Source organism: Ruegeria atlantica (genome assembly GCF_947495585.1).
Lineage (GTDB): Bacteria > Pseudomonadota > Alphaproteobacteria > Rhodobacterales > Rhodobacteraceae > Ruegeria > Ruegeria atlantica_G.
Map to the genome: position 1 here is coordinate 166,773 of NZ_CANLZK010000005.1, position 56,363 is coordinate 223,135.

The window sequence follows — 56,363 nt, forward strand, 5'->3', positions numbered from 1 at the left end:
GCCGCCAGACGGAACCCGATCCGGTTGGCGGGTTTGTCCTCAACCGATTTGGGCAGGGCCCGCAGCATCACGTTCAACTGGCTGACATGTTGTACAAGCTGAGTGCGCGCGCCGGTCGCATCGGACCCATAAAAGGTGATGATATCGGGATCAAAATACCCCATCCCCTCGATCCGCATGACGCCTGCGTCGCCGCCGGTGAATCCCATCGCAACCTCTTGGTCGCCAGTCAGGGTCTTTTCGAAATTCTGGATATAGAGGATCAGCCGCTCATAAGCCCATTGCGCGGGGCTTTTCGTCTCGACCGGTTTTTGCAACGGACCGGGCAGGTCTTTTGCGCCTGACTTTGCTTCGGGGTCGGAATGCACTTCGTAGCAGCGCGGCAAAGCTGCGGCTTCGGCGGCCTCGGCCGATGTTTCGATCTGATCCTGCATGGCTTTACCCTTTGCGCTGAAACTCCCACGCCCCGTCCGCGCGGCGCGTTCGGGTGACAGCTCCAATGTGGTAAAGATGATTCAGATGTGCAACCGCTTCGACCAGCGCAAGCCCATACTCGCCACCGCTGATCTGCCGTTTGAACAAGGGCATGAAACATTCGGCAGCGGTCTTGGGCTGGTCCAAATACTTTTCCAAACGATCCAATGCACTGTGATGATTGTCGATCAGTTGCCTCATCCGGATGGGCAACCCGGTGAATGGCAACTTATGCCCGCCCAGCGCCAGATGATCGGGTCGCGCCAGCCCCTGAAGCCGTTCGCAGGCCTCAAGCCATTCAGCAACCGGATCCGCCAAAGGTTCGGTGACATAGACACCCAGGTTGGGACTGATCGAACTGAGGATCTGATCGCCGGTGATCACCAGATTGTCGTTTCGGCTCCAGAACGTGGCGTGTTCTGGTGCATGACCATTGCCCATATGAACATCCCAGTCGCGCCCACCCATGCGGATCACACTGCCTTGCTTGATCCGGGTGAAACCCAGCGGCATCGGATAAACAGTGTCGCAATAATTGAACGGGCGCTCGGCCATCCGCTTGGCCAGAACGTCGGGCGCCATTCCTGCACTGCGGTAATAGTCCAGCGTCTCCTGGGGCCAGCTTTCCTGAACATCCAGCTGTAGCATCCGCGAAAACAGCCAGGCCGTTCGCGACGCCACCAGTTCCACGCCATGTTCGGATTGGAACCAACCCGCATTGCCCACGTGATCGGGGTGATGATGAGTCACAACCACCCGCGTGATCGGCTTGCCCGCCAACGGGCCCGCCATCAGCTTTTCCCAGATGCGCCGTGTTTTGTTCGACGACATTCCTGTGTCGATCACGGTCCAGCCGTCGCCATCGTCCAGCGCGTAAATGTTAACGTGATCCAGCGCCATGGGCAGCGGCAAACGCATCCACAGAACACCTTCGGCAATCTCGGTCGCCTCGCCCTCGGCCGGAGGCTCTGACCAAGGATATCTGATCGCCAAAGGGGTTTCTCCGTCCATCAGGATACAAACTCCTCGGCGCTGAGCCCGAATACATCATCTGCCCCGTTCTGTGCTTGAACAAGCAGCCCAGCATATTCAGGCAACAGCGCGTTAATGTAATACCGGGCCAGCTTAAAGCGCGGGCCACCCGGTTCAGCCAAAGCCGACTTCAGGTGGTAATGTGCACCCAATACGCGGGCAAAGGCATGCAGATAGGGCAATGCCCCGGCAAACCGGTTGTTCATATCAGACTGCGCCACCATCCACTCGGTCGTCTCGCGCAAGCTTTCGGTCGCTTCCCAAACCGGGCCAGCCAGTTCGGGCATGGTCGCCCGCGCCTGTTCAGCATGATCTTCAATCTCGTCCAGTAGGCGCGAGGCTGCTTCGCCGCCATCCATCATCTTGCGCGCCACCAAATCCATCGCCTGAATACCGTTGGTGCCTTCGTAGATCGCGGTCACGCGGACGTCGCGATAATACTGAGCAGCACCGGATTCCTCGATGAAGCCCATACCGCCGTGGACCTGAACACCGGTCTCAGATACGCGCATTCCGGTCTCGGTGCCAAAAACCTTGCCAATCGGCGTCAAAAGAGCGGCACGAGACATCCAATCAACGTCGCCCGTTGCGTTGGCCATATCGATGGCCGCGGCGTTGGCCAGCATAATCGCACGCGCAGCGAAAGTGTCAGCACGCATGCTCATTAACATCCGACGCACATCCGCGTGGTCGATAATGGTGCCCGAGGGGGTTTTGCCCTGTTTCCGCTCCAACGCATAGGTCAGCGCGTGCTGATAGGCACCTTCGGCTGCACCCACGCCCTGACCGCCAACACCCAAACGCGCGTTGTTCATCATGGTAAACATCGCGGCCATGCCGCCATGTTCCTTACCTACAAGCCAGCCTTTGGCACCGTCAAACTGCATCACGCAGGTCGGAGAACCGTGCAGGCCCATCTTGTGCTCGACCGATACGACCTTCAGATCATTGGCCACACCGGGATTGCCGTTCTCATCCGGCAGCAGCTTGGGCACCAGGAACAGCGAAATGCCCTTGGTTCCGGGAACGCCATCGGGCAGGCGCGCCAGTACCAAATGGCAGACATTCTCAGCAAAATCGTTGTCACCCCATGAGATAAAGATTTTCTGCCCTGTCACAGAAAAGGTGCCATCCCCATTGGCTTCGGCTTTCGAAGTCAACGCACCCACATCCGACCCGGCCTGTGGTTCGGTCAGGTTCATGGTACCAGACCATTCACCTGCCATCATCTTAGGCAGATACAGCGCCTTGAGCTCATCGCTGGCGTGATGTTCCAGCGCTTCGATCTGGCCCTGTGTCATCAGCGGCGCAAGTTGCAGCGACAGGCAGGCGGCAGACATCATTTCATTCACGGCGGTGGTCAACGTCATCGGCAGACCCATGCCGCCATATTCCGGATCACCGCTCATCCCGACCCAGCCGCCTTCGGCTATGGCTTTCCAGCCATCAGCATACCCGGTCGAGGTACGCAGCACGCCGTTTTCCAAGCGCGCGGGCTCAAGATCACCGGGGCGTTGCAGAGGGGCCATCACCTCTTCGCACAGTTTTCCGGCTTCGGTCAGAATAGCACTGACCACATCGTCGCTGGCTTCCGAGAACTTCTCGGTGGCAGCGATCTTGTCAAAATTGACCGCGTGGCGGAACAAGAATTCATAATCAGAGATTGGGGCGCGATATGGCATGTCTTCCCTCTAGGCTGTCTGATTGCGTTTACGCCGACGGGCTTGGAATTTCCACCGCCCACCTTTATGCATCTGGGTTCCACCGATTAGGTATCGGTCCAAATGCTATACGCAATCAAAACGCGGCGTCACCACCAATGATCCCCAACGGCACTCTGACATTAAACGCCGATCCAGCCGGAATCACGCAGGCGGCAGACCTGCTGCGGCAAGGCCTTCTGGTGGCTTTCCCGACCGAGACGGTCTACGGCCTGGGCGGGGATGCCCGTAGCGGCGAAGCGGTGGCAAGCATCTATGCCGCCAAGGGACGACCCAGCTTCAACCCGTTGATTGCGCATGTGGCCTCGATCGAAGCCGCCCAGCGGTTCGTGACATGGTCCGATCAGGCCGAGGCCTTAGCGGCCGCGTTCTGGCCCGGACCGCTGACTCTGGTTCTGCCACTGCGACCGGATCACGGGATTTCATCGCTGGTGACAGCCGGGCTGGACACGCTCGCCGTGCGAGTGCCAGCCCACCCTGCGGCCCGTACTCTGCTGTCCGCCTTCGACGGTCCGGTCGCCGCGCCATCCGCCAATCCGTCCGGGCAAATCAGCCCGACCACAGCCGCGCACGTCATATCCGGCCTGAATGGGCGCATCGCCGCGGTGCTGGATGATGGGCCTTGCGGGGTCGGGTTGGAAAGCACCATCGTGGGCGTTGCGGGCGAGCCTGCCCTTTTGCGCCCCGGCGGCGTTTCGCTGGAACAGATCGAGGCGGTTCTGGATACTCAGCTGCACCACCACCAGCTGGGTGATGCGCTGATCGCGCCCGGCCAGCTGCAATCGCATTATGCTCCGGACGCGCCCGTTCGTCTGAACGCCGGCACCGCCCAAGGCGATGAAGTTCTGCTGGGGTTTGGCCCAGTGGACTGCGATCTGAACTTGTCAGCGAAAGGTGATCTTGCCGAGGCCGCTGCCAACCTGTTCGCCGCACTGCACAGCCTGAATGACACCGGCAGACCAATTGCGGTGACCCAAATTCCCGAACATGGTTTGGGTGCGGCCATTAACGACCGCCTGCGCCGCGCTGCGGCCCCGCGTAACGGTTGATCAGGCGCGCCCGGACTCGGCAGACAGGATCAAGGGGTCAACGCCTAAAGTCGCAAGCGCACCACCCCATTTCTCATCATCGGCTACATCGAAGACCAGCTTGGACGACGCCTCGGTCGTGAGCCAGCCGTTCATCGCGATCTCATCCTCAAGCTGACCAGGTCCCCAGCCCGAATAGCCCAGCACCAAAGTGGAGTTCAAAGGCCCGCGCCCCGAGGCAAGATCCTCTAGGATATCCAGCGTTGCCGTCATGCTGAAGTCATCCGTGATGTGCATGGAATGCAGGTTCGCCTCGTAATCCGAGCTGTGCAGGACAAAACCACGCGACATCTCGACCGGGCCGCCGAAATGGACCAAACGTTCACCCACAACCGGAATCCGGCAGGGGATGTTGAGCTGACTCAACAGAGTTTTCAGCCGCAGATCCGAAGGTTTGTTGATAATCAACCCCATAGCACCATCTTCGCCATGGCTGCACAGGTACACCACCGAATGATCAAAACGCGGATCGCCCATGCCAGGCATCGCAATCAACAGTTTTCCGGTAAGATCCATGGGCCGACATCTCTTATCAGGTATGCTTCAACAATGACCCTTGGTCACCCGGAATGGCAAGGGATCAGCGCACATTTCCGCAGATTTCATCCCGGTTACCGGAACGTGACTTGGATTCTGTGCCGCAACCGCGCATTTATGAACCATGAGCGTAAAAAATGTATTACCAGCAATCGCCATAACCTTTGGTCTGGCCTTACCTGCAACAGCGCAGGTCAACGGCCCCGTTGCCGAGTTGGATATTCTGGATGGCGGACGCACCGCTAAAGGAACGTACCTCAGCGCCGTGCGTGTAACGCTGCAGGACGGATGGAAAACCTATTGGCGTGCGCCGGGGGATGCTGGCATTCCGCCGCAATTCGACTGGAACCGCTCGGACAATGTTGGGGATGTGTCGATTACATGGCCCGCGCCGGATGTGTTTGACCAGAACGGATTGCAATCGATCGGTTACGAAAACCAACTGGTTTTGCCAGTCGAGATCACGCCGAAAAACCCGGCCAAGCCCGTACGCCTGCAGGGAACGATGGATCTGGGCGTCTGCAAGGATGTCTGCATCCCGGAACAGTTGGATTTCGACCACACGCTGAACGCAGAGGCCGGGCGCAACCCGACCATCGCCGCTGCACTGGCCCAACGGCCCTTTTCCGAACACGAGGCCAGAGTGGCCCATACCACCTGTCACCTCTCACCCACATCAGACGGAATGAAGATCGAGGCACGGGTGACCATGCCTTCGGCCGGAGGGCGCGAGGTCGCCGTGATCGAGCCGGGGAACCCCGCGCTATGGGCATCGCAGACCGAGACGACGCGGACCGGGAATACTCTGATTGCAACCTCTGAGGTGATCAACGCAACAGGCGGACCGTTTGCGCTGGACCGCTCGGAAATTCGGATCACTGTTCTGGGTGCAAACCATGCGGTGGACATTCGGGGATGCAGCGCAGGCTGAGCCCGGTGATTTCATGACACAAACTCCAAAAATCGGCGCTTTGGCAGTAGTCCTGCATCAGGACCAAGTGCTGCTGGTTCAACGCAGCAAGCAACCTGATGCTGGGCTATGGGGGTTTCCTGGGGGTCACGTGGAATGGGGCGAGACTGTTTTGCAAGCCGCGCAAAGAGAGCTGCGCGAAGAAACCTCGGTCATTGCAGACCCACAGCACTACTTAGACAATCTTGATTTGCTGCGCTGGAACGAAAACGGCGACGTCCAGACACACTACCTGCTGGTAGGCGTGGCCTGTCAGTATCAAACCGGCGACCCCAATGCAGGTGACGACGCGCTCGATGCGCGTTGGTTCCCTGTGGATCAGATCCGCCGCGGCGAACTAGAGATGAGCAACCGCGTCATCGATCTGCTGGAAACCGCCCTGCGCCGGACTTAGGTCGCGGGCCTTTTGAGCCGGGTATAAAGCAAGCCTGAGACTGCCACGCTGAGGAACAGTATCAGCGCAGCACCTGTAACGAATGCGCCCAAGCCCATCCGAAGAATAGCCATGCCATCCTCGCCCGCATAAAGCCCGGACAAGAACCCGATGGGCGCGCCGTAAATTGCGGGCCACACCATCGTGACCGTAAACCATGAAAGCAGGGCGAGGCCCGAACACGCCAACGTCCCCTGCACCACACGGTCCGGGGCACGTGCCGCCCGACGCATCGCGGTCATTGGGCGAGACAGATCGTTCAGAATGGCAAGCAACGCCGGGACTAGCAGCAGGACCAGCAACATTCCAAAGCCCAGCCCATAGACCAAAGTAATGACTGTGGGTTTAAGAAACTGCGCCTGCTGCGACCCTTCATACAGTAACGGGGTCAGCCCCAGAACCGTGGTCAGCGTCGTCAGCATCACAGGCCGCAACCGGTCTGCGGTGCCTTCAACTATCGAAGGCACAAGCCCGCGCTCTTTCTGGTAATCGTCGATGGTCGTCACCAAAACAATCGAATCATTGATGATGATCCCCGTCATCCCCAGCAGACCGACGACCGTGAACATGCTTAGCGGAACTTCCCACAGGTAGTGCCCCCAGATCGCGCCGACCAACCCAAATGGGATAATCGCCATCACCACCAGTGGCCGCGTCCAGCTGGCAAACACCCAGGCCAGTACAAGATAGATACCCGTCAGGCACAGAATCAAGCCGGTGCGCGCCTCGGACAGGAACTCGTCTTCCTGTTCGCTCAGACCGGCCATCCGCCATTCGACCTGTCGTTCCGAGGCGATTTTCGGCAGGATTTCCTCGCCCATGGCACGTGCAATCTCAGCCGCGCGCGTCGGGTCATCTTCCGAGATGTCGCCATTCACCGATATCACCCGCAGGCCATTTTCGCGCCGGACGGTCGAGAAGCCGGACTTTCGCTCGACCGACACGATATCGGCCAACGGCACATACACTCCATCGGGTGTACGCATCAGAGTGCGCTCCAGGAAATCGGCGGTCAGCTCTCCTTCGGGCAGTTCAACCCTGATCTCGGCACTGCGCGGGCCATCCGGGAAGGTCGCCGCCTCGATCCCGTTCAACCGGTCGCGCAACACGCGTCCCAGCGTTTCGATCCTGAACCCCAGCGACTGACCCTGCGCTGTCAGGTCCAGAATGTACTCTTCCTTGTCATAGGCAAGGTTGTCTTCCAGCGCCGAAACTTCAGGGTATTTTGACAGCTCGGTCTGCAAGTCCTCTGAGGCGGATTTGAGCGTGTTCACATCCGCGCCATAGAACTGAACGTCAATGGCATCGCCACCGGGCCCAGATCGCCATCCCCGGAAGCTGAGCAGTTCGACCTTCGGGTGGCGCGGAACAAAATCCTGCAACTCACCCACAAACTCAAAGCTGGAATAGGGGCGCAGATCCGCGTCGATCAGCTCGATAGAAATACCACCCAGCAAGTCAGCGTCTTTACCATCGGCGGCGGCCAATCCCCATCCTGCGGACCCGCCCACCTCGGCCAGCACATAGTCGATCGGGTTATGACCGTGGCGGTCTTCATAAATTTGGCCCAGCTCTTCGGTCGCGCGCTGCAGCTCATGCATCATGGCCACAGTCTCGGCGCGGGTGGCACCTTCGACCATTATGAAGTTGCCCGTGACCGAGCCGCGCTCGGGCGCGTTAAAGAACCGCCAGTTCACATCACCTCGAATGAACAGGGCAAACTGGCTGGCCAGGATCACCACCATCATGGCAACCACCACATAGCGTGCCCAGACAACCCAGGCGATCAGCGGTCGGAACAGATGATCCCGTACCCAGCGGAACCCGCGATTGACCACGCGGTTGGGCAGATCATACCAGTGCTCTTTGGTGGAATGCGCGATGGCATGCGCCATGTGGTTCGGCAGGATCAGGAAGCATTCGATCAGCGAGGCAATCAGCACCGCAATCACGGTAAAGGGGATGTCGCGGATCAACTCGCCAAACCGGCCGCCAACCAGGGTCAGACCAAAAAAGGCAATCACCGTCGTCAGGGTCGCCGCAAAGACCGGCATCGCCATGCGTCGCGCCGCTCGTTCAGCGGCCACCATTGGGGCCTCACCTAATCGGCGCGCGCGGAAATCGGCATGCTCACCCACGACGATGGCGTCATCCACAACAATGCCCAGCGTGATGATCAAGCCGAACAGGGACACCATGTTGATCGACAGCCCGCCGACATACATAAAGGCAATCGCGGCAGACATGGCAACCGGAATGCCGGCAGCGACCCAAAAGGCGATCCGCGCATTCAGAAACAGAAAAAGCAGACAGACCACCAGGCCCAAGCCAACAAGGCCGTTGTCGACCAGAATATCCAGACGGTCGGTGATCGCCTGAGCGCGGGTTCTGATCAGCTCGATCGTCACACCTTCGGGAACGCTGGCCTGCATTTCCGTCACAACGTCTTCGACCGCGTGCTGGATTTCGATCGCGTCACCCAGGTTTGAGCGATCTACCCGCACCGACATTGCCGGATTTTCGCCCACAAAGTAGCTGCGATTGCGGTTGACCCCTTCGACCCGGATCTGCGCCACATCGCCCACCAGCAACTTAGATCCGTCCGCAAAATTGCGCAGGGCGATACCTTCGATTTCTTCGGGTGTGCGCTTTTCCGTACCCGTGCGAATACGGGCATTCGCGCCGGTCACATCACCTGCTGGGTTTGCGTTGACCTCGGCCGCGACAGCTGATGCGACCTCGGACAGGGTGATGTCGTTGGCAATCAGTTGGGCGGTCGGTATCTCGACCACGATGCGCGGCGCAGCAAGCCCCCGAATCGTGGTACGGGTAACCCCAACCGCGAAAAGACGGTTGATTAATTCGTCCGTGAATTTGGCCAATTGATCAGGATCGACAGGCCCTGTCACAACCACATCGGTAACCCGGTCCCGCCAGGCACCCCGCCGGATCGTTGGTTCTTCGGCATCGTCGGGCAGACTGGTGACACTGTCGACGGCAGTCCGGACCTCCTCAACTGCGCGGGACATGTCCCAATTCGGCTCGAACTCCAGCCGAATGCTGGCGCGCCCCTCGCGCGAGGTCGCTTCGGTGCTGGCGACACCCTCGACCGCCAGCAAGGCGGGCTCAAGCACCTGAATGATCCCGTTGTCCACATCTTCGGGACCGGCCCCATCCCAGTCCACACTCACGTCGACACGTTCCAGAACCACATCGGGAAAGAACTGCGCCCGCATATTCGGGATTGCCGCCGCGCCCAGAACCAGCATGACCAGCAGCAGCAAGTTTGCCACCGTTTTGTGACGCGTGAAGTAACTGAGGATGCCGCCTGCCGCGCCGGGGATCTCGCGCATCATGGCGCTTAGCCCCCCGCCCGGTTTTCAAGCCGCTGGACCAGCGACGCAGGCACCTTGGCCTCGCTCAACTGACCCAGAACCCGTTCTTTGACGTCCTTTGGCATGCGCGTGCTGGCCTCGACCTGAGCGACCAGCCGGGCGCGTTGCTCCACAGTCAGCTCAACCATATCCGGCACAACCTCGGCACTGTCATCTATCCGCAATGGCCGGACGCGAACGCCCGATCCCAGCAGAGGCGTGCGGCCGATCACGACCTCACGCCCAACCAAACCTTCGCCGCGCAACAAGACCTCGTCGCCCTGACGACGGATCAGCTGTACTGGCAGCGCTTCGAGCCTGTCATTCTCATCCAGCACCAACACTGTTCCGACAGCATCAAGAACCGAAGACGGCAGCAGTACTACGTTGTCCAGCGGTTGTTCCTGCACTGTGACGGTAACAAAATCGCCCGGCTTGAACCCCGACGCCTCGTCCAGTCGGGCATAGATCAATCGCCCGGTCTGCCCTTCGCCCGCCGATCCGCTGTCGCGGCTAATGCGGCCTTGCGCGGTCAGGTCGGTGCCTGTGACCTCAAGCGAGATAGTCACCGGTGCGTCGATCAGATCACCGGCTGCATCCAGCAATCGGACGTATTGCGCGGTTGAGACCCGGAATGCCACCTCCAACGCATTGGGGTCGACAAGTTCCGCCAGCTTTTCGTTCGCGGACACCAGCCGTCCTTCGACCAGTGTTACATCCGTCAATGTGCCCCCGAACCGGGCGCGGATTGTCATATCATCCAGATCGCGTTCAGCGGCCTCAAGCGCAATGCGGGCTCGTGACAACAGGGTGGTCGCCTGATCGACTCGGGATTCTGCTTGGGCCAGCGCAATCCGCCGCGCCAGCACCGCCTGCTGCGCGGCAGCCTTGGCCAGCTCGGCTTCTTCTACAGATGCTGCGGCCCCAACTCCGCGGGTCTGTAAATCCTGTTGGCGCTGCAAGGCGCGCCCGCGCAGTTCTGCCTGCGCCTCGGCTGAATTCAATTCATCCTGCGCCAGCAGTAGCGACCGCTCCGCGTCACGCTCTTCAAACTGCGCGTCCAGCAAATCGGATTTTGCGCGGTCCAGCGCGGACTGGACGTCTGCGGGATCAAGTTCGACCAGAACTTCGCCTGTTGTTACCACACCGCCGTCTTCAAAATCCTCGGCCAGCCCGACAACGCGCCCGCCCAGCGCGGCGCGCAACTCCAACCTGCGACGGCTTTGAACTTCGCCAAAGGCTTCGAGATACGGTGTCACGGTCTCCAATTCCGCAGACCGAACAGAAACGGCAAAGACACGCTCGCGCGCCTGCGGAGCCGCCTCCTCCCGCGTCAGAACGTCTTGCACGGCGCCCGAAATCATCTGCGCCGCCACAAACAACAGGGCCACTGTCAACGACGTCAAAAAGACTCCAACAAGGCTTTGCCTCAGAAATCGCATATAAAATTCACCCCGGTTGCATCAGGCTGCCATTAGCAAAAGGTAGCTGGGCAGCAAAAAATGCCAAGCCACAAAGCGGTTATGAACGGTTTAACGTGCGACCAGTCTACTTCCGTCGCAAATGTTCGTCCAATCTGGGCATTATTTCGACGAAATTGCAGGGACGGTGGCGATAATCGAACTGTTTCTCCAATATCCCGTCCCAGGCGTCCTTGCAGGCTCCGGGACTGCCGGGCAATGCAAACAGGTAGGTACCACCCGCCACGCCACCGGTCGCACGTGATTGCACGGCCGACGTACCAATCTTCTCCATTGAAACGATTGTGAACACCGTGCCGAAAGCCTCGACTTCCTTCTCATAGACATCGCGATGCGCCTCGACCGTTACGTCGCGGCCCGTCAGGCCCGTACCACCGGTCGAAATCACCACGTCTATCTCAGGATCCGCAATCCAGACGCGCAACTGATCGGCGATCTCGCTGCGCTCATCGCGGATGATGCTGCGATCGGCAACCCTGTGCCCCGCCCTTTCGATGCGGTCCGCAAGTGTCTGGCCGGATTTATCTTCTTCCAGCGACCGCGTGTCCGAGACGGTCAGCACGGCGATACGGACCGGAATGAAGTCTTTGGTCTCATCAATGCGCGACATGTTTCCTCAGGCCCTTTCCAAGATGGCAAGCCGGATCGCGAGGACTGTGAAAATCCCTCCGGTCACCCAGCCCATGATGCGTGAGGCGCGCGGGTTCGCGATCAGCACCCGCCCCGCACCACCGGCAAAAATTCCCACTAGCCCATTCACCACAAATCCGCCCAGCGCAATGATGGATCCGAGAATCAGGAACTGCAGCAGGATCGAACCGGCCGCCGGGTTCACGAACTGCGGGATAAAAGCCAGTACGAACAGAATTACCTTGGGGTTGGTCAGGTTCACCACCAGCCCGTCCCGGAATGCCAATTGGGTGGGACCGGAGGGAGCATCCGCAGAGACCGCCCCGTTCCGAAACGCCCCCCAGGCGAAACACAGCAGATAAGCAACGCCCATCCAGCGGATCACATCGAACAGCCAGGGCATCGTGGCCACAGCCGCTCCTAGACCGAGACCCGCTACCAGAACGTGAACCATCGATCCGACGGAAATACCTGCGCTGGCGGCGATTGCAGGCCGCGCCCCGCACCTCAGACCCTGCCCAAAGCAGAACATCATGTCCGCCCCGGGGGTCAGATTCAGGGCGATTGCGGCCGGGATAAACGCCAGCAGCGTAACTGTTTCAATCACGTGGTGACCTCGAACCAATTTACCGTGGGGCCAAGATTGGCGATCTGCGTCACGCCGATTGCGCCTCGGTAACCCCAGCTGTCATGGATATGGCCACAAAGGGCAAATTGCGGCTGCAACCGCTCGATTGCGTCACGGACCGCCACCGATCCTACCGCATCACCCGTCGATGTAAGATCGCCGTGACCCTTGGGCGGAGAATGCGCGATCAGGATGTCAGCTCCTTCGCAACGATCCAGCAACTCAGCCGCTTCAGGGTCCGACAGATCGCAGGACCACTCACCGAATGGCGTCACCGGCACTCCGTAACCAAGGCCAAACAGACGCAGCCCATCCACAGTCATGCCTGTCCCGTGTAGAACGTGCACACCTTCGGGCGCAGCGTCAGCTAGTTCACCTGCACTTTCAGCATTGCCGGGAACCAGAACCAACGGCGCATTGATACCAGAGAGCATCGCCATCGCGTCATCCAGACCTTGCCGCATGTTGCAATAATCTCCGGCTCCGATCACCAGATCGGCCTCATCGCTGGCTGCAACAACGTCTGCGGCACGGTTTCGCGCCATATGCAGGTCCGAGAATGCGAGGATTTTCATGCCTTGCCCTCCAGCCTTGCTTTGAGCTCCAGCAAATCAGCCCATGCCTGCCGCTTCATCTGCGGTTGACGTAGCAAATAAGCCGGGTGGAACATCGGGATAACCGGCATGTCCATCGCCTGATCCCACTGACCCCGAAGCCGTGTGATCCCCCGTTTACCCAGAACAGCCTGACAGCTGATATTGCCCATCACCACCAGAACCTCGGGTTTAGCCAAGGCCACGTGCCGTTCCAGAAACGGCTTCAACATGCCAATCTCTTCGGGCTTGGGATCCCGGTTCTGCGGTGGGCGCCACGGCAGGACGTTGGTGATATAGACGTTTTCGGTCCGATTGAGATTAATCGCCGCCAGCATCCGGTCCAACAACTGCCCGGCGCGTCCGACAAAGGGCTTGCCCTCGCGGTCCTCATCCCGGCCCGGAGCCTCTCCGATAATCATCACCCGCGAACCCGGGGTGCCGTCGGCAAAGACCAACTGCCGCGCACCGCGCTTCAACTCGCAATGGTCAAACGCGTCCATGGCCGCCCGTAGCTGATCCAGCGACCCGGCAGACTGTGCCGCAGATTTCGCAACCGCCACCGGATCAACCTGCTTTGGTTTTTCTGGTGCGGTTTGGGCCTTTGCGGGTTTCTTGGCTTTTGGCGCCGTATCTGGCAGCGCATAGCGATCCACCGGTGCATCACCGATCGCATCCGTCGCACCCAGCTCGATCTGCCATTCCAGCAGAGCACGGGCAGTATGATAGTCCAAAGCCGATTCCATACCCCTCAATCTAACCACCTTTTGAACGAGGGAAAGCGAATAGGCCTTGATTGGTCGGTCCGTCGCACCGACCATTGGCGTATTCATGTTGTGTGTATTGCGATTCTTTCTCATCAGTTTGCTGCTGACCATGCTCAGCGGCCCGGCCTCTGCGCAGTTTCAAGACCGGTACGGGCAGTGCCGTGCCGGTCAGTTCAAATGCGGCAGTACCTGCTGTTCGGGTGGCCAAAGATGCAGCTTTGACGGGAACTGCATTCCGCTGGGCGGCACCTATTGCGGTGGCGGCAGAACCTGCGGCCCATTCGAGCGCTGCGTGGCAGGCGGCACCCGATGCGCACCAGCGGGGCAAAATAAGTGCAGGTCGCGTCTAGACTGCCCCGGCGGCAGCATCTGCAATGCCCGTGGCGAATGCGAGCGTAACACGCCTGACATTCTGGAACTGCCTTCACTGACATGCGACGACGGTCGCATTTGCGGATCCGGATCGTCTTGCCTGCCGGGTGGCGGATGTTCACGCCCCGGCTGGTATCTTTGCGAAAAAACCGGATCACAGTGCCGTCAGGGGTTCAAGTGTTCCAAAAACCAGGGCTGTGTTCCCGTCAAGGCCGTCGACTGCGGATATGGTAAGTGGTGCAAGCCCGGCGAACAGTGCCTGCCCGAAGGCGGATGCGAGAAACTGCCCGAGTGAACCGAACCTTAGGTTGCCTTGCGCAGCGCGGCTTCTTATAAGCGGCGCGATTGTCAGACAGGAGCCCGCCAATGCGTTTCGCCCATCGTCACCTTCTTGGCATCGAGCACCTGTCGCAATCCGATATTACTGCCATTCTCGACCTGGCCGAGAAATACGTCGACATGAACCGCCAGTCGACCAAGCATTCCGACGTTCTGTCTGGGCTGACGCAAATCAACATGTTCTTCGAGAACTCAACCCGCACGCAGGCCAGTTTCGAAATCGCAGGCAAGCGGCTGGGTGCGGACGTGATGAATATGGCGATGCAGGCCAGCTCGATCAAAAAGGGCGAGACGCTGATCGACACAGCGATGACGCTGAATGCGATGCACCCCGATTTGTTGGTGGTGCGCCATCCGCATTCCGGCGCGGTTGACCTGCTGGCGCAGAAGGTGAATTGCGCGGTGCTGAATGCCGGCGATGGCAAGCACGAACACCCGACGCAAGCTCTGCTGGACGCGCTGACCATTCGCCGCGCCAAGGGTCGCCTGCACCGGCTGAACATTGCGATCTGCGGCGATGTCGCTCATTCCCGCGTTGCCCGGTCAAACCTGATCCTGCTGGGCAAAATGGAAAACCGCATTCGCCTGATCGGGCCGCCGACATTGGTTCCGTCGCAATTCGCAGATTTTGGGGCCGAAATTTACGACGACATGAATGAAGGTCTAAAGGACGTCGACGTCGTCATGATGCTGCGCCTCCAGAAAGAGCGGATGGACGGCGGCTTTATCCCGTCGGAGCGGGAATACTACCACCGCTATGGCCTCGACGCTGCGAAACTGGCACAGGCCAAACCCGACGCCATCGTCATGCACCCCGGTCCGATGAATCGCGGGGTCGAGATTGACGGAACACTGGCAGACGACATCAACCGGTCCGTTATTCAGGAACAGGTCGAAATGGGCGTCGCCGTTCGTATGGCCGCAATGGAACTGCTGGCCCGCAACCTTGGTGAGGCCGCATGAGTGATCTGAACGTCGCCCCACATGAACACGGCGTCCTGCGCTTATTTCAACTCGGCATGCGCCCGGAAGAGGCAAAGTTCCTGCACGAACCCGGGGCGGCAGACCAGATTCTGGGTGTCGAGGGTCTGGATCTGACCCAGATCGACGTATTTCCTGTCTCGGACCTCGAGGAACTGGGTCTTTTTGGCTTTCTCAACGAAGGGTGCGGCGTCCCTAAAGATCAGCTGGACCGGGCAGCGTTGGAAAGCACTGAAGGCTGGGTCATGGTCGTGCGCAGTGCTGCGTTTCAGGGACGTGCCGCCACTTTGCGACCGGACCCCAAAGTGCACCTGATTGGCCTTTACACTGAAGAGGCGACAAACTGGACCGGTGGAGCAATTAAAGCAGAAAGCGCGAAACCGTTCTCGGCCCCGCAAACCCCGCCAAAGGACGACAAACCCGGCCGTATTGGGTCGGCCATGCTGGCAGTGGTGGCGCTGGTGGTCATCGGAGGCATCCTGTGGCTGATCCTGTGACCTTCACCCCCGACAAAGGCGCTTATATCCGCACGAATACATGGCTGGCCGCCGGGGCCATGGCTGTCGCGATGATCGTGCTGTGGCTGGTCGGTAACCCCTATGTCTGGACCGGGGCACCCGCGGGTCTTGCCGCGGTTGCCTTTCGCGCATGGTACCTGGCCTCAGAAGAACTGACCACCACATGGCAGATGACGGAAACCTCCCTAACCGGCCCCGGCCCGCGCAATGTGGCGCTGAACCAGATAGAGGCGGTCAACCTCATGGGCAGTTTTGTCCAGATCGTCACCAAGGGTGGCGACAAGCATCTGATCAAGTATCAGGCTGACCCCGCAGCCACCAAAGCCGCCATCGAAAGGGCAATGGGATGAACAACACTATTTTCACCAACGCCCGCCTGATCGACCCGGAAACCGGCACCGACAGCCCTGGCTGGCTACATGTAACCGATGGTAGGATTACTGCGCGCGGCGAAGGGGTTGCTCCGGCGTCTGCGGCGCAGGTCGTCGATTGTGGTGGGCAATGCCTTGCCCCCGGTATCGTCGATATCGGCGTCAAGGTCTGTGAACCGGGTGAGCGGCACAAGGAAAGCTATAAATCCGCCGGTCTGGCCGCCGCCGCCGGTGGCGTGACCACGATCGTGACGCGCCCCGATACCAGCCCTGCCATCGACACGCCGGAAAGTCTGGAGTTCGTCACACGCCGGGCTCAGGCCGACACGCCGGTCAACGTCCTTCCAATGGCCGCGTTGACCAAAAGTCGCGAAGGCCGCGAGATGACTGAGATCGGGTTCCTGCAGGATGCGGGTGCCGTGGCCTTCACCGATTGTGATCACGTGATCGCCAACACCAAGGTGTTTTCCCGCGCCCTGACCTATGCCAGAGCCTGCGGCGCGCTGGTCATTGCTCACCCGCAAGAATCCATCCTCAGCAATGGTGCCGCAGCCACCAGTGGTAAGTTCGCCGTGCTGCGCGGCCTGCCCGCTGTTTCGCCAATGGCCGAGCGGATGGGGCTGGATCGCGACATCGCCTTGCTTGAGATGACCGGGGCCACCTATCACGCTGACCAAATCACCACTGCCCGCGCCCTGCCCGCGCTTGAGCGCGCAAAACGCAACGGTCTGGACATCACCGCAGGTACGTCAATCCACCACCTGACCCTGAATGAGCTGGACGTGGCCGACTATCGCACCTTCTTCAAAGTCAAACCGCCGCTGCGCTCCGAGGATGACCGGCAAGCGGTGATCGAAGCGGTGCGGACCGGCCTGATTGATACGATCAGCTCCATGCACACGCCTCAAGATGAGGAAAGCAAACGCCTGCCGTTTGAAGAGGCGGCCTCCGGCGCGGTGGCGCTGGAAACACTGCTGCCCGCCGCCTTGCGTCTGTATCATGCCGGGCAGTTGGACCTGCCGACACTGTTCCGCGCAATGGCCCTGAACCCGGCAAAACGACTAGGGCTGAACAGTGGTCGTCTGTCCGAAGGCGCGCCTGCGGATCTGGTGCTGTTTGACCCGGATGTGCCCTTTGTGCTGGACCGGTTCTCGCTGAAATCGAAATCGCAGAACACACCGTTTGACGGCCAGCGGATGCAGGGTAAGGTCACCGCAACTTTCGTTGCAGGCCAAGAAGTTTACCGGAGACCCTGATGCCCGTCATTGACAGTACAACGACCCAGCTGATCCTCTGGGCAACCTTTGGGTATCTGATGGGGTCGATCCCGTTTGGCATGGTCCTGGCCAAGGTGATGGGCTTGGGCAATCTGCGCAACATCGGTTCGGGCAATATCGGCGCAACCAATGTTCTGCGGACGGGCAACAAGACCGCCGCGGCCCTGACCCTGATTTTCGACGCCGCAAAAGGCGGGGTTGCCGTTCTGGTGGCGCGTGCCCTAGCGGGCGAGGATGCCGCGCAGATTGCGGCGCTGGCCGCACTTTTGGGCCATTGCTTTCCGGTTTGGCTGGGATTTAAGGGCGGCAAAGGGGTCGCCACGTTCCTGGGTATCTGGCTGGCGTTGGACTGGCGCGTCGGTGTGGCCTGTTGCCTGACCTGGCTGGTTGCAGCCGCAATCTGGCGCATCTCATCCCTTGCGGCGCTTGCGGCGGCGGCAACGTCCACCATTTGGGCTCTTCTGCTGACAGGTTCGCAAACGCTGCTACTGGCTGGCGTCCTGACCTTGTTGGTCTATTGGCGCCACGGCGCGAATATTGCCCGCATCAAATCCGGAACTGAACCAAAAATCGGACAGTCTTGAGCGCCTCGGACGCCTTCCTGACCGCCTTTTTTGCTATCCCCAAGGGGTCATCGACCGGGCATGCCCACGGCAGGCGGTATATCGTCAGTCGAACGGAATTTTCCGGCGGCAAGTCCCAGAAACTTGCCGCACGCGCACTGGACGGCAGCGACTACATCAGCCTGAACCTTTATTTGACCAAACGTGGATCTCTTCTTCGCCCCTGCGAAATGCCCGCGGAAAAAGTCACCGAATTCGTTTTGGATTTCGCGCCCGATACCTAAGGCCTACCCTGCATTTGTGAACAGTGCCTCTTCGCCCCTGCACATTCACAATTGATTGCTTTGAACGTGATGGGCCGCCTGCCCACTTGGGTTCCGTGACGACCAATTGCGGGTCTCACGGACAAAAAAACTCTTGGGTTGTCTGGGCGCAATTTTCTGCGCCACGTGGCGGCCCCTTCACGAAAGGTGAAAACAATGAACAAGTTCAAATCTCTTATCGGCGGCGTCGCTCTGTCTGTTGCCATTGCAAGCTCGGCTCTGGCCGCTGGTGTTGAACTGAACGCAAGCTCGACCGGTCTGGCCATGCAGGGCTATGATCCCGTTGCCTACTTCACCGCTGGCGAGCCGACCAAAGGTGACTACCGCATCACCACACTGCACAACGACGCAATGTATCGCTTTGCCAATGAAGAAAACAAAGCCGCGTTCGAAGAAAACCCCGAGGCCTACCTGCCTGCATATGGCGGCTACTGCGCATTCGGCGCTGCGATGGGCTTCAAGTTTGACGGTGACCCGACCTATTGGAAGATCGTTGACAACAAGCTGTACCTGAACCTGTCGCAAGACATCCAGCAGCGCTGGGAAGGTGACATCCCTGGTTTTGTCGAACAAGCCAGCGCCAATTGGGAAACCATCGCGGATAAAACACCGGCGGAACTGCAGCAATAATTTCTGACATTCCCCAAATAGGCGGCGGCAGAGTATTCTGCCGCCGCTTTTCGATTCAAGATCAAACACCAACGAGTCGGTCTTACGGTTCAAGAACCGTGCTGCCTGTGGTCTGACGCGCTTCAAGAACTCGATGCGCCTCGGCCACCTGATCCAACGGGAACCGCTGATCGATGTGGATTTTGACCTCGCCGCCCTCAACCTTGCCGAACAGCCGCCGTGCCATTGCCTGACAGACGGAAGGGTCGGCGATATGAGTAAACAGGGTGGGTCGGGTGATTTTCAAGGAACCTTTCTTACCCAAAATACCGATATCCATCAACGGGACCGGACCTGAGGCATTGCCGAATGAGATCATCATTCCCAAGGGTTTCAGGCAGTCCAGCGAGCCATTGAACGTGTCCGCGCCGATGGAATCCATGACCACATCCACACCTTTGCCGCCGGTGATTTCGGCCACACGCTCGGCAAAGTTCTCGGTACGGTAATTGATGCAATGCGCAGCCCCATTGAACTGCGCGAGGCTGCATTTTTCGTCTGTCCCGGCTGTTCCGATCAGGGTGATGCCCTCGGACTTGGCCCATTGGCAGGCAATCAAACCAACGCCACCGGCAGCCGCGTGAAACAGAACCGTGTCACCCCGTTTCAATGGCGTTGTCCGGTGAAACAGATACTCGACCGTCATCCCCTTGAGCATCATCGCCGCAGCCGCGTCAAAAGAAATCCCTTCGGACAACGGACATACCTGCGCCGCTGGCATTACGCGCGCCTCGCAATAGGCCCCGGCGGGAGCTGCGGCATAGGCCGCGCGCTGGCCCGGTTTCAGATGGGTAACACCTTCGCCAACAGCTTCAATCACACCTGCCGCTTCCATGCCCAGCGCGTGCGGTAAATCCATCGGGTACAACCCGGTGCGCTGATAGACATCAATGAAGTTCAACCCACAGGCCCGGTGGCGGATGCGAACCTCGCCGGGTCCGGGATCGCCCAAGGGCCGATCTTCGATCTTTAGAACTTCGGGGCCGCCGTGTTCGTGAATGACGACGGTTCTTGCCGTTTGCTGCATGCTGACCTCCTGTTGCCTGACGCCAAGCTAACACGCCTGCGAAACAGGGCAATTGGAAGGTTTTTGCCGCCACGCAACCACAGCGCGAAAAACTGTGCTATACTGGGGTCTGAGCGTTGCCGGCTGGTCCGGCCAAAGGCAACCAACGCCGGATTCAACCCGTTGCGCACTGGCAAAGGGAGGGGATCAAGATGGCCAAAACAATAGGAAATCCGATCAGTTGGGCCGCCCGAAACATCGGCGCGACCGGCGATCATATTACCGAAAGCGTGCACCACATCGGCAGCGCGGACACCCGGCATCTGCCGCAGGTGCAAACACTGACGATGCAGGACCTGAAGGCCTGTTTGCAGGCCGGGTACAATGATTTTCTGGAAACACGGGCGGATGCGATTTTCATCATACTGGTTTACCCGATCGCAGGTCTGCTGATGTTCGGGTTCGGCCTTAATCGCAACATGGTTCCCCTTCTGGCACCGCTGATCATGGGTTTCGCACTAGTCGGTCCGATAGCAGCCGTGGGCCTTTACGAAATCAGCCGCAAACGCGAGCAAGGCGGCGAGGTCCATTGGCTGGACGCCTTGGGCGTCTTCCGGTCCCCGTCCTTCGGTGCAATTCTGGCCTTGGGGTTCTATCTGGTCATGCTGCTGCTGATTTGGCTGATGGTCGCGCAGAGCATCTATGTACATACGCTTGGGCCTGATCTGCCCACCTCACTCGGGGCTTTCGTGACTCAGGTATTCACAACGGGCGCAGGCTGGTCCATGATCATTTTCGGCAATGCGATCGGGTTTCTATTTGCGCTGGTCGCATTGGCCATGAGCGTCGTCAGCTTTCCATTGCTGTTGGACCGTCCGGTCGGTCTGCCTGTGGCGGTCGTGACGTCGGTCCGGGTGTTGCGGCATAACCCCGGTGTGATTTTGGCATGGGGGTTCATCGTAGCGGCCCTGTTGATCATCGGAGCCATCCCGATGCTACTGGGGCTGATCGTTGTCATGCCAGTCCTGGGCCATGCAACCTGGCATCTTTACCGCCGTGCAGTGGTCTGATCGAAAAAAGCGCGGGATATACCCGCGCCAGAGTTTTAACCAGCGACCTTGAGAACAATCTTGCCGATATGGCCCGAGCTTTCCATCCGCGCATGGGCAGCTGCCGCCTCGGCCAGATCAAACTCACTGTCCATGACGGGGGCCACCTTCCCAGCCTCCAGCAACGGCCAAACAGCCTCGCGCAGATCCTGCGCTATCTTTGCTTTTGCCAGATCGCTTTGCGGACGCAAGGTGCTGCCAGTCAGGGTCAGGCGTTTGACCATCATCATCGCAAAGTTCAACTCGACCTTCGGACCTTGCAGGAAGGCGATCTGAACCAGACGCCCATCTTCGGCCAGGGCTTTGACGTTGCGGGGGATGTAATCGCCGCCGACCATGTCGAGGATCAGGTTCGCCCCACCTTCGGCGCGCATGACGCCTACGAAGTCCTCGTCCCGGTAATTGATCGCCTTCTCTGCTCCAAGCTTCACACAAGCCTCGCATTTTTCAGCCGACCCCGCAGTTGCAAACACCCGAGCGCCGAACGCATTCGCCAGCTGGATCGCTGTCGTGCCAATTCCGCTGGACCCGCCATGCACCAGAAAACGCTCACCTGCCTTCAGACCGCCGCGCGTGAAAACGTTGGACCACACAGTAAAGAAGGTTTCGGGCAGGCACGCGGCCTCTTTCATCCCCATTCCCGAAGGAACTGGCAGACAATGCGCAGCGGGTGTGGCCACATATTCCGCATATCCGCCACCGGGCAGCAAGGCACAGACCTGATCGCCAATGGCCAGACCTTCGACCCCGGCACCAACGGCAACAACCTCACCCGATGCTTCAAGCCCCGGCAAATCGCTGGCACCTTGCGGCGGATCATAGGCCCCGGCACGCTGCAGCGCGTCCGGGCGGTTCACACCAGCATAGGCCACTTTCAGGATCACCTGCCCGGCTTGTGGTTCCGGCACCGGGCGTTCCGTCAGTTGCAGAACATCCGGACCACCGGGTTTGGTGATTTCGACAGCGCGCATCATCTGGGTCATGGGCAAATCTCCTTTGCCCAATGCCTAGCAGGCAATTTCTGGAAGGCCCAGACGCTTACTTGCGCGGGTTCAACATACCCGGCAAATCAGCCCGTATCTTTGTCGGCGCTTTTACCTGACCAGCCAACCAGTTCGGCACCGCCAAAAACGGTTTGAACAACGGGTTGTCATTCACCTGCGCCTTGATCTTTTCGAACTGCATGACGTTGTCTATCCGCCGATCCAGAAACTCCCAGGTTTTCTGGTGATCGGGGGAATCGTCGCCCAGCCAGAACAGCAGAGTCGAGGAATAGACGCCCGACAACGTCGCCCGTTTCGTGTACCAGTTCACGTCTTCCGAGGAATCGCCCAGCGTGTCCCAGATCAGATCGCAGGTCTGCCACAAGGCGCTTGCCCCATCGGCTGCGTGGGTGGGCAGCGAGAACAACGTCATACCCCGGCGAACAAGCTCTTTGTCCGGAACCGCCTCAAGCCGGAACCGAACTGCAGCGGCGATTCGCTCGCGGAACTTCAACTCGCTCAGGTCCGACGACTTCAGCCGATCCTCCATCGCCGCGTCGCCGCGCGCGTGAAAGGCCAGTGCCAGATCAACCGCGCCACGGGGGCAAATCGCGCGCGCCAGCGTGTCATCCATATTGCAATCTAAGATAGCTGCACGAAAGCTGGCTTCGGACCAGCCGTCAAACGGCACATGGATCAAAATCGCGTCCAACAACTGCTGCTTGGTGTCTTCATATGTGGTGGTCATGGCGGTTCTCCGGTTCTGGGGACCAGTACTAGACAAGATAGAACGGCTTTGCTATACGGCCAATTCCTGCAATTTCCTTGCAACTCTATCTAGAAAGGTGGTGACAACCACATGCAGGTTAGTGTTCGCGACAATAACGTCGATCAGGCGCTTCGTGCCCTGAAGAAAAAGCTGCAGCGCGAAGGCGTGTTCCGCGAAATGAAGCTCAAGCAACATTTCGAGAAACCGTCCGAGAAAAAAGCGCGCGAGAAAGCTGAAGCGATCCGCCGTGCCCGTAAACTGGCACGTAAGAAAGCACAGCGCGAAGGTTTGCTCTAAAACCTCGCTCGTCCAGCTTTGGATGACACTATTTGACGACCCCCGAGGCATCGCCCGGGGGTTTGTCGTTTTTAGGGTCGGATGATTTATGCCGACTCGGGCCGCCCACGCGCGACAAGCTGCCATTTCCCCCTCAGCAACATTTTGCCCGGCATTTTGCAGCGCAGCGAATCCCGTGGCGGTAGCACTGACCCGCCAAAACTCGCCTCTGAACACGCCATCCCTATGAAGGCCGTATCGAGCCTTTGTAACTGGCGCCGTCTACCACGACAAAAAACCAATCGGAGGCAAAAATGTCGACTGCAAGTAGTATCGAACAAGAAATGCTGGCGCTGATTAACCAAGAGCGCACATCCCGCGGGCTGGACCCCCTACAGCTTGAAACGCGGCTGAACGACTCGTCCGAGGATCACAGTGAATGGATGCTGGAAACTGACAGGTTCAGCCACACCGGCTCGGGTGGTTCCAGCGCCACGCAGCGGATGGAAATGGCCGGGTTCGACTTCTCGGGCAACTGGCGGTCAGGTGAAAACATCGCCTGGCAATCCGAGCGCGGCGCGCCAGGCATCAGCGATGACGTCGCCCAACTTCATCAGAACCTGATGAACAGCCCCGGTCACCGCGCCAATATTCTGAACCCGGATTTCAAATATATCGGAATCGGCATTGAAACCGGCGACATGCAAGGTTTTGACGCTGTGATGGTGACGCAGAACTTTGCTGCCACCCAGGGTGAAGTCATGCTGGACAACGGCTCTGCCACTCCGCCGACGCCACCGGTTGAAGAAACCCCGCAGCCCGAAGAGCCGGTTGCCGAAGTGCCAGAACCCGAGGTTACCGAGCCTGAGGAACCGGTGGCCGAAGTACCTGACCCCGAAGTTACCGAGCCCGAGGAACCGGTGGCCGAAGTGCCTGACCCTGAAGTTACCGAACCCGAGGAACCGGTGGCCGAAGTGCCTGACCCTGAAGTTACCGAACCCGAGGAACCGGTGGCCGAAGTACCTGACCCTGAAGTTACCGAACCCGAGGAACCGGTGGCCGAAGTACCTGACCCCGAAGTTACCGAGCCCGAGGAGCCTGTGGCCGAAGTACCTGACCCCGAAGTTACCGAGCCCGAGGAGCCTGTGGCCGAAGTACCTGACCCAGAAGTTACCGAGCCCGAGGAACCGGTGGCCGAAACGCCCGGAACGGAAGAACCCGAAGAGTTTGCCTGTTTTGACGTTCAGGAGTTTCTTGCCGAGATCCGGACATTCGTCCAATCGATTCAGGCGCAGTTCGACCAGTTTGATTGGAACGACACGGACTATGCCGATGCGGAACCCGAAACCGACGATTTCGATATGGTGATGACCGGCGATGACAATCCTGTGGACGATGTTGAGACTTGCTCTGACATGACCGGGGACAATTCAGGTGATGTCTTTGTGTTCAACTATTATGATTTCGACTGCATGATGGACGCCGCTTAACGGATACTACGGTGCGGGGCGGGGGCGACCCTGCCTCGCACCAAATTCCACTTCAACAGTTCAATAGACTTTTGGAACATACAGATCGTCCGGCAGAATCCGGCGTTCATATTCCGGGTTGTACTTTCGATCCGGCAGATCGACCTTTTCCTGCGGCACATCCGAATACGGGATCTTGGTCAGCAGGTGTTCAATACAATTCAGGCGCTCGCGCTTTTTGTCATTGCCTTCGACGATGTACCAGGGCGCTTCGGGAATGTTCGTGCGGAACAACATATCCTCTTTGGCCTTGGTATAGGATTCCCACCGAATGCGCGATTCCAGATCCATCGGGGACAGCTTCCACTGTTTCATCGGATCGTGAATGCGCATCAGGAATCTCAACTGCTGTTCTTCGTCGGTGATCGAGAACCAATATTTCAGCAGGATGATCCCCGACCGCACCAGCATCCGTTCGAATTCGGGAACGTCCTGAAAGAACTGTTCGACCTGATCTTCACTGGCAAAACCCATGACCCGTTCGACGCCCGCACGGTTGTACCAGGACCGGTCGAACAGAACGATTTCGCCAGCTGCTGGCAGATGCGGCACGTAGCGTTGGAAATACCACTGGCTTTGTTCCCTGCGACTGGGTGCGGGCAACGCAACCACACGTGCAACACGCGGGTTCAGGCGCTGGGTAATCCGCTTGATTACCCCCCCTTTACCGGCACTGTCGCGACCTTCGAACAGGATGCACACTTTGGCACCGGTGTGTTGAACCCAATCCTGAACCCTGATCAGTTCGGCCTGCAATCGCAGCAAGTTCTGGAAATAGACCTTGCGGTCCAGCATGTCCGGATGCTGTTCCTTATAGATCTTGCGAACTTCCATCGACAGCATCGGCTCGCTGAATTCGATTTCGAAATCTTCGTCCAGCGTGTCTTCGAGCTCGGCTTCCAGCCAGTCTTTTGGGGCATCATTGTTTTGGTAAGCCAAGATCTGCTCCTTATCAGTCAACGGGTTCCGACCATACCCAGAGAGTGTGACCGCCTGATGTCATCAGATATAATTGATGAACGCTCCGCGCCGGTTCAATTTCAAGTTGGTGCGGGGCCGTAAAACAGGCAGACGTTCGGTCATTCCTATAATTGAACCGACCTGCGCCTGGATACAAGCGTCCGATTTGACGCAACGCCAGCAGTTAGGCAAAGACTGATCCTTGCACGGCCTTGCCATTTGGGGTTGTCCGACGGCATCAATACGCACCTGAATACATGAGAGAGCCGTGGCGCATTTTGTATCACTTTTGCCATTGATATGGCCCTGGTCCATACTGGTCGCCGGCATGATCAGTGCGGCCTCGGGCCGACGGCAACTTGGCCTGACGCTGCTGTTGGTGTTTGGTCTTGCCGCCCTCGCCCTGGGGCTGGTCACGCCTTTGGCTGTTGGAATTGTTGCTGCCGGATTGCTGGGGGCTGCGGCCCTGAACCATCTTACAGGCACCGGCGCGGCGGTTGGCCACGTCATGTTGATCGGCTGGTGTCTTGCATTGGGCGCGCATCTCGTGCCCGGATTTCAAAACCTGCTGGTGCTGGACCGGGTCTACGCCGGGCCGGGCAGTTCGGCGTTTTCAATGTACTTGAATCTGGACAAGCCAATGGTGCTGTTCGCGGTCTTGCTGGCCTGGCCGGGAATGACCGATTCAGCGAGACCTGTCCGGAGAACACCGTTGCTGGTGGGCCTTGCGACCTTGCCCGCCCTCTTCGCCGTTGGGCTGGCCGCGCAGGCCATCCGGCCAGAGCTCAGCCTGCCGCCTTGGTGGCTGATTTTTGCATTGTCGAACCTGTTTCTGACCTGCTTGACGGAAGAGGCTTTTTTCCGCGGGTACTTGCAGTCGCTTATTGCGTCCAAACTTGGTGCAGCACTTGGCGTATCTCTGGCCGGCCTGCTGTTTGGTCTCGCTCATTTTCCGGGCGGTCCGGCCCTGGTCGCTTATGCCGCGATTCTTGGTGCGGCCTGTGGCTTGGGGTTTTATACGACCGGTCGGTTGTGGGTGCCCGTTCTGATGCATTTCGGCTTCAATGCCGTGCATCTGATCCTGTTCACCTACCCGACACCGGCCTGACGGTCACACCGGCAAGGCCGTCGTCTTGAACACGGTGCGCAAAGCAAATGAGCTTTGCATTTGCGCTACGCCGGGCAAACGCGACAGGTACTGACGGTGAATTCGGGCGAAATCCTCGGTGTTCTCGGCGACAACCTTCAGAATATAGTCCGCCGTCCCCGCCATAAGATGACACTCCAGAACGTCGGGAATACGCGCCACCGCTTTTTCGAACGCATCCAAAAGCTCTTCGGCTTGCCCCTGCAAGGTGATCTCAACAAACACGGTGGTCGGGACGTTCATCTTGCGTGCGTCCAGCAACGCCACATAGTTTCGAATGTACCCTTCGGCCTCAAGCCGTTGGACCCGCCGGTGACATGCCGACGGCGACAGATTCACCTGATCTGACAGCTCGGCATTCGACATCCTGCCGTTTCTCTGCAGGGCGGCCAGAATCTTTCTATCGGTCGTATCAAGGCTCATTGGCGCAAGTCCTTTGCAAGAAATTCTAATAATACCGAAGATTCTCGCAAAGAAAACCCAAATGACGGGCAGAGTTTCACAGAAATTGCATCCCGAATTGCACATAATTTGGGCAGTTTATGAATGGAGGAGCGAGAAATGAAAATCGGTTGCCCCAAGGAAATCAAACCCCAGGAATTCCGTGTTGGCATGACCCCCAACGCTGCGCAAGAAGCTGTTGCGCGCGGCCACGAGGTCATCATTGAAACCAATGCCGGCATGGGTTCCGGCTTTGACAACGACTCGTATGTTGCCGCAGGTGCGCGCATCGTCGACACCGCAGAAGAAGTTTTTGCGACCGCGGACATGATCGTAAAGGTCAAAGAACCTCAGGCGGTCGAGCGCAAGATGCTGCGTGAAGGCCAGCTGCTGTTCACCTACCTGCACCTGGCACCCGATCCAGACCAGACCCACGACCTGCTGGCGTCGGGCTGCACCGCGATTGCCTATGAGACCGTAACCGACCGCAACGGCGGCCTGCCGCTGTTGGCGCCGATGTCCGAAGTCGCCGGTCGTCTGGCACCTCAGGTCGGTTCGTGGACCTTGCAGAAGGCCAATGGCGGCCGCGGTGTTCTGATGGGTGGCGTTCCCGGTGTTGGCCCGGCCAAAGTCATCGTGATCGGCGGCGGCGTTGTTGGCACGCACGCAGCCAAGATCGCGGCCGGCATGGGCGCTGATGTCACCGTTCTAGACCGGTCTCTGCCACGCCTGCGTTATCTCGACGACGTCTTCGGCGGCACCTTCAAAAGCCAGTACTCGACAGCTGGCGCCACGGCCGAGCTGATCCAGGAAGCGGACATGGTCATCGGTGCGGTTCTGATCCCGGGCGCCGCGGCACCCAAGCTGATCTCGCGCGCGCAGCTGTCTACCATGAAACCCGGTGCGGTACTGGTTGACGTTGCGATCGACCAGGGCGGCTGCTTTGAAACCTCCAAAGCGACCACCCATGCCGATCCGATCTATGATGTGGACGGCGTCATGCACTACTGCGTTGCCAACATGCCGGGCGCGGTTGCTCGGACCTCGACCATCGCATTGGGTAACGCAACCATGCCGTTCCTGCTGGCGCTGGCGGGTAAAGGCTGGAAGAAAGCATGTCAGGACGATCCGCATTTGCTGGCAGGTCTGAACGTCCATGCCGGTCAGCTGACCTACGAAGCTGTTGGAACGGCGCTGGGTCTGGATGTTGTCTCGCCCGAGGCAATCGTCAACGCCTAAAGCACTCCCGCCCCTGAAAGTAGCCGCTGAAGCGGCGGCTTTACAGCGTTGGGCATGGCGGCGCGCCTTTGGCGCGCCGCTTTTCTTTTGATCGAACGACTTTTGCACCAACAAAAAAACGCCGCGCTAAAGCCCGGCGCCGGGCCCAACCGGAGGAGAGCATTTCCAATGCCCGCGCGACGGGCGGGAGCATTTACCCTTCTTTGTGAATTTCCACAGAATGCGGGTAGGGAATCGAAACGCCTTTGGCGTCAAACGCTTCCTTCACGGTTTTGGTCAGGTCGAACTTCACATCCCAATAGTCCGCGGCCGCGCACCACAGGCGCGCCGTCAGATCGACCGAGCTGTCACCCAAATTTGTCACACGCGCCCAAGGTTCCGGATCACTGTGGATACGGTCATCGGCCTTTGCCACATCCAGAATGATCTTCATCGCCTCATCAGCGCTATCACCGTAATCAATGCCGAACACCAGATCGACACGCCGCGTGTCATGCGCCGAGTAGTTCGTGATGATCGATCCCCAGGATTGTCCGTTGGGAACGATGATCTGAACGTTATCCGGCGTCACCAGCTCGGTCGTGAACAGGTTCAGATCCTTTACAGTGCCTGCGGTGCCGCCGATATCGACATACTGACCCAGCTTGTAGGGGCGGAAGACGACCAGCATAACGCCCGCAGCAAGATCGCTCAGCGTTCCCTGAAGAGCCAAACCGATGGCCAGAGAAGCAGCACCCAAAATGGCGACGATGCTTGTCGCCTGAATGCCAAAGATGCCCAGCACTGCAACCAGTACCATTGCCAATATGACCCATTTCACCAGACTGGCGACGAAATTCCCAAGCGTCTGATCAATATGCGGTGTCGCATTGATCCGGCGCCGGACTACACCGGCAATGGCACCAGCAATGATCCATCCAAGGATCAGTACTACCAGCGCTTTGACTGCGCTTATGATCAGTGGGGCATAGGCACCCACCTGTGTTACGATATCATCCACGCGCATCTCCTTTCGATTCACGGCAAACCCGCGTCTCTCAGCGCGGGATTGCCGGAATAGTGATCCATAAGCGCGCTTCGGTCTAGGTGTGAGATACGCAGGTTTTCCCCGTTGTTCTCACGTACACAGCCCCTGACCTTGTATGCACAGCCCGGATACTGGCAAGACTGGGCAATTGTACCTACCTATTGCACGCAACCCATGACAGGAGCCCCCCATGCTGGATACCGCCTCTCACCCGATAACGGCACGCTGGCCTGCGCAGTTTCCCGACAGGATTCAGCTCTATTCTTTCCCCACGCCGAACGGCGTCAAAGCGTCAATCATGCTGGAAGAAACCGGCCTGTCCTATGAAGCCCATCGGGTTACGCTGTCAGACTCGGATGTCAAAAGCCCCGAATTCCTGTCATTGAATCCCAACAATAAAATCCCGGCGATCATCGACCCCAATGGTCCGGACGGAGAACCCATTGGTCTGTTCGAAAGCGGAGCGATCCTGATATATCTCGCCGAGAAAAGCGGCAAGTTTCTGGGTCAGACCAAAGCCGACAAGTATCGCGTGATCCAATGGGTGATGTTCCAGATGGGCGGCATCGGTCCGATGTTCGGGCAACTGGGCTATTTTCACAAATTCGCAGGCAGCGAGATCGAAGACCCGCGCCCCCGCGAACGCTACGTGAACGAGGCCAAGCGACTGCTGAATGTCCTGAACCAACAGCTTGAAGGTCAGGATTGGATTGCCGGAGACTATTCGATTGCCGATATCGCAATCGCGCCGTGGCTGCGCGGGCTCGAATTCTACAATGCCCACGACCTTGTCGGCTGGGAAGACCACGCCAATCTGGTGGCCTATCTTGACCGGTTCCTAGAGCGACCCGCGGTGCAAAAAGGCCTGGTTACGCCGCCCCGGGACTGATTGCTTCGGCGACCTTTTCGGCAATCATGATAGTGGGCGCATTGGTATTGCCGCCGACCAAAGTCGGCATGACCGATGCGTCCACCAACCGCAGCCCCTCGACCCCATGAACCCGACCTTCGGTATCGACAACGGCCATATCGTCGATCCCCATCTTGCAGGTGCCTACCGGGTGATAGATCGTGTCGGCACGGCTGCGGATATCAGCCTCCAAGGCCTGATCACTGCCGTCATGGGCATAGAGTCGCTTTTCGCGCCAGGGTTCCAGCGGTTCGGATTCGAGAATTGATTCCATGATACGAGCCCCGCGCTTCAACAGATCCAGATCGCGGTCATCGCTGAGATAAGCCGGATCAATACGCGGAGGCTCTCCTGCCCGGTCCGAGGTTAGCCCAACGCTGCCCCTGCTGAACGGGCGCAACACACAGACATGGCACGAATACCCGTGCGGCAAGTGAATCTTGCGCATGTGGTCGTCAACGATTCCGACAACAAAGTGCAGTTGAAGATCCGGTTTGGAAACGGATGGATCAGATTTGAAGAACGCGCCGCCTTCGGCAAAGGGAGTCGCAAACAGCCCCTCTCCAGTGCGGCGCCAGGCCAACCCCGCCTTAGCCAGGTTCCATAGCCCGCCCGGGGTCAGCCCGATGACATCCTTACGTTTCGAATGATAGCTGAGGACATAGTCCAGATGGTCCTGCAGATTCTGACCAACGCCGGGCAAGTCGTGCAGAACAGGAATACCGTGCTGTTTCAACTCGGCCTCGGGCCCGATGCCGGACAACATCAGTAATTGTGGCGAACCAAAAGCACCCCCCGAAAGGATGACTTCACGGCGGGCGCGAACCTCGACGGCCTTACCTTTCTGACGCAGCAAAACCCCGGTTGCGCGCTTTTTGTCAAAAAGGATCTTCTGGGCTTCTGCCCCTGTCATGATTGTCAGGTTCGGCCGCGATTTGACGTCCCGCAAATAGGCCGCAGCTGCCGAGCAGCGTTCACCCTTATGCGCCCCGTCGTGGAACTGCGTGACCTGATACAGGCCCGCGCCTTCCTGTGTCGGCCCGTTGAAATCCTTTGTCTTGCGAATCTGTTGCTGACCGCAGGCCTCGACAAACGCATGAGAGATGGCACGCGGCTCAGACTGGTCCGATACATGCAAAGGGCCGCCGCCGCCATGCAGATCATCCGCACCGCGCGCATTGCCCTCGGTCTTGCGGAAGTAAGGCAGGACATTCTTCCAATTCCAACCTTCACACCCCAAATCCGCCCATTCATCATAGTCGCTGGGATGACCACGCACGTAAAGCATGGCATTGATCGCCGATGAGCCCCCCAGCGCTTTGCCGCGTGGCTGAAACCCTTTCCGACCATTCAACCCGGGCTGGCGCACCGTTTGAAAGGCCCAATTATTCAGCTTGGGTCGCCCCGACACCATGGCCGCCACCAAGGCCGGAGCCCGGATCACCAGATCCTCACCCGCCCCGCCCGCTTCGATCAGGCAAACGCTTGTGTCTGGTTGTTCGCTCAGCCGCGCGGCCATCACACAACCAGCGGACCCGCCGCCCACGATGACGTAATCGAATTCCATGGCTGCTCTCCCCCACTGCCCTATCAGACGGTAGAAAGCGCTTTGAAATCAGGCAAGCGGAACGTAGCGTGAGCTATTTTGGCAGGGCGCCCGTCAGAACATAGCGCAGCACATCAACCACTTGGCCCGGATGCTCGGCCACAGCCAGCGCCGCAGCGTCCACTTCTTTAAGCGCGTGCTGGTGATCAGGACCGTGCAGCACAATCAAGGACTTTCCCAAAGCCGCAGCATAACCCGCATCGAAGGCTGCATTCCACTGTTTGTACTTCTCGCCGAACCGGACCACGACCACATCGGCATCCGCAATACCCTTGCGCGTGCGGATCGCGTTGACCATCGCGCCCTTGTGGTCATGCCAATACTTGTTCGGCTCGGCCCCCAGAATGGCCACACCGCAATCGTCGCTGGCCGCGTGATCGGTGATCGGACTGTTGAAAGTGACATCCAAACCTTGAGCACCCTCAATGATCTGTTCCCGCCAGTCGGTGTGGATTTCGCCAGATAGGTAAACGTTCAGCATCTTTTGTACTCCGCAAAAACAGAAAGGGCGCGACCGCCCCCTCATCTTTTCAAAAACACTCCCGCCAGCGGCGGCCAAGCATCAACCGCGTAATGTACCGCCTGTTGCCTTGGTAACCTTGGCGATGATCTTTTCGGCCACCGCTTCGATGTCTTTTTCCTTCAGCGTCGCATCCGTCGGCTGCAGGCGCACGGTGATGGCCAGTGATTTCTTGCCTTCACCCAGGCTGCCGCCAATGAATTCGTCAAAGACGCGGACGTCCTCGACCAGAGCTTTGTCGGCGCCGGCTGCGGCGTTCACCAATGTCAGCGCCTCGACGCTCTCGTCGACGACGAATGCAAAGTCACGCTCGACCGCCTGCAAATCACGCAGTTCAAGCGCGGCGCGGGTAGCGCCGGATTTACGCGGCAGAGGCACCTCTTCTGGCCAGATGGTGAAGGCCATCGCCGGGCCTTTGATGTCCATCGCCTGCAACACCTGTGGATGCAGTTCGCCAAAGACACCCAACACCTTTTTGGGACCCAGACAAATTTTGCCGTGACGACCCGGATGCCACCAGGCGTCACCGTCGCGCAGGACCTGCACCTTGGCGGGTGCACCAATGGCCGTCAGCACGGCCTCGGCATCTGCTTTGGCATCGAACACGTCAACTGGGCGTGAGGCACCGTGCACGTCCTTGGGGCCGTTGCGACCGACAAGCAGCCCGGTAATCTGGGTTTTCTGATCGCCAGGTTCGCCGTCATGGAAAACCGGGCCAACCTCGAACAGCGCGACATCTGCATACCCTCGCGCCTGATTACGGGCGGCGGCCTGCAGCAGACCGGGCAGCAGATCCGGGCGCATATGGCTCATCTCGGACGAGATCGGATTTTCCAACTGCGTCGCTTCATCCCCGCCACCGAACAAGGCAGCCGAAGCCTGATCGATGAATGTATAGCTGACGCATTCATTGTACCCCAGCGCCGCACAAGTGCGACGCGCCATCGACTGACGTCGCTGCGACGGGGTCATCACCGCCTTGGGAATACCATCCGTCACACGCGGCAGCGGCTTGCCCTGCAATTTGGTCAGGGATGCGATACGCGCGACCTCTTCCACCAGATCGGCTTCGCCCATGATATCGGGACGCCAGCTGGGGACATGGGCCATCTCGCCTTCCAGACGGAAGCCCAAACGGGTCAGGGTCTGGCGTTGCTCGCTTTCCGGAATATCCATGCCCACCAGCGACTGCACGCGTTCAGCGTCCAGCTTGTAAGCGCGCGAGTGATCCGGTGCCTTGCCAGCTTCGACCACTTTCGAGGCTTCGCCACCGCAGATATCCAGGATCATCTGCGTCGCATGTTCTAACCCTTCCAGCGTGTATTCAGGGTCCACGCCACGTTCGAACCGATAACGCGCGTCCGAGTTGATCTTAAGCGCACGGCCGGTCAACGCGATCTGCACATAATCCCAAAACGCGCTTTCAAGGAACACATTCACGGTGTCCTCGGTACAACCAGTTTCCTCACCGCCCATGATCCCGGCAATCGACTCCGGGCCCTTATCGTCCGAAATCACCATCATACCGGGCTGCAGAGTGTATTCTTTCTCGTCCAGCGCAACCAGCTTTTCACCGCCCTTGGCACGGTGAACGCGCAGGTTGCCCTGCACCTTGTCCGCATCGAAAACGTGCAGCGGGCGATTCTGGTCGAACGTCATATAGTTGGTGATATCCACCAACGCCGAGATCGGACGCAGGCCAATTGCCTTCAACTGATCCTGCAGCCATTGCGGGCTGGGGCCATTCTTGACTCCTTTGATCAGGCGGCCGGTGAAATGCGGCGCACCGTCCAGCGTATCCTCGTCGATCGTCACCTTGATCGGGCTTTCGAACTCACCCGGCACCGGTGTATAGCCGCGTTCTTTCAGCGTACCGACGCCACGTGCAGCCAAATCGCGAGCGATCCCGGCCACGCCCAGCGCGTCGGGGCGGTTCGGCGTGATGGCGATTTCGATCATCGTATCAACTTTTGCCGGCTCGTTCTCGGCCAACCAGTCGACGAATTTGTCGCCGACTTTGCCCGAGGGCAGCTCGATGATGCCGTCATGTTCTTCTGACAGCTCCAGCTCCCGCTCCGAGGCCATCATGCCAAAGCTTTCGACGCCGCGGATCTTGCCCACGCTGATCGTCAGATCCAGACCGGGGATATACATGCCCGGCTTACAGACCACGACCGTGATACCTTCGCGTGCGTTGGGTGCGCCGCAGATGATCTGCAGATCGCCTTCGTCAGTCGCGACCGTGCAAACGCGCAGCTTATCCGCATCCGGGTGCTTTTCCGCGTGCTTCACATAGCCCAGCGTAAAGCCTGCCAGACGGTCCGCAGGGTTCACGATCTCTTCGACTTCCAGTCCAAGATCGGTCAGCGTCTCTGCAATCTCATCCACCGACGCATCGGTGTCGAGGAGGTCTTTCAGCCAGGAAAGAGTGAATTTCATCGGTCGGTATCCGCCAGTAAATCTAGGGTCAGACCGCGTTTAACGGATATTGCGGACAGGGGAAAGAGGGTGCGGGGGGCTTGGGCGCCTACTCTTCCGCGACCGTGTTGGAAACGCCCTCTGCACCGGCAAACACGGCTAGGATCCGTGCGATATCTTCACCTGAATTCACCCCTGCATGAGGGGAGCGGAATGCCTCAACCAGCGCATCACCGGTTTTGTAGGTTTTGGTCCCGGCATCCCCGTAATCCACGGTGATTTCACCCTCTAGCATGTAAGCCGCCAATGGGGCCTCATGCCGGTGCCAGCCGGTTTTTTGGCCGGGCTGCATGGTCACGATGGCCATGGTTATCTGCGCCTTGCCTTCGGGGTATTCCAGCGGTTCACCAATCACGGACTTACCGGTCTGCAACAGAACTTCAACCGGCGGATACGTATCGCGCGCCAGAACAGGTGTGGTTGCAAGGATCAGGGCGCTTAGCAGCAAGGTTCGCATCGGGCAGTTCCATTTTCGGATCATTCCGGGCAACCAGGCTGGAAATACCCGTCCAAGTCAAATGATCAGGGGTATGTCGGTTCACGCCCCAACAGTTCATCCAACTGCCGCCCAAGCCAGCCATGCGGGATGAAATGCCCGCCGGGATGCGTATCCAGTGATACCTGCCCCTGCGCACAATCGGTCCATTCCACCCGGCTGAGTGTCAGGATCGGCACAACACTCCAATCCCCGCGCGGCGTCGCGGTTTCACACCCGAATTTCTGCCGCCACAGCGCCACTGGATAAGTCGTGTCCCCGCCCGGCCCAAAGGGGAAATCCATTACGGTGTCGCTGGTCCCGTGCACATGGCGCACCTCGGCCGGGGCTTGCGGGCAGTGCTCGGTCTGACGGATCGACCCCGCGACCGCCAGCAAGGCAGCCGTGTCATTGCCCGACTGGCAGACATAGCGCCACGCCATCGCACCACCAAAGGAATAGCCCGATACATAGATGCGTTCCGGATCAATCGGATAGCGTTTGGCGACGTCCTCAAGCACCCGGTCGGCAAAGGGGACATCGCGCGTGTCCGAGGTCCAGAAATCCCAGCTTTTGCCCAACCCGTTCGGGGCCACCAACAACACGCCGCGCAGCTTCGTGGCTCCGGCAATACGCTCATGGTTCACCACCACGGTCCCCTGCCGCGCCCATCCGTGGAAATGCAGTAGCACCGGCAGAGGTGTCTCGCCATCCCACCCGTCCGGTTCCAGCACATGATACGAGCGGTCACCGACCTGACAGGCGGTGTCGCCGTGGCAGGTATCCACGGCGGCAGCTTGAGAGGCAGTCAGTAGGAGGAGGCAGAGCAGTCGATATATCATGCGCGGGAACTTACAACCTCAATTCTCCGCGTCACTTCAAAAGTGCGTCAAGGCACATACGTAGCTCAACAAAGTCGGTCCTGCTGATTGGGAAAAAACCAGTGTTCCAAAGCAAATCACGCTAAGCACAAAGAACCGCCCCGCCCACTTGTGCCGCCACTCCATTTGACCCAATCTTTTTGAAAAGAAATTTGTCCAACCATTTAATGTGCGTGAAGGAAAGACATCTTTTTCTACAACCGGTATCTGGCTCATAGACGCGGCAAACAAAGCTATCGCAGCTAGTAGAAAAATCGCGGTGAAGGTAACGAGAATGGCCGAAGGCGAATTGTCAAAAAAAAATATACTTGGTGGGCCTGCCTCTTCCTTACTTACCGCCGTTTGAACAAGCTTAAGGACGCTGAGGCCTCCAAACACACTTGAAGACAGTGCAAGGTTTCTCTTTGAGCGATCTTGCAGTCCATTTACAATTCTTATCGTACGCTGAACCGGGTTAGGGAAGATTTCCTCTGGTTTCTTCGGATCACAAATTGGGCAACATTTCAAATAGTTGTCACTGGCATCGCAAAATGCTCCATGTTCCGAGCACAGATATCGACCGCTACTAACTTCGGTATAAGTCCATTCCTTATCGCTCACCGCGACAAGCCACCATGCAGGTTCGGCATATCCAGCGCGGCGAACCCATAGTGGCGCAGCCAGCGCAGGTCGCTATCAAAGAACGCCCGCAAATCCGGAATGCCGTATTTCAGCATAGCCAGACGGTCGATGCCGATGCCAAAGGCAAAGCCCTGATAGACCTCCGGATCAATCCCACCGGCAGCGATCACCTTGGGGTGGACCATGCCCGAACCCAGAATCTCCATCCAGTCGTCGCCCTCGCCGATCTTCAGCTGGCCGTTATCCCAGGAACAGCGGATATCGACCTCGGCCGACGGTTCGGTGAAGGGGAAGTGCGAGGCGCGGAAGCGCAGTTCGACGTCGTCGACCTCGAAGAACGCCTTCACGAACTCTTCTAGAACCCATTTCAGGTTCGCCATCGAGATGTCCTTGTCGATGGCCAGACCTTCGACCTGATGGAACATCGGGGTGTGGGTCTGGTCATAGTCTGCACGGTACACGCCGCCCGGACAAATGATGCGGATCGGCGCGCCCTGTTTCTCCATCGAGCGGATCTGCACCGGCGACGTATGGGTGCGCAGCACGTGCGGCGGGCGATTGTCGCCCTCGGCGCGGTGCATGTAGAACGTGTCCATCTCGGCCCGCGCGGGGTGGTGGCCGGGGATGTTCAGCGCGTCAAAATTATGCCAGTCTGTTTCAATCCGCGGCCCTTCGGCCACCGAGAAACCCAGTTCGGCAAAGATCGCGGTCAGCTCCTCGGTCGCCTGGCTAACCGGGTGGATCGAGCCCTGACGGCGCGCGCGGGTCGGCAAGGTAACATCCAGCCATTCGGTGCGCAGACGTTCATCCAGCGCGGCATTGGCCAAAGCGGCTTTCTTGGCGGACAGGGCCGAGTTGATCTCATCCTTCAGGGCATTCAGCGCGGGGCCTGCAACCTGGCGTTCCTCGGGCGTCATCTTGCCCAACTCGCGCATCTTCAGCGCAACCTCGCCCTTTTTGCCGACAGCCGCGACACGGATCGCTTCGAGCGCGTTTTCGTCGCCTGCATCGGCGATCTGACCCAGATATTTTCCCTTAAGATCGTCCATGACGGTTCCCTGAATGCTGTTGAAGCCCTGCTATCACAGCAGTCTGCGAAAGCAAGAGGGGCGGATCAGATCGCCCGCAGCATTGCCACTTGTGGGCCGCACCGGACCGGGCGAACGGTCGGGCCATAGCTTTGCGGCTGATCCAAAAGCTCGGGGAACAGGGCGAACAGCTCGTCTGCGGCTTCGCGGTCAAGACTCGACAGGCCCTGCGCCCCGGGAAAGAAGCTTTCCGAGATCAGGCCAGAGGTCGACACCAGTTGATGCCGGTCAAAGAACAGGTGGACATAGTGGACAAGGTCACAAGGCGCGGATGTGATGGTCGTGTCATTGACCATTGATTTGGCCGCGACAAGGACCTCATCTTCTCCGAACAACAGCTGCGCCTGCCAACCTGCGACCAGCAGACGGTGTTGCGGCGAGACGTAAATGTCCCTTTCTGCCCCCAACGCACCGGAACGGATGCGAACGGGTGCAAACCGACCCCGTCCTGAAACAGTGCGGCCACCGGCCCAGCGAATGATGCAAGCGCCATCGTCCTGCGTCAGCACCAGGTCACCCGGCCCCAGAGATTCAACCCTGCGCGGACCATCCGGCGTGTCGACCAACGTGCCAGCCGCGAAACACGGCGCGCCTGAATCGCCGGGCGAGAGCGGCGCATGTACCAGTGTGTCCGGATTGGGCTGATTGAATTGCAGGGTTGTCGTGGTTTGGTTCGGCCCAACAAGAACCGGCAGATTTTCCGAAGTTTCCCCGGCAGCCAACCCGTTTTGGGCGACGATATCGGTGGTTCCGCCACCGATATCGTAGAAATCGATGACCTCATCCGTCGACGTATTGGTCAGCGCATAGGCTTCATAGTTGGTAGATCCACCGCCATTGGGATCGGTCAGCAGGATCGGAAAGAAATCCGCTGAAATCACAGAGACCTGTTCGTTATTGTCGGGGTCTATCGAGACCTGAACCGACGGGTGATCCAGCGGAATTTCGATCCCGACCTGACCATTCGCCTGATAGAAGGACACAGTGAAATTGGCCGGATCCTCATCGGATCTCAGCGCAACCTCTAGGAACTCGGACACACCGCTTTGGGCGGCGTAGGCATTGGAATAATGCAGTTCGCTGATACGGGCCATGACGCCATCACGCTCGGGAATATCCCGCCAATCATACTCGAAGGACCCTGCCACATGGCAAGGTCACATCGCGTTAATTGGCAAATACTCTCCTAAAGGCAACAGACCTAAAAGACGGTCAGTAACTGAAATCGGGATAAATCCGGGTCAGATCGCCGTTCCAGTCGCCGTTATAGTGATCCAGCAATTCATCCGCCGGAACCTTGCCTGTTTCGATACTGTCCTTGAGCGCATTCAGGAAATGCGTCTCATCCGGTACCAACCCACCTGCACCGGGAAAGGCGCGGGATTTCAGGCCAGCTTGGGCAATCGAAACCACCTCACCAGCCAGATCGTGCATGTTGATATCGCCGACCTGCGCCTGCAAACCGTCCCGGGCCGCGGCAACCCGCAGCTCTTCGCGCGTTTCGGCGTCCCAGCCTTTAACCAGATCCCAGGCCGCATCCAACGCACCCTGATCATAGGTCAGACCCACCCAGAATGCGGGCAAGGCACACAGGCGCCGCCATGGGCCACCATCGGCCCCGCGCATCTCCATGAACTTCTTGATCCGCGCCTCGGGGAAGGCTGTGGTCAGGTGATCCGCCCAGTCAGACAACGTCGGCGTTTCGCCCGGCAATGCAGGAAGTTTGCCTTCCAGAAAATCACGGAAGGACTGGCCCAGCGCGTCGATATACTTGCCGTCGCGATAGACGAAATACATCGGCACATCCAAGGCGTACTCGACCCAGGCTTCGAACCCGAACCCGTCTTCGAACACAAAGGGCAGCATACCGGTGCGCGCATCATCCAGATGCCGCCAGATATAGCTGCGCCAGCTTTTCTGACCGTTTGGCTTACCCTCAAAGAACGGGGAATTGGCAAACAGTGCGGTTGCCACAGGCTGCAACGCCAGCGCGACGCGCAGCTTTTGCACCATGTCAGCCTCGGATCCAAAGTCGATATTGACCTGAACCGTACACGTCCGGCGCATCATCGACCGGCCCATGGTGCCGACCTTTTCCATGTAGTCATTCATCAGCCGGTAACGCCCCTTGGGCATCAGCGGCATTTCCTCGTGGGTCCAGATCGGGGCGGCCCCAAGGCCGATGAAGCCGACACCGATCTTGTCCGCGATATCCTTCACATCGCGCAGATGCGCGTTCACCTCGTCACAGGTTTCATGAATGGTCTCAAGCGGCGCACCTGACAATTCCAACTGCCCACCGGGTTCCAGCGAGACATTGGCGCCGTCCTTTTCCAACCCGATCAGCTTGCCAGCCTCTTCCACCGGAGCCCAGCCGTGCAGATCGCGCAGCCCCTGCAGCACCGCAAGAATGGAACGCTCACCCTCAAAGGGCAGCGGTTTCAGCGTGTCTTTGCAATAGCCGAACTTCTCATGTTCGGTTCCGATGCGCCAATCCTGTTTGGGCTTGCAGCCCGATTCCAGATATTCGGCCAGTTGCTCATGGCGTTCGATCGGTCCGCCGCCGGACTGGGGAATGGACATGAACCGTGCTCCGATCCTGATGTGTCTGTCGTTTGGTCAGTCGTGGTCTTAAACCGCGCCAGTGTCAATGCAGCCTCAAATGGGCCGGACGCAGAGGGGTACGTTCCCAAATAACCACAGGATGCGTCGCGCCACCGTTCAGTTCCGACAGCATTTGTTCAGTTTTCAAACCCGGAAGGGCCGAGAACACATCGAACAGCGCTTCGGCACCTTCCGCATTCACAGGAATGTGAAGCGTCGGCTGCCCCTGTTGATCCAAAATCCAATGCGCCGGGGACGATGTCGGGTCCAGCGCAAGGCGCTCGATTTCACGTGTCGCAACGATGCCGCCTGTCAGCGGTCCTAGATAAGTGATCTGACCTTCATCGATGGTCACCAGACCAGGGCCACCTGCACCGGTTCGGAACCGGGCACGTTGAATGCCAATAACGACCAGCGCCACCGAGACTGCGATCAGAACCCAGCCCAGCCAACCCAGCAATCCACCGGGTCCGCCGATCCAGCTGAGGCCGACCAACAAGACGACCCCTGCCACCAGCACTTCGCGCCAGCGCCACAGGGCCAGTTTGGCTTCGGGTCGGATGAAACTCATGCCGTGTCCTCGGGGTTTTTGAACAGAATCAGGGAATAGTGGCCTGCTGGCCGGAACCCAATTGCTATATAGGCACGCGCGGCGGCATCGCTAGCGGCAAACAGAACAGCGCGGGTTGCGCCGTTGCTGTGCGCCTCGCGTAGATGCAGCGCCACTGCCAGTCGCGCGTATCCATGCCCCCGAAGATCGGGCGGCGTGTACACGCCCCCAATCTGGACAACCTCTGGCAAACGCGAGTTGAATCCGGTCATTCCTACCGGCTGGTTATCCATCAACAAGGCCCGATGAGAATCGCGTTCGATATAGGTAGCGATATCTTTTTGTGCCTGAGGTTGCGCGCGTTCGGGGTCAAAGCCCATTGCTTCGATCAGATAGTCTTGCCGCCATCCCACTGTTGTAGATCGGCGCAGTTCATCCAGCGGCACCAGTTCCGCGCCGGTGGCGTCCGGCATGACAAGTCGACTCAGATCCAGCGAGAATCCCGGCTCGTCACTGTTTAGGGTTGCAGGCCGACCTTCCCATCCCGCAAGCTGCATGATCCGACCGGCTTGAGTGGCGTCAGCCGCCAGGCCGAACAACCTGCGCCCCCGGATCAGGCGAATCGCATGGCTCAGGTCTTCGTCCGAGCATTCTGGGCATTGCGGCAGAACCATACCTTCATTTGTGATTCCAAAAACCGCCCGCGGACCTTCACCCAATGTCCACAAGTTCACGGCGCGCGGGTCTGAGCCGCGCAAGCCGAAGTCCCGCAGGTTCGCCAGAGGGAACATGGACGTCTGGATGTGTTCGAACAGGAACCTGTCGATCTTTGGAACGTCTGCGCCTTGCGCTTCTTGCCAGTTCACGCCCAATCTCCCAGCGCCTGCTGCCACATGGTCAGCGCCGCAACGGCAGCCGTATCCGCGCGCAAGATGCGCGGGCCAAGGCTGACCACATGTGAATAAGGCAACGCGGCCAACCTCGCGCGTTCACGCTCGGAAAAGCCACCTTCGGGGCCGATGAGAATAGCCCAGGGTTGGTCCGTTTCATTGCCAGCCAACCGCAGGGCCGAGCCTACCTCGGCCTCGTCGCAGAACATCAGTTGCCGCCCCTCGGGCCAGCTTTCCAATACGCGATCCAATCGCTGCAGATCAGCCACCTCGGGCACAAATGTTCCACCGCATTGCTCGGTCGCCTCAACAGCGTGCGCCTGCAATCGGTCCTGACGAATGCGTTCCGCATTAGTGAATTCCGTCTGCACCGGCATGATCCGCGCCGCGCCCATTTCCGCTGCCTTTTCAACGATAAAGTCAGTGCGCGCCTTTTTGATTGGCGCGAACAGGAACCACAGATCTGGGGGTAATTGCAGCGGTTTGGATTGCTCAACGCAGGACAAGACGCCGCCCCGCTTGCCCGCCTCGGCCACTTCGGCCAGCCACTCTCCTTCCTGTCCGTTGAACAGCGCGACCTGTCCACCAACGGACAGGCGCATGACGCCAAACAGGTAATGGGCCTGCTCGCGCGTCAAAGGAACCGATTGCCCCTGACCCAGAGGGTGCTCTACATACAGTCTGATCTTTGCACTCATGAGACCTTACATATGCAAGGCAATGCCCCAACACCAGACGGTCAGGTTGCCGACGCTGTCAGCGGCAACTGGGTCGATTCATATGCGCCCGCGTTCACCCGCCCCTACCTGCGCCTCAGCCGGGCAGACAGGCCCATCGGCACGTGGTTGCTGTTGATTCCCTGCTGGTGGGGATTGGCGCTGGCCATCCTCAGCGACGGCACCCCGCGGTGGGAGGATCTGTGGATCGCCATTGGCTGCGCCTTTGGCGCATTTCTGATGCGCGGTGCTGGCTGTACGTGGAACGACATCACCGACCGCGAATTCGATGGTCAGGTCGAACGCACACGGTCCCGCCCAATCCCATCCGGTCAGGTCAGCGTGCGCCAAGCCGCGATCTGGATGGGACTGCAATGCCTGCTGGCGCTGATGATTCTGCTGACATTCAACCAAGCCGCAATTGCGATGGGTGTGCTATCGCTTTTGCCAGTAACGATATACCCGTTTGCCAAGCGATTCACGTGGTGGCCGCAGGTGTTTCTGGGGCTGGCCTTCAACTGGGGTATCCTGCTGACCTGGGCCGCGCACACGGGAACCGTAAACATACCCGCAATCACGCTATATCTGGCCGGGATCGCGTGGACGCTGTTTTACGACACGATCTATGCCCATCAGGACGCCGAAGATGACGAGCTGATCGGGATCAAGTCCACCGCCCGGCTGTTTGGCGCCGACACTGCGCGATGGTTGAAGTATTTCCTGATGGCCACAGTGGCCCTGATGGGGCTGGCAATCATTGACGCCGCGACGACCCAGGCGTCAATCATTGCTCTGGTGGTGGCCCTTGGCGGGCCTTGGGCGATGGGGTGGCACATGGCATGGCAACTGCGTGGACTTGATATCGAGGACAACGCCAAACTGCTGCAATTGTTCCGCGCCAACCGTGACACCGGCCTTATTCCGCTGATCTTCCTTTGCGTCGCCTTGTTGCTCTGATTGCACACGGCCATTTGCCTCTGTAAGAGTTCTGAACACTCACCCGAGGAGTCGATAGTTCGCACATGCGTCTGCCTTATATCTTCGTCGTTGCCTTTGTCTTCCTTGCGTCCGCTGGGCTGTCTCTGCTGGCGGCAAGCTTTGCCGTAACAAAGGTCGAAGAAGCCTCGGAATTCGCCGTTCGGCGTGCGCTGGACCTAAAAGGCCATAACTGGGCCGAGGTCCAGTCAGACGGGCTGCGGGTGGTTCTGACCGGCACCGCCACGGATGAGGCCACACGATTTAACGCTTTGACGGCAGCGGGGACCGAGGTCGACACCTCGCGCGTGATTGATGACATGGAGGTCGCGCCCTCGACGCAGCTGGCCTCTCCGCGCTTTTCAGCCGAAATTCTGCGCAATGACAGCGGTATCTCGGTTATTGGTCTGATCCCGGCCAGCGAAGACCGCGATGCGCTGACGAAAAGATTGAGCACGCTGAATGACGGGCCGGTATCAGATTTGCTGGAAACCGCCGACTATCCAAAACCCAAAGGCTGGGACGATGCGATCGCTTTTGCTGTTGAGGCGCTGACCCGACTGCCGCGAGCCAAAATCTCGGCCAGCCCCGGGCTCGTAAAGGTGACGGCAATTGCCGACAGCCAGCAGGAAAAAGAGCGGCTTGAGCAAGAGCTGACGCGCGCAGCGCCGCCCAGCCTGCGAATTGGCCTGTCCATTTCCGCACCGCGCCCGGTCATTACACCCTTCACTCTGCGCTATCTGATCGACGAAAATGGCGGGCAATTCGACGCATGTTCAGCCCAGGATGAAAAGGCGCGGGACCGGATCGTCGCAGCCGCACAGGATGCTGGTCTGACCGGGCCTTATTCCTGCACCATCGGTCTGGGTGAACCCTCACCTCGCTGGCCCGACGCCGCCGTGTTAAGCATTCGGGCCCTGGCGGAAATCGGCCAGGGTACGGTGACTTTGTCAGATGCGGATATCACTCTGGTCGCGGCTGAAGGCACTGGTGCCGCGCTGTTTGACCAGGTGATCGGCGAACTGGAAAACGCGCTGCCCGAGGTCTTTGCCCTGCATGCGGTTCTGCCGGAACCCGAAACGGAAGACCAATCCGGCCCGCCCGAATTCTCAGCAACACGAAGCCCCGAGGGTCTGGTACAAATGCGCGGCCGGCTGGGGGATGAAACCCTGCGCGACATGATCGACAGCTATGCCCGTGCAGCCTTTGGTTACGAACACGTTCATACCGCAACCCGCGTGGCCCCTGACCTTCCCGCTGATTGGCCCATTCGCGTCCTCAGCGGGCTTGAGGCGTTGTCGCAACTGCACAATGGTGCACTGACCGTGACGCCGGACGAAGTGGTTCTGAACGGCATCAGTCACGACCCCAAAACCCGGGCCTATATTTCGGGGCTCTTGTCGGAAAAACTGGGCGAGGCACAAGATTTCAGCCTGTCGATCACCTATCAAAAGCCTCCCGAGCCCGCAGACAAGCTGCCCGACCCGGATGTTTGCGAAGAGCGCATTGCCGATGTTCAGGCGGGTTCCAAAATCGCCTTTGAACCAGGTTCTGCCACGGTCGCCGCCGAGTCGCGCGATACGGTCAATCAGATCGCCGACATCCTGCGGGAATGCGGACCTATCCGACTAGAGATTCAGGGCCACACCGACAGCCAGGGCCGCGAAGAGATGAACCAGCAGCTCAGCCAATCACGGGCACAATCCATCTTAAATGAGCTGCGCGCGCGGCGCGTGCCCACAGCCAGCTTTACCGCCATGGGCTATGGTGAAACCCAGCCAATCGCCGACAATGACACCGAAATCGGGCGGGAAGAAAACAGACGCATCGAATTCCGCCTGATCCGGCCCGAATCCACCACCGAATCTCAAACCGCGCTGGAAGCGATGGAAGACGAAACAGAGACGTCACAAGACGCAGAGCCAGAGGCCGAAGCCGCGGAAACGGATGCGGAAACCGACTCGGGCGCAGGGGACCAGTAAATTGAACAGAATCGAATTCATTATCGCGACCGCCGTCATATTGTTTGCCGCCTTTAGCATGGGATGGTTCGCCAACTGGCTGGCCCATCGCCTGTCGCGCGTCCGCCAAAGCGACGTCGCTGATCTGGACCGCATGAGCCAGGAGCTGCACGAGGCAGAAGAAACCCGCGATCAGGCAATCACATACCTGCAGCAGCGCGAGGCCGAACTGACCAACCAGCTGACCCAGACCGAGGCCGAACTGGCCGCCGCCATGGACGGCCTGCGCGCCGCCCGACAAGAGGCCGAAGAACTACGCGGGCGTATCAACAACGCGGATTGATACCAGTCCCGGATTTAACAGCTAAACCCGGTTGGGGCAGACTGCACCTTCGGCACAAATCAGCCGATCGGAGGCAATCTCCTTCAATTTTTACAACAAATTCAATATTAGGAATTGGTGCATTTTTTACACATGCACATCACTGTTCACTATCCAGAAAATTGGAGTGTACTATGAATTTCAAGTCATCATTAACAACCGCTGCGACTCTAAGCATCTTCTCTGCTGTAGCCGCTTGGGCTTCAAGTGACGTCATACCGTCAGAGAACGATACCTTCACCAACTGGGGCGAAGAATCCGGTTGGACTATCTTTGTGGATGACTCCCGCGGGTCCTGCCTGATCGAGCGTATGGACGAAAACCAGAACGTCGTTCAGATGGGTCTGACCAAGGACCACGAGATGGGCTATCTTGGTGTGTTCACGAAGAACGACATTGGCCTGAAGGGTAAGAAGGAAAAGATCTTCCTGTCACTCGACGGCAACGTCTACGAAGCTGAGGCGCACAAGAAGACTAAGCATCTCGCCGACGGATATACAGGCGGATACATCCTTGCGAACAACGCCCAGTTTGTGGATGACGTCATGAACAAATACGAAATGACCGTGTTTCCGAAGAAAGAGTTCGCATTCACCGTTAGTCTGGATGGTACTAAAAAAGCCATCGAAGCGGCACGGCAGTGTAACACCGAACAAAGCACCTAACTCGCTATGATAGACCCGGCACCAGATAATCCGGTGCCGGGCACAGAACCTACCACCGCGTCAGCGCATCTTCATCCTCATCCTTGGCTGCGACCCATTCCGCGCCGGATGTGGTGATTTCCTTTTTCCAAAAGGGAGCGCGGGATTTCAGGTAATCCATCAGGTATTCTGCCGCCTCAAACGCATCCTTGCGGTGCCGCGCGGCAGTGGCCACCATCATGATCCGATCCCCCGGGGCAAGGCGCCCGTGGCGGTGGATCACCAGCACATCGCCCAACGACCAGCGCTGCTGTGCCTCTTCGGCGATTTTGGTTAGCGCCCGTTCGGTCATATCGGGGTAATGCTCGATCTCCATCACATCCAGATCGCCGGATGCCAGATCGCGCACCACGCCGGTAAAGGTCACAATGGCGCCGTTGGCATCGTCTCCGGCGGCGAAGGTATTGGCTTCGGCCCCAAGATCAAATTCTTCTTCCTGAACCGCGATGCGCATGGATTTAGCCGCCGGTCATCGGCGGGAAAAAAGCCACTTCGCGCACGCCAGAAAGCGATGCGTCAAAATCGGACAGTTCCTGATCCAGTGCCACGCGCAATGCGGACAGGTCCGCAAATGCGGCAGCATAGCGGTCTTCACGCGCGCTCAGCTCGGCGACCAGATCGGATACGGTTGCGGCCTCGGTTTCGATCCGCTCTTTCGGCAGGCCGATCCGTTCGCGTACCCATGCAAAATACAGCACGTCCATCCCTTAGCTCTCCTTCAGATGGGGCATGGCTTTACGTAGGTAGTCATAGCCGGTGATCAATGTCAGCGCTGCCGCGATCCACAACAGCCACAGCCCAATGCGACCGGACCAGAACATCGCCTCAAGGTGCCAGCGCATATGATTCAGGTCTTCCAATTGACCCGTTAGAACCTGATCCATCGTTGCGGCATCCATGCCGAATGTAGCCATCACAAAATAGTGCTCGAAAATCCCCTGCGAAAACAGAACCGCGATCGCCACCATCTGAGCAGTCGTTTTCCATTTCGCCAGCTTCGTGACTTTCAGCGTTCCGGCTGTATCGCCGAGATATTCACGCAGGCCCGAGACAAACACCTCGCGGAACAGGATGACCGTCGCTGGCAGCACCAACCAGGGCGTCCAGTGCTCAGCGGAGTAACCCACAAGGATCATCAGCGCGATCACCACCATCGCCTTGTCCGCAATCGGGTCCAGCATGGCGCCGATCTTGGTTTCCTGTTTCCATGCCCGCGCCAGATATCCGTCAAACCAGTCGGTAATGGCTGCCGTCAGAAATAGGATCAGCGCAAACCAATCCGCGTAGGGTCTGGTGAAATACAAAAACATTACGGCCAGACCAGGCGCGGCCAGCAGGCGCAGGACGGTCAGGATATTCGGCAGGTTCCACTTCATGAAGCAGACCCTACATCGCTGGCCGGGGACAGGAAAGACGGGGCGGAAAAAAACTGTACCGATCACAGAGGCTTGGTCAAAGCGCCGCAGTCCGGCGCGGCACCGGTTATTGGCCTTGGCCCCGGGTCGGATTGTCGTCAGAGTGCAGCCGACCAAGCCCAATGGCAAAGACGACCCGATGACCCCTAATATTGAGACCGACGCGCGCGCGAACCTGATCGGTAGCGCATGGATGATCGGCGCGATGGCATGTTTCGCACTGGAAGACGCGCTGCTGAAAGCGGCGGCGGTTGCCTTGCCCGTCTGGCAAATACTTGTCCTGTTCGGATTGGGTGGCGCGCTCATCTTTGCCTGTGTCGCAATGGCACGTGGCACGCAGCTGCTGCAACCGGATGTGCTGTCGCCTGCAATGAAGATCCGCGCGGTGTTCGAAATTCTTGGGCGGCTGTTCTACGTACTGGCCATCACATTGACGCCCTTGTCATCAGCAACTGTTATCCTGCAGGCCACCCCGCTTGTGGTCGTCGCCTGTGCCGCGCTTCTATTCGGAGAGACCGTTGGTTGGCGGCGGTGGAGCGCCATTCTCGTTGGCCTGATCGGCGTTGTGATCATCATCCAACCGACCGGAGACAGTTTCACCATCTTGTCTCTGTTGGCCGTGCTGGGGATGTTGGGGTTTGCTGGCCGTGATCTAGCCAGCCGAGTCGCACCCGCCAGCCTTGGAACCGAAGTTTTAGGGTTCTACGGCTTTGTCAGCGTGATTGTCGCCGGGTTTGCCTACAGCTTTTGGGAACAGGTCCCCATCGCGCCTGTGCCGTTGCTCACAAGCCTGCATATCGCCGGAGCCGTGGGCCTGGGCGCAATCGCATACACATCCCTGATGAAGGCCATGCGAACCGGAGAGGTGTCCGCCGTCACGCCCTTCCGCTATTCCCGCCTGCTGTTCGGTGTTGCCTTGGGCGTGATCTTTTTCGGCGAGGATCTGGACCAGACAATGTGGATCGGTAGTGGTCTGATCGTGGCCTCCGGCCTCTACATCCTGTGGCGCGGGCGCAAGGCCTAGCCCTTGTCGTGGAAGAAATCATAAACCTTCTGCGCCAACCCGGCTGAGATCCCCTCGACCGCTTTCAAATCCGCCAGATTGGCCCGGCTAACAGCCTTGGCACTGCCGAAATGCGCCAGCAATGCCCGTTTGCGCGCAGCACCAACTCCGGGGATTTCGTCCAACGGCGTCGCGCCGACCGCTTTGGCACGTTTGGCACGGTGAGTGCCGATTGCAAACCGGTGCGCCTCGTCCCGCAGACGCTGAATAAAATACAGCACCGGGTCATTGCGTTTTAAGGCAAAGGGGCGCTGGCCGGTACGATGGAACTCTTCCTTGCCGTGATCGCGATCAACGCCCTTTGCAACACCGACCATAGGGATATCTTCGACCCCATGTTCAACCATGATCTCGCGCACAGCACTCACCTGCCCCGCGCCGCCATCGATCAGTAACAGGTCGGGCCACATCCCCTTGTCACGATCCGGATCCTCTTTTTGCAGGCGAGTAAAGCGGCGGGTCAGAACCTCTTTCATCATGCCGAAATCGTCACCAGGGGTCAGATCGTCGCCGCGAATATTGAACTTTCGATAGGCATTTTTCATGTACCCTTCTGGGCCTGCCACGATCATCCCACCAACGGCGTTGGTGCCCTGGATATGAGAGTTATCGTAAACCTCAATCCGGTTCGGCGGGCTGTCCAGATCAAACGCCTCGGCCACGCCACGCAGCAGCTTGGCCTGCGTGGCGCTTTCCGACATCCGACGGGCCAGGGATTCCCGCGCGTTGCGCAAGGCCCCTGCAACCAGTTCTTGTTTCTCGCCGCGCTGAGGCACTAGGATTTCGACCTTGCGGCCCGCCTTCTCGCTCAGCGCCTCGTGCATCAGATCGGCATTTTCAACCGCATCCGAAAGGATCAGCTGCCGGGGCGGTTCCTTGTTGTCGTAGAACTGGCCAAGGAAGGCCTCCATCACTTCAGCCGCGGACACATCCGCACCGACACGAGGATAGAAATCTTTGTTCCCCCAGTTCTGATTTGCGCGGATAAAGAATACCTGAACACAAGCTTGCCCACTGTCCATATAGAGGCCGATCACATCCGCCTCAGCCACGCCGCGCGGATTGATACCTTGGGACGTCTGCACCTGCGTCAGCGCGCGAATGCGATCACGCAGTCCGGCTGCACGCTCGAACTCCATCGCCTCGGACGCGGCCATCATCTGTTCGGCCAGCTCCTCTTGCACTTTGGTCGACCGCCCCGACAGGAACCGCTCGGCATCTTTGACGCTTTCGCCGTATTCGTCTTCCGAGATCAGGCCAACGCATGGCCCCGAGCATCGCTTGATCTGATAAAGCAGACAGGGCCGCGTGCGGCCGTCAAACATGGAATCCGAGCAATTGCGCAACAGAAACGCCTTTTGCAGCTGGTTCAACGTTCGATTGACCGCGCCAGCACTGGCGAAGGGGCCAAAATAGGTCCCCTTCTCTTTCTTCGCGCCACGGTGCTTTTTGATCTGCGGAAAGGCATGGTCCTTGGCGACCAGAATATTGGGAAAACTTTTATCGTCCCGCAGCAGCACGTTGTACTTGGGCTTGAGCTGCTTGATCAGGTTCTGCTCAAGCAGCAGCGCCTCGGTCTCGGTCCGCGTGGTCAGGAACATCATCGAGGCTGTCGCCGCGATCATCCGCTCAATCCGCCCCGAATGCCCCGGCCGCGCATAGTTCGACACCCGCGCTTTGAGGTTGCGCGCCTTGCCGACGTACAGCACCCGGCTGTCCGCATCCAACATCCGATACACACCGGGTGAGCTGTCCAGCGTCTTCACATACCGCAAAATGCAGGCATAGCCGGTCAATTGAGTGTCAGGGGTCGAGTCGCTGTCTGTTGTCATTTGCCTGAGATATGATTCTCTGACCATGGCTGCAATCTTGTGGCCCCCAGATCAAGAGAAAACAAATCCACGGTTTCTGTGGATAAGTGTGAAGATAAGTTTCTGAGCGTGGTGAATTTCCCTTGATTCATTAAGGAATCCTTGATTTGCACAAAAAATAAGCAAATATTTAACTAATTGTTTTCATTGTATATAATTTCATTCACAAGGCAAGTGTATGAAAAAAAAGACATTTTTGTAACGCGAAGGTAACAGAACCGAGAGCGGTGCAAAACTTGCAGCGGTTTTACTTATTCAAGCCCCAGAACATCCGGTGTTTTCCACCCCAGATGCTGACCCCCGTCGACGCACAATAGTTGGCCTGTGACCGCATGCGCATCCAGGAAATAACCCAATGCCGCGGTGATATCGGATGGGTTTGACCCGCGCTCCAGAACCGTGTTCGCGCGCTGCGCATTGAAGTGTTCTTGGCTTTGCCTATGACCTTGCATCGTTGGACCAGGCCCGATCGCGTTAACCCGGATCGCTGGCGAAAGCGCCTGCGCCGAGGTGCGCGTCAACGCCCACAGACCCATCTTGGCAATCGTATAGGTCATGAACTCTGGCGTGAGCTTGCGAACCCGCATATCGACCATGTTGACGATCAGACCGGTGGCAACAGGCTCACCCGCCTCGTCCGTGCCCGGCTGCAGCCCCTGCTCGACCATGGCCTGCGTCAGAACGAAAGGTGCGCGCAGGTTGCTGTCGAGGTGCCGGTCCCAGCTTTGCCGCGTGGCGGATTGAAGGTTGTCGTATTCAAAGATCGACGCGTTGTTTACCAGGCAGGTGATCGGTCCGCCTAACGCCTCTGCCGCGCGGGGCAGCAAGGTAAGAACCTGCGCCTCATCCAGCAGATCGGTGTGCAAGGCGACCGCCTTACGCCCATGCGCCTGCACCTCGGCTACGGTCTCGGCAGCAGGTTGTTCAGATGTCGCATAGTGCACGGCGACGTCATATCCCCGCTTTGCCAAATACAGGGCCATTGCCCGACCAAGACGAATACCTGCACCGGTCACCAACGCTCGGGCCATGGATTTCCCCCTATCTTCAGGTCACGCCAGCAACGAGACGATGTAGACCGCATACAGCAGCGTCAACACCAGACCCCAGCCGCGCGTGATATCTTGCTTCAAGAACACGAACGGGATCAACAGAAGCGATGCGCCCAGCATGACCCACAGATCGAAACGCAGGAATTCCGGGTCCACCGGGATACGTCCAAACAACGTGGCGATACCGACGATGGCCAAAAGGTTGAACATGTTCGACCCGATCACGTTGCCCAAGGCGACATCCGCCTGTCTGCGCAAGGCCGCCATGACGGTCGTGGCCAGTTCCGGCAGGGATGTCCCCACCGCGATCAGAGTCAGACCAATAATCGTTTCGCTGACGCCATATGTGCGGGCAATGATCGTGGCGTTGTCGACCAATAGATGCGCACCCATCGGCAGGCCGATCAGGCCCAGGACCAGATAGATCGAAAGTTTCCAATAGGGCATGTCCGGATCGGCCTCTTCCAGACCTTCCAGCTCATCCTCTTCCGCACAGGCTTCACCGCAGGCTTTGCGATGCGCGCGCGCATCGCGGAACGCGTTAAGCAGGACCAATCCCAAAGCCGCCAGCAAGATCGCACCACTGGCCATGTTGAACACGCCGCAAAATGCCAGGCCGATGAACAGCACCGTGGCCAACAGCATGAAAACATAGTTTCTTCTGGTGTTGCATTCGCTGGTGTGCAGCGTGGCAAGCAAGGCTGGCAGACCCAGAACCAGCAAGATGTTTGCCGTGTTCGAACCGACCACGTTACCCAGCGCAATCCCCGGCGCGTTTTCCTTGATCGCACTGATCGCGATCAACAGCTCGGGGGCTGAGGTGCCAAAGGCCACAATGGTCAGGCTGACAATCAGGGCCGGTACACCCAGGCGCAGGCTTAGGTTCACTGCACCGCGGACCAGAGCATCACCTGCCAGCAGCAAGATCAGCAAGCCGAGGCCGGATAACAGCCATGCCGTCATGTACGGCCTCCTTTTTCGCAGGAGCAAGGCCCCTTACCGATACTGAACCGTCCACAGCGCGGGCATCTTGCAGATTGCAACTTCTTCTGCCCCGGAAAGCGCAGCTTGCCGAACATCGCCAAGACACCCATGGCAATCAGGAAAAGGGTGACAATCTTGACAATCACGTCACAAACCAAAGCGCGCGTAAGCCGCCCGCTCCTCAATTCCGGTTATGGCGTCCTGGGCAAGTGTGGCCCCGAACCGCGACCAGAACGGTTTGCGCAGGCCATAGCGGCGGAACTTCACCTTGTCGCCGAACCGCTCCTGCATTTTCGGCCTCAGGTGCGCGACGCCGTCAATCAGGCCCAGTTCCTGCGCACGTCTGGCAAGCCAGACCTCGCCCGTGAACAGATCCGCACTTTGATCCAGCTTGTCACCGCGACGGGCTTTGACATGGTCAATGAAGTTCGCGTGGATATCACCCAGCAAGCCTTGCAGCCGCGCGACATCTTCTTCTTTCTCCGGCGAAAATGGGTCGAGCATTGATTTTGATTTGCCCGCCGTATGTACGCGCCGCTCGATGCCTTGCCGCGCCAGAAGGACATGCGCGCCAAACCCAGCCGAAATCACACCGATCGACCCCAGGACCGAGCTGTCGTCCGCCCAGATTTCGTCGGCGGCAGCGGCCAGCCAGTAGCCGCCAGACGCTGCAACGTCTTCGACAAAGGCGATAACGGGGATCTCAAGCTCTTCCGACAGCCGCCGGATTCGCGACCCGATCAGAGAGCTTTGTACCGGCGATCCACCGGGCGAGTTGATCTCAAGCGCCACGGCCGCAGGTTTACCTTTGCGAAACGCCTTTTCCAGAACGGGGGCCAGCGCGGTGTCGTTCAACGATCCACGCCCCGCCATTCCGATGGCGCCGGACAGGCGAACCACGGCCACGAGGGGCTGCTTTTTGACAAATGGCAGGCTGAGCTTCATGGGTGCCGATGTAGAGTGCAGCCGGGCCCTAAACAAGGGACCGTTCGGGCCTTAGACGTGACGTGAACCAAATTCACACACATGGCGGGCAAAAATGCAACGCCCTAGCTGCGAATGCGCCAACCGGTTTTGAAGATCCAGCCGATCACAGCCAGACAAGTCCCCGTGAAGACCAGAATCGCCAACAGGCTGAATCCGATCGGGACATCGGCCAACCCGTAAAACGACCAGCGGAACCCGGAAATCAGGTAAACAACCGGGTTGAACAGGGTGATCGTCTGCCACACCGGTGGCAGCATCGAGATTGAATAGAACGTGCCGCCTAGAAAGATCAGTGGCGTGACAACCAGTTGGGGCACCAAAGATATCTGTTCAAAGTTGCTGGCCCATATCCCAACGATAAAGCCCAACAGCGAAAAACTGAGGCAGGACAGGGTCAGGAACGCTGCCATCGCAAAGGGATGTTCGATGCGTATGTCCACGAAGAATGTGGCTGTCACAAGGATTACCAGCCCGACAAATAGCGACTTGGTGGCGGCAGCCCCGACGTAACCTATTACGATCTCTATGAAATTCACTGGCGCCGATAACAGTTCGTAGATCGTACCAAGGAATTTCGGGAAGTAGATCCCAAATGAAGCGTTCGAGATTGCCAGCATCACAACGGACAACATGATAAGCCCCGGCACGATGAACGCGCCATAAGATACACCCTCGACCTCTTGGATGCGGCTGCCGATCGCAGTGCCGAAGACCACAAAATACAATGAGGTCGACAGGACCGGCGACAGAAAGCTCTGTGCCAGAGTGCGGAAGAACCGGGCCATTTCGAACCGGTAGATTGCAGCGATGGCAGACCAGTTCATGCAGGTTCTCCGGATACCAGGTTCACGAAAATCTCTTCCAGGCTCGACTGCCGGGTCTGCACGTCGCGCAGAACAAGCCCTGCCTGTGCCACATCGTTCAGCAAGGTAGTGATCCCAGTGCGGTCCGCGTGGGTGTCATAGGTATAGACCAGCGCGTCGCCATTGCCGTTCAACGTCAGGTTATGAACAGCCAGACTGTCGGGAATGGCCTGGATAGGATCGGCCAGCATAACCTCGATCTGTTTCTTGCCCATCTGGGCCATCAGGGTGTTCTTGTCCTGCACCAGCCGCAGCTCACCCTTGTCAATGACACCTACCCTGTCGGCGATAGCCTCGGCCTCTTCGATGTAATGCGTGGTCAGGATGATGGTGACCCCGGCCTGTTTCAGCTCGGCCACGATCTCCCACATGTCCTTGCGCAGTTCGACATCCACGCCGGCGGTCGGCTCATCCAGGAACAGAACGCGCGGCTCGTGCGCCAGAGCCTTGGCAATCAGCACGCGGCGCTTCATGCCACCGGACAGTTCCTTGATCGCGTTTTTACGCTTGTCCCACAGAGACAGCTTGCGCAGGATCTCTTCGATCCGGGCATTGTCGCTGCCATATCCGAACAGACCGCGAGAAAACCGGACCGTGTTCCAAACTTTCTCAAACGGCTCAAGTGCGATTTCTTGCGGCACCAACCCGATCATCCGACGCGCGGCACGAAATTCGGTCTGGATGTCATGCCCACCTACGGTAACGGTGCCCGAAGTCGGAGTGGTAATGCCGCACACGGTGGAAATTAAGGTCGTCTTGCCGGCCCCGTTCGGGCCCAGCAACGCCAGAATTTCGCCCTGCTCGATATCCAAGGACACCCCTTTGAGCGCCTCGAATCCGTCGGCATAGGACTTACGCAAATCCCTGATGGACAGAATAGTTGTCATACACATTCCCTGTTCTGGCGGGGACACTACCCCGACGGCCCGTCACAGAACAGGTCAATTCCGCACATTGTTCTGCGCTTTTTTGTGGGCGCGCGGCTTGGTCAGGTCTGACTATGCTGCTGCAATTCGGCCACCCGTTTTTGTACAAGTTCGACATGCAACCGCGCATCGTACAGTCCTTGCCGATAGGCCGCGGGCAGCCGCAACGTTGCGAGGCGTTCATCTAGGGCGTTCAGATGCGCCTGCATCTCGC

At 58.7% G+C, this 56,363-nt stretch carries 60 protein-coding genes (2 of these 60 cut by a window edge); 22 read left to right on the forward strand and 38 right to left on the reverse strand.

The genetic code is table 11. The features are described from left to right. The 3 genes in view from QMP16_RS11655 to QMP16_RS11665 are tightly spaced (at most 4 nt apart) and all read right to left on the reverse strand, a layout consistent with a single transcriptional unit that may run on beyond the window. Positions 1 to 434, reverse strand: partial view of a DUF6173 family protein gene (locus tag QMP16_RS11655; RefSeq protein WP_058273581.1) — the 5' portion only. 19 nt of this gene lie to the left of the window's left edge; 434 of the gene's 453 nt are visible here — the first part of the coding sequence; the start codon lies at positions 432 to 434; the stop codon falls past the left edge of the window. A gap of 4 nt (positions 435 to 438) precedes the next feature. Beyond that, the gene (locus QMP16_RS11660; protein ID WP_282152511.1) at positions 439 to 1,485 is read right to left on the reverse strand and encodes an MBL fold metallo-hydrolase; all 1,047 of its coding nucleotides are present in this window, start codon (positions 1,483 to 1,485) and stop codon (positions 439 to 441) included. Next, positions 1,485 to 3,188, reverse strand: a complete 1,704-nt coding sequence (locus QMP16_RS11665) for an acyl-CoA dehydrogenase (protein WP_282152512.1) — start codon at positions 3,186 to 3,188, stop codon at positions 1,485 to 1,487. The genes QMP16_RS11660 and QMP16_RS11665 overlap by 1 nt, the downstream gene beginning before the upstream one ends. 137 nt (positions 3,189 to 3,325) lie before the next feature. Here QMP16_RS11665 and QMP16_RS11670 point away from each other — a divergent pair, with 137 nt between their 5' ends. Then, the gene (locus QMP16_RS11670) at positions 3,326 to 4,276 is read left to right on the forward strand and encodes an L-threonylcarbamoyladenylate synthase (protein WP_282152513.1); all 951 of its coding nucleotides are present in this window, start codon (positions 3,326 to 3,328) and stop codon (positions 4,274 to 4,276) included. Here QMP16_RS11670 and QMP16_RS11675 read toward each other — a convergent pair whose 3' ends face one another. Then, on the reverse strand, positions 4,277 to 4,831 hold the full coding sequence (locus QMP16_RS11675; RefSeq protein WP_058273585.1) for a YqgE/AlgH family protein: 555 nt from the start codon (positions 4,829 to 4,831) through the stop codon (positions 4,277 to 4,279). Between the two features lie 145 nt (positions 4,832 to 4,976). Between QMP16_RS11675 and QMP16_RS11680 the strand changes: the two genes are divergently transcribed. Both QMP16_RS11680 and QMP16_RS11685 read left to right on the forward strand, forming a co-directional pair. Next, the gene (locus QMP16_RS11680) at positions 4,977 to 5,783 is read left to right on the forward strand and encodes a protein-disulfide reductase DsbD domain-containing protein (protein WP_282152514.1); all 807 of its coding nucleotides are present in this window, start codon (positions 4,977 to 4,979) and stop codon (positions 5,781 to 5,783) included. Continuing rightward, positions 5,749 to 6,216: an NUDIX hydrolase gene (locus QMP16_RS11685; protein ID WP_348774594.1), complete on the forward strand. Its 468-nt coding sequence runs from the start codon at positions 5,749 to 5,751 to the stop codon at positions 6,214 to 6,216. The genes QMP16_RS11680 and QMP16_RS11685 overlap by 35 nt, the downstream gene beginning before the upstream one ends. Here QMP16_RS11685 and QMP16_RS11690 read toward each other — a convergent pair. The 6 genes from QMP16_RS11690 to QMP16_RS11715 all read right to left on the reverse strand — a co-directional run bounded on the left by QMP16_RS11690 (position 6,213) and on the right by QMP16_RS11715 (position 13,707). Continuing rightward, positions 6,213 to 9,611 carry an efflux RND transporter permease subunit gene (locus tag QMP16_RS11690; protein ID WP_282152515.1) on the reverse strand — a complete coding sequence of 1,133 codons (3,399 nt, stop codon included), beginning with the start codon at positions 9,609 to 9,611 and terminating at the stop codon, positions 6,213 to 6,215. The two genes, QMP16_RS11685 and QMP16_RS11690, sit on opposite strands and share 4 nt — an antisense overlap. Positions 9,612 to 9,616: 5 nt before the next feature. After that, positions 9,617 to 11,071, reverse strand: a complete 1,455-nt coding sequence (locus tag QMP16_RS11695; protein ID WP_282152516.1) for an efflux RND transporter periplasmic adaptor subunit — start codon at positions 11,069 to 11,071, stop codon at positions 9,617 to 9,619. 106 nt (positions 11,072 to 11,177) lie between these two features. Continuing rightward, positions 11,178 to 11,720: a molybdenum cofactor biosynthesis protein B gene (moaB, locus tag QMP16_RS11700; RefSeq protein ID WP_282152517.1), complete on the reverse strand. Its 543-nt coding sequence runs from the start codon at positions 11,718 to 11,720 to the stop codon at positions 11,178 to 11,180. A gap of 6 nt (positions 11,721 to 11,726) precedes the next feature. Further along, a complete protein-coding gene (locus QMP16_RS11705) occupies positions 11,727 to 12,347 on the reverse strand; it encodes a LysE family translocator (RefSeq protein WP_282152518.1) in 621 nt (206 codons plus the stop codon). After that, positions 12,344 to 12,943: a metallophosphoesterase family protein gene (locus QMP16_RS11710; protein ID WP_282152519.1), complete on the reverse strand. Its 600-nt coding sequence runs from the start codon at positions 12,941 to 12,943 to the stop codon at positions 12,344 to 12,346. Before QMP16_RS11710 ends, QMP16_RS11705 begins: the two co-directional genes overlap by 4 nt. Next, positions 12,940 to 13,707 (reverse strand): uracil-DNA glycosylase, encoded by a 768-nt coding sequence (locus QMP16_RS11715; RefSeq protein WP_282152520.1) that lies wholly within the window; start codon positions 13,705 to 13,707, stop codon positions 12,940 to 12,942. Before QMP16_RS11715 ends, QMP16_RS11710 begins: the two co-directional genes overlap by 4 nt. A gap of 97 nt (positions 13,708 to 13,804) precedes the next feature. Between QMP16_RS11715 and QMP16_RS11720 the strand changes: the two genes are divergently transcribed. The 8 genes from QMP16_RS11720 to QMP16_RS11755 all read left to right on the forward strand — a co-directional run bounded on the left by QMP16_RS11720 (position 13,805) and on the right by QMP16_RS11755 (position 19,102). Continuing rightward, the gene (locus tag QMP16_RS11720) at positions 13,805 to 14,395 is read left to right on the forward strand and encodes a scavenger receptor class F, member 2 (RefSeq protein WP_282152521.1); all 591 of its coding nucleotides are present in this window, start codon (positions 13,805 to 13,807) and stop codon (positions 14,393 to 14,395) included. 71 nt (positions 14,396 to 14,466) lie between these two features. Beyond that, positions 14,467 to 15,402 (forward strand): aspartate carbamoyltransferase catalytic subunit, encoded by a 936-nt coding sequence (locus QMP16_RS11725; RefSeq protein WP_170562579.1) that lies wholly within the window; start codon positions 14,467 to 14,469, stop codon positions 15,400 to 15,402. Next, positions 15,399 to 15,917, forward strand: a complete 519-nt coding sequence (locus QMP16_RS11730; RefSeq protein WP_282152522.1) for a hypothetical protein — start codon at positions 15,399 to 15,401, stop codon at positions 15,915 to 15,917. Before QMP16_RS11725 ends, QMP16_RS11730 begins: the two co-directional genes overlap by 4 nt. After that, entirely contained in the window at positions 15,902 to 16,288 is a 387-nt protein-coding gene (locus tag QMP16_RS11735; protein WP_282152523.1) for a hypothetical protein, read from the forward strand. Before QMP16_RS11730 ends, QMP16_RS11735 begins: the two co-directional genes overlap by 16 nt. Beyond that, positions 16,285 to 17,565, forward strand: coding sequence for a dihydroorotase (pyrC, locus tag QMP16_RS11740; protein ID WP_282152524.1), 1,281 nt, complete (start codon positions 16,285 to 16,287; stop codon positions 17,563 to 17,565). Before QMP16_RS11735 ends, pyrC begins: the two co-directional genes overlap by 4 nt. Continuing rightward, positions 17,565 to 18,170: a glycerol-3-phosphate 1-O-acyltransferase PlsY gene (gene plsY / locus QMP16_RS11745; protein WP_282152525.1), complete on the forward strand. Its 606-nt coding sequence runs from the start codon at positions 17,565 to 17,567 to the stop codon at positions 18,168 to 18,170. The genes pyrC and plsY overlap by 1 nt, the downstream gene beginning before the upstream one ends. Further along, complete coding sequence (locus tag QMP16_RS11750) at positions 18,167 to 18,433, forward strand: hypothetical protein (RefSeq protein ID WP_282152526.1); 267 nt, start codon at positions 18,167 to 18,169, stop codon at positions 18,431 to 18,433. Before plsY ends, QMP16_RS11750 begins: the two co-directional genes overlap by 4 nt. 195 nt (positions 18,434 to 18,628) lie before the next feature. Next, complete coding sequence (locus tag QMP16_RS11755; protein WP_058273690.1) at positions 18,629 to 19,102, forward strand: YHS domain-containing (seleno)protein; 474 nt, start codon at positions 18,629 to 18,631, stop codon at positions 19,100 to 19,102. 82 nt (positions 19,103 to 19,184) lie between these two features. Here QMP16_RS11755 and QMP16_RS11760 read toward each other — a convergent pair whose 3' ends face one another. Next, positions 19,185 to 20,168, reverse strand: coding sequence for a quinone oxidoreductase family protein (locus QMP16_RS11760; protein ID WP_113792005.1), 984 nt, complete (start codon positions 20,166 to 20,168; stop codon positions 19,185 to 19,187). A 191-nt stretch (positions 20,169 to 20,359) separates the two neighbouring features. On the opposite strand from QMP16_RS11760, the gene QMP16_RS11765 reads away from it, so the two are divergent. After that, positions 20,360 to 21,217, forward strand: coding sequence for a DUF2189 domain-containing protein (locus tag QMP16_RS11765; RefSeq protein ID WP_109313012.1), 858 nt, complete (start codon positions 20,360 to 20,362; stop codon positions 21,215 to 21,217). 35 nt (positions 21,218 to 21,252) lie between these two features. On the opposite strand, the gene QMP16_RS11770 is transcribed toward QMP16_RS11765, so the two are convergent. Then, the gene (locus tag QMP16_RS11770; protein WP_282152527.1) at positions 21,253 to 22,239 is read right to left on the reverse strand and encodes an NAD(P)H-quinone oxidoreductase; all 987 of its coding nucleotides are present in this window, start codon (positions 22,237 to 22,239) and stop codon (positions 21,253 to 21,255) included. Between the two features lie 55 nt (positions 22,240 to 22,294). Beyond that, positions 22,295 to 22,987: a COQ9 family protein gene (locus QMP16_RS11775; RefSeq protein WP_282152528.1), complete on the reverse strand. Its 693-nt coding sequence runs from the start codon at positions 22,985 to 22,987 to the stop codon at positions 22,295 to 22,297. A gap of 111 nt (positions 22,988 to 23,098) precedes the next feature. On the opposite strand from QMP16_RS11775, the gene rpsU reads away from it, so the two are divergent. Beyond that, positions 23,099 to 23,305, forward strand: a complete 207-nt coding sequence (gene rpsU, locus QMP16_RS11780; RefSeq protein WP_005614280.1) for a 30S ribosomal protein S21 — start codon at positions 23,099 to 23,101, stop codon at positions 23,303 to 23,305. A 293-nt stretch (positions 23,306 to 23,598) separates the two neighbouring features. Then, positions 23,599 to 24,774, forward strand: coding sequence for a CAP domain-containing protein (locus tag QMP16_RS11785; RefSeq protein ID WP_282152529.1), 1,176 nt, complete (start codon positions 23,599 to 23,601; stop codon positions 24,772 to 24,774). 60 nt (positions 24,775 to 24,834) lie between these two features. Here QMP16_RS11785 and ppk2 read toward each other — a convergent pair whose 3' ends face one another. Continuing rightward, a complete protein-coding gene (gene ppk2 / locus QMP16_RS11790) occupies positions 24,835 to 25,752 on the reverse strand; it encodes a polyphosphate kinase 2 (protein ID WP_282152530.1) in 918 nt (305 codons plus the stop codon). A gap of 289 nt (positions 25,753 to 26,041) precedes the next feature. Between ppk2 and QMP16_RS11795 the strand changes: the two genes are divergently transcribed. Continuing rightward, positions 26,042 to 26,881, forward strand: a complete 840-nt coding sequence (locus QMP16_RS11795) for a CPBP family intramembrane glutamic endopeptidase (RefSeq protein ID WP_282152531.1) — start codon at positions 26,042 to 26,044, stop codon at positions 26,879 to 26,881. Positions 26,882 to 26,884: 3 nt separating this feature from the next. Here the strand turns inward: QMP16_RS11795 and QMP16_RS11800 are convergent, their stop codons facing one another. Continuing rightward, a complete protein-coding gene (locus QMP16_RS11800) occupies positions 26,885 to 27,343 on the reverse strand; it encodes an Lrp/AsnC family transcriptional regulator (protein WP_058278916.1) in 459 nt (152 codons plus the stop codon). A gap of 138 nt (positions 27,344 to 27,481) precedes the next feature. Here QMP16_RS11800 and ald point away from each other — a divergent pair, with 138 nt between their 5' ends. Further along, the gene (ald, locus tag QMP16_RS11805; RefSeq protein WP_282152532.1) at positions 27,482 to 28,600 is read left to right on the forward strand and encodes an alanine dehydrogenase; all 1,119 of its coding nucleotides are present in this window, start codon (positions 27,482 to 27,484) and stop codon (positions 28,598 to 28,600) included. A gap of 193 nt (positions 28,601 to 28,793) precedes the next feature. Here ald and QMP16_RS11810 read toward each other — a convergent pair whose 3' ends face one another. Further along, positions 28,794 to 29,600: a mechanosensitive ion channel family protein gene (locus tag QMP16_RS11810; RefSeq protein ID WP_282152533.1), complete on the reverse strand. Its 807-nt coding sequence runs from the start codon at positions 29,598 to 29,600 to the stop codon at positions 28,794 to 28,796. Positions 29,601 to 29,817: 217 nt separating this feature from the next. Here QMP16_RS11810 and QMP16_RS11815 point away from each other — a divergent pair, with 217 nt between their 5' ends. Beyond that, a complete protein-coding gene (locus QMP16_RS11815; protein ID WP_282152534.1) occupies positions 29,818 to 30,516 on the forward strand; it encodes a glutathione S-transferase family protein in 699 nt (232 codons plus the stop codon). Here the strand turns inward: QMP16_RS11815 and QMP16_RS11820 are convergent. The 12 genes from QMP16_RS11820 to QMP16_RS11875 form a co-directional block, all read right to left on the reverse strand. Then, entirely contained in the window at positions 30,497 to 32,104 is a 1,608-nt protein-coding gene (locus tag QMP16_RS11820) for a GMC family oxidoreductase (protein ID WP_282152535.1), read from the reverse strand. The two genes, QMP16_RS11815 and QMP16_RS11820, sit on opposite strands and share 20 nt — an antisense overlap. 73 nt (positions 32,105 to 32,177) lie before the next feature. Then, positions 32,178 to 32,624, reverse strand: a complete 447-nt coding sequence (locus tag QMP16_RS11825; RefSeq protein WP_282152536.1) for a YtoQ family protein — start codon at positions 32,622 to 32,624, stop codon at positions 32,178 to 32,180. 81 nt (positions 32,625 to 32,705) lie between these two features. Next, positions 32,706 to 35,102, reverse strand: a complete 2,397-nt coding sequence (gene pheT / locus QMP16_RS11830; RefSeq protein ID WP_282152537.1) for a phenylalanine--tRNA ligase subunit beta — start codon at positions 35,100 to 35,102, stop codon at positions 32,706 to 32,708. A gap of 88 nt (positions 35,103 to 35,190) precedes the next feature. After that, positions 35,191 to 35,598, reverse strand: coding sequence for a cupin domain-containing protein (locus tag QMP16_RS11835; RefSeq protein ID WP_158541290.1), 408 nt, complete (start codon positions 35,596 to 35,598; stop codon positions 35,191 to 35,193). A gap of 65 nt (positions 35,599 to 35,663) precedes the next feature. Then, positions 35,664 to 36,458, reverse strand: a complete 795-nt coding sequence (locus QMP16_RS11840) for an alpha/beta hydrolase family esterase (RefSeq protein WP_282152538.1) — start codon at positions 36,456 to 36,458, stop codon at positions 35,664 to 35,666. 36 nt (positions 36,459 to 36,494) lie between these two features. Continuing rightward, positions 36,495 to 37,097, reverse strand: a complete 603-nt coding sequence (locus QMP16_RS11845) for a hypothetical protein (protein WP_282152539.1) — start codon at positions 37,095 to 37,097, stop codon at positions 36,495 to 36,497. Then, positions 37,094 to 38,167 (reverse strand): phenylalanine--tRNA ligase subunit alpha, encoded by a 1,074-nt coding sequence (gene pheS, locus QMP16_RS11850; protein WP_282152540.1) that lies wholly within the window; start codon positions 38,165 to 38,167, stop codon positions 37,094 to 37,096. Before pheS ends, QMP16_RS11845 begins: the two co-directional genes overlap by 4 nt. Positions 38,168 to 38,232: 65 nt before the next feature. Beyond that, positions 38,233 to 39,354: a Hint domain-containing protein gene (locus tag QMP16_RS11855; protein WP_282152541.1), complete on the reverse strand. Its 1,122-nt coding sequence runs from the start codon at positions 39,352 to 39,354 to the stop codon at positions 38,233 to 38,235. A gap of 64 nt (positions 39,355 to 39,418) precedes the next feature. Continuing rightward, entirely contained in the window at positions 39,419 to 40,789 is a 1,371-nt protein-coding gene (locus QMP16_RS11860; RefSeq protein WP_113789369.1) for a glutamate--cysteine ligase, read from the reverse strand. A gap of 64 nt (positions 40,790 to 40,853) precedes the next feature. Then, positions 40,854 to 41,381 carry a hypothetical protein gene (locus QMP16_RS11865; RefSeq protein WP_282152542.1) on the reverse strand — a complete coding sequence of 176 codons (528 nt, stop codon included), beginning with the start codon at positions 41,379 to 41,381 and terminating at the stop codon, positions 40,854 to 40,856. Beyond that, positions 41,378 to 42,226, reverse strand: coding sequence for a GNAT family N-acetyltransferase (locus tag QMP16_RS11870; RefSeq protein WP_282152543.1), 849 nt, complete (start codon positions 42,224 to 42,226; stop codon positions 41,378 to 41,380). The genes QMP16_RS11865 and QMP16_RS11870 overlap by 4 nt, the downstream gene beginning before the upstream one ends. Continuing rightward, positions 42,223 to 42,948, reverse strand: coding sequence for a 16S rRNA (uracil(1498)-N(3))-methyltransferase (locus QMP16_RS11875; protein WP_282152544.1), 726 nt, complete (start codon positions 42,946 to 42,948; stop codon positions 42,223 to 42,225). Before QMP16_RS11875 ends, QMP16_RS11870 begins: the two co-directional genes overlap by 4 nt. A 12-nt stretch (positions 42,949 to 42,960) precedes the next feature. Between QMP16_RS11875 and ubiA the strand changes: the two genes are divergently transcribed. From ubiA to QMP16_RS11895, 4 genes are all read left to right on the forward strand, one after another. Further along, a complete protein-coding gene (gene ubiA, locus QMP16_RS11880) occupies positions 42,961 to 43,923 on the forward strand; it encodes a 4-hydroxybenzoate octaprenyltransferase (RefSeq protein WP_282152545.1) in 963 nt (320 codons plus the stop codon). 65 nt (positions 43,924 to 43,988) lie between these two features. Then, entirely contained in the window at positions 43,989 to 45,923 is a 1,935-nt protein-coding gene (locus tag QMP16_RS11885; protein ID WP_282152546.1) for an OmpA family protein, read from the forward strand. Between the two features lies 1 nt (position 45,924). Beyond that, positions 45,925 to 46,245 carry a hypothetical protein gene (locus tag QMP16_RS11890; protein WP_058278866.1) on the forward strand — a complete coding sequence of 107 codons (321 nt, stop codon included), beginning with the start codon at positions 45,925 to 45,927 and terminating at the stop codon, positions 46,243 to 46,245. 173 nt (positions 46,246 to 46,418) lie between these two features. Beyond that, entirely contained in the window at positions 46,419 to 46,949 is a 531-nt protein-coding gene (locus QMP16_RS11895) for a hypothetical protein (protein WP_058278867.1), read from the forward strand. Between the two features lie 49 nt (positions 46,950 to 46,998). Here the strand turns inward: QMP16_RS11895 and QMP16_RS11900 are convergent, their stop codons facing one another. From QMP16_RS11900 to pgsA, 3 genes are read right to left on the reverse strand one after another with little or no spacing between them, the layout of a single operon-like run. Further along, a complete protein-coding gene (locus tag QMP16_RS11900) occupies positions 46,999 to 47,442 on the reverse strand; it encodes a molybdenum cofactor biosynthesis protein MoaE (protein ID WP_282152547.1) in 444 nt (147 codons plus the stop codon). Positions 47,443 to 47,446: 4 nt separating this feature from the next. Beyond that, the gene (gene moaD, locus QMP16_RS11905; RefSeq protein ID WP_058278869.1) at positions 47,447 to 47,692 is read right to left on the reverse strand and encodes a molybdopterin converting factor subunit 1; all 246 of its coding nucleotides are present in this window, start codon (positions 47,690 to 47,692) and stop codon (positions 47,447 to 47,449) included. Positions 47,693 to 47,695: 3 nt separating this feature from the next. Beyond that, positions 47,696 to 48,364 carry a CDP-diacylglycerol--glycerol-3-phosphate 3-phosphatidyltransferase gene (gene pgsA / locus QMP16_RS11910; protein WP_282152548.1) on the reverse strand — a complete coding sequence of 223 codons (669 nt, stop codon included), beginning with the start codon at positions 48,362 to 48,364 and terminating at the stop codon, positions 47,696 to 47,698. 178 nt (positions 48,365 to 48,542) lie between these two features. Here pgsA and QMP16_RS11915 point away from each other — a divergent pair, with 178 nt between their 5' ends. Then, entirely contained in the window at positions 48,543 to 49,427 is an 885-nt protein-coding gene (locus QMP16_RS11915) for a DMT family transporter (RefSeq protein WP_282152573.1), read from the forward strand. Here the strand turns inward: QMP16_RS11915 and uvrC are convergent. The 7 genes from uvrC to QMP16_RS11950 all read right to left on the reverse strand — a co-directional run. Beyond that, entirely contained in the window at positions 49,424 to 51,298 is a 1,875-nt protein-coding gene (uvrC, locus tag QMP16_RS11920; protein ID WP_282152549.1) for an excinuclease ABC subunit UvrC, read from the reverse strand. The two genes, QMP16_RS11915 and uvrC, sit on opposite strands and share 4 nt — an antisense overlap. A gap of 290 nt (positions 51,299 to 51,588) precedes the next feature. Further along, positions 51,589 to 52,368, reverse strand: coding sequence for an SDR family oxidoreductase (locus QMP16_RS11925; RefSeq protein WP_282152550.1), 780 nt, complete (start codon positions 52,366 to 52,368; stop codon positions 51,589 to 51,591). Between the two features lie 21 nt (positions 52,369 to 52,389). Next, positions 52,390 to 53,352, reverse strand: a complete 963-nt coding sequence (locus QMP16_RS11930) for a calcium/sodium antiporter (RefSeq protein ID WP_108860676.1) — start codon at positions 53,350 to 53,352, stop codon at positions 52,390 to 52,392. Between the two features lie 168 nt (positions 53,353 to 53,520). Then, a complete protein-coding gene (locus tag QMP16_RS11935) occupies positions 53,521 to 54,318 on the reverse strand; it encodes a S49 family peptidase (protein WP_282121365.1) in 798 nt (265 codons plus the stop codon). 104 nt (positions 54,319 to 54,422) lie between these two features. Further along, entirely contained in the window at positions 54,423 to 55,184 is a 762-nt protein-coding gene (locus tag QMP16_RS11940) for an ABC transporter permease (RefSeq protein WP_282152551.1), read from the reverse strand. Beyond that, positions 55,181 to 56,110, reverse strand: coding sequence for an ABC transporter ATP-binding protein (locus QMP16_RS11945; protein ID WP_282152552.1), 930 nt, complete (start codon positions 56,108 to 56,110; stop codon positions 55,181 to 55,183). The genes QMP16_RS11940 and QMP16_RS11945 overlap by 4 nt, the downstream gene beginning before the upstream one ends. Before the next feature lie 101 nt (positions 56,111 to 56,211). Continuing rightward, on the reverse strand, positions 56,212 to 56,363 hold the 3' end of the coding sequence (locus QMP16_RS11950) for a TAXI family TRAP transporter solute-binding subunit (RefSeq protein WP_282152553.1). Its footprint extends 1,171 nt past the window's final position; 152 of the gene's 1,323 nt are visible here — the last part of the coding sequence; its start codon lies off the right edge, out of view — the gene reads right to left on this strand; its stop codon occupies positions 56,212 to 56,214.

Coding starts and splice junctions, on each gene's coding strand:
- QMP16_RS11895 (WP_058278867.1), top strand. CDS start 46,419: ATGAATTTCAAGTCATCATTAACAACCGCTGCGACTCTAAGCATCTTC.
- QMP16_RS11695 (WP_282152516.1), bottom strand. CDS start 11,071: ATGCGATTTCTGAGGCAAAGCCTTGTTGGAGTCTTTTTGACGTCGTTG.
- QMP16_RS11825 (WP_282152536.1), bottom strand. CDS start 32,624: ATGCTGAACGTTTACCTATCTGGCGAAATCCACACCGACTGGCGGGAA.
- rpsU (WP_005614280.1), top strand. CDS start 23,099: ATGCAGGTTAGTGTTCGCGACAATAACGTCGATCAGGCGCTTCGTGCC.
- QMP16_RS11715 (WP_282152520.1), bottom strand. CDS start 13,707: ATGGAATCGGCTTTGGACTATCATACTGCCCGTGCTCTGCTGGAATGG.
- QMP16_RS11690 (WP_282152515.1), bottom strand. CDS start 9,611: ATGATGCGCGAGATCCCCGGCGCGGCAGGCGGCATCCTCAGTTACTTC.
- QMP16_RS11725 (WP_170562579.1), top strand. CDS start 14,467: ATGCGTTTCGCCCATCGTCACCTTCTTGGCATCGAGCACCTGTCGCAA.
- QMP16_RS11835 (WP_158541290.1), bottom strand. CDS start 35,598: ATGCGAACCTTGCTGCTAAGCGCCCTGATCCTTGCAACCACACCTGTT.
- QMP16_RS11675 (WP_058273585.1), bottom strand. CDS start 4,831: ATGGATCTTACCGGAAAACTGTTGATTGCGATGCCTGGCATGGGCGAT.
- pgsA (WP_282152548.1), bottom strand. CDS start 48,364: ATGAAGTGGAACCTGCCGAATATCCTGACCGTCCTGCGCCTGCTGGCC.
- QMP16_RS11860 (WP_113789369.1), bottom strand. CDS start 40,789: ATGTCCATTCCCCAGTCCGGCGGCGGACCGATCGAACGCCATGAGCAA.
- moaD (WP_058278869.1), bottom strand. CDS start 47,692: ATGGACGTGCTGTATTTTGCATGGGTACGCGAACGGATCGGCCTGCCG.
- QMP16_RS11710 (WP_282152519.1), bottom strand. CDS start 12,943: ATGAAAATCCTCGCATTCTCGGACCTGCATATGGCGCGAAACCGTGCC.
- QMP16_RS11770 (WP_282152527.1), bottom strand. CDS start 22,239: ATGACCCAGATGATGCGCGCTGTCGAAATCACCAAACCCGGTGGTCCG.
- QMP16_RS11815 (WP_282152534.1), top strand. CDS start 29,818: ATGCTGGATACCGCCTCTCACCCGATAACGGCACGCTGGCCTGCGCAG.
- QMP16_RS11800 (WP_058278916.1), bottom strand. CDS start 27,343: ATGAGCCTTGATACGACCGATAGAAAGATTCTGGCCGCCCTGCAGAGA.
- QMP16_RS11680 (WP_282152514.1), top strand. CDS start 4,977: ATGAGCGTAAAAAATGTATTACCAGCAATCGCCATAACCTTTGGTCTG.
- QMP16_RS11945 (WP_282152552.1), bottom strand. CDS start 56,110: ATGACAACTATTCTGTCCATCAGGGATTTGCGTAAGTCCTATGCCGAC.
- QMP16_RS11670 (WP_282152513.1), top strand. CDS start 3,326: ATGATCCCCAACGGCACTCTGACATTAAACGCCGATCCAGCCGGAATC.
- QMP16_RS11775 (WP_282152528.1), bottom strand. CDS start 22,987: ATGACCACCACATATGAAGACACCAAGCAGCAGTTGTTGGACGCGATT.
- pheT (WP_282152537.1), bottom strand. CDS start 35,102: ATGAAATTCACTCTTTCCTGGCTGAAAGACCTCCTCGACACCGATGCG.
- QMP16_RS11760 (WP_113792005.1), bottom strand. CDS start 20,168: ATGCAGCAAACGGCAAGAACCGTCGTCATTCACGAACACGGCGGCCCC.
- pheS (WP_282152540.1), bottom strand. CDS start 38,167: ATGGACGATCTTAAGGGAAAATATCTGGGTCAGATCGCCGATGCAGGC.
- moaB (WP_282152517.1), bottom strand. CDS start 11,720: ATGTCGCGCATTGATGAGACCAAAGACTTCATTCCGGTCCGTATCGCC.
- QMP16_RS11915 (WP_282152573.1), top strand. CDS start 48,543: ATGACCCCTAATATTGAGACCGACGCGCGCGCGAACCTGATCGGTAGC.
- QMP16_RS11665 (WP_282152512.1), bottom strand. CDS start 3,188: ATGCCATATCGCGCCCCAATCTCTGATTATGAATTCTTGTTCCGCCAC.
- QMP16_RS11685 (WP_348774594.1), top strand. CDS start 5,749: ATGCGGTGGACATTCGGGGATGCAGCGCAGGCTGAGCCCGGTGATTTC.
- QMP16_RS11925 (WP_282152550.1), bottom strand. CDS start 52,368: ATGGCCCGAGCGTTGGTGACCGGTGCAGGTATTCGTCTTGGTCGGGCA.
- QMP16_RS11785 (WP_282152529.1), top strand. CDS start 23,599: ATGTCGACTGCAAGTAGTATCGAACAAGAAATGCTGGCGCTGATTAAC.
- QMP16_RS11930 (WP_108860676.1), bottom strand. CDS start 53,352: ATGACGGCATGGCTGTTATCCGGCCTCGGCTTGCTGATCTTGCTGCTG.
- QMP16_RS11865 (WP_282152542.1), bottom strand. CDS start 41,381: ATGAGTTTCATCCGACCCGAAGCCAAACTGGCCCTGTGGCGCTGGCGC.
- QMP16_RS11730 (WP_282152522.1), top strand. CDS start 15,399: ATGAGTGATCTGAACGTCGCCCCACATGAACACGGCGTCCTGCGCTTA.
- QMP16_RS11885 (WP_282152546.1), top strand. CDS start 43,989: ATGCGTCTGCCTTATATCTTCGTCGTTGCCTTTGTCTTCCTTGCGTCC.
- QMP16_RS11820 (WP_282152535.1), bottom strand. CDS start 32,104: ATGGAATTCGATTACGTCATCGTGGGCGGCGGGTCCGCTGGTTGTGTG.
- uvrC (WP_282152549.1), bottom strand. CDS start 51,298: ATGACAACAGACAGCGACTCGACCCCTGACACTCAATTGACCGGCTAT.
- QMP16_RS11935 (WP_282121365.1), bottom strand. CDS start 54,318: ATGAAGCTCAGCCTGCCATTTGTCAAAAAGCAGCCCCTCGTGGCCGTG.
- ald (WP_282152532.1), top strand. CDS start 27,482: ATGAAAATCGGTTGCCCCAAGGAAATCAAACCCCAGGAATTCCGTGTT.
- QMP16_RS11660 (WP_282152511.1), bottom strand. CDS start 1,485: ATGGACGGAGAAACCCCTTTGGCGATCAGATATCCTTGGTCAGAGCCT.
- plsY (WP_282152525.1), top strand. CDS start 17,565: ATGCCCGTCATTGACAGTACAACGACCCAGCTGATCCTCTGGGCAACC.
- QMP16_RS11840 (WP_282152538.1), bottom strand. CDS start 36,458: ATGATATATCGACTGCTCTGCCTCCTCCTACTGACTGCCTCTCAAGCT.
- QMP16_RS11755 (WP_058273690.1), top strand. CDS start 18,629: ATGAACAAGTTCAAATCTCTTATCGGCGGCGTCGCTCTGTCTGTTGCC.
- pyrC (WP_282152524.1), top strand. CDS start 16,285: ATGAACAACACTATTTTCACCAACGCCCGCCTGATCGACCCGGAAACC.
- QMP16_RS11765 (WP_109313012.1), top strand. CDS start 20,360: ATGGCCAAAACAATAGGAAATCCGATCAGTTGGGCCGCCCGAAACATC.
- QMP16_RS11875 (WP_282152544.1), bottom strand. CDS start 42,948: ATGAGTGCAAAGATCAGACTGTATGTAGAGCACCCTCTGGGTCAGGGG.
- QMP16_RS11940 (WP_282152551.1), bottom strand. CDS start 55,184: ATGAACTGGTCTGCCATCGCTGCAATCTACCGGTTCGAAATGGCCCGG.
- QMP16_RS11900 (WP_282152547.1), bottom strand. CDS start 47,442: ATGCGCATCGCGGTTCAGGAAGAAGAATTTGATCTTGGGGCCGAAGCC.
- ubiA (WP_282152545.1), top strand. CDS start 42,961: ATGCAAGGCAATGCCCCAACACCAGACGGTCAGGTTGCCGACGCTGTC.